The organism is Arsenophonus sp. PmNCSU2021_1 (genome assembly GCF_036919435.1).
In the GTDB taxonomy this organism is placed as follows: domain Bacteria; phylum Pseudomonadota; class Gammaproteobacteria; order Enterobacterales; family Enterobacteriaceae; genus Arsenophonus; species Arsenophonus nilaparvatae.
In genome coordinates, this window is sequence record NZ_JAZHPL010000004.1 from 918586 (window position 1) to 973733 (window position 55148).

General features: G+C 47.9%; 64 protein-coding genes and 5 pseudogenes (1 of these 69 running past the window's edge). 49 read left to right on the forward strand and 20 right to left on the reverse strand.

Annotation, left to right across the window (positions count from 1 at the left end):
- From V3224_RS09910 to V3224_RS09920, 3 genes and pseudogenes are all read left to right on the forward strand, one after another.
- Positions 1 to 630, forward strand: the 3' portion of a protein-coding gene (locus V3224_RS09910) for a sugar phosphatase (protein ID WP_334470246.1). The gene continues 36 nt to the left of window position 1, outside the view; 630 of the gene's 666 nt are visible here — the last part of the coding sequence; its start codon lies off the left edge, out of view; the stop codon is at positions 628 to 630.
- Between the two features lie 87 nt (positions 631 to 717).
- Positions 718 to 1912: pseudogene (locus V3224_RS09915) on the forward strand (SLC13 family permease); the annotation flags it as partial.
- Positions 1913 to 2031: 119 nt separating this feature from the next.
- Positions 2032 to 2751 carry an SLC13 family permease gene (locus V3224_RS09920; RefSeq protein ID WP_334470247.1) on the forward strand — a complete coding sequence of 240 codons (720 nt, stop codon included), beginning with the start codon at positions 2032 to 2034 and terminating at the stop codon, positions 2749 to 2751.
- Between the two features lie 65 nt (positions 2752 to 2816).
- Here the strand turns inward: V3224_RS09920 and yfbR are convergent, their stop codons facing one another.
- Together yfbR and V3224_RS09930 are read right to left on the reverse strand one after the other, a co-directional pair.
- The gene (gene yfbR, locus V3224_RS09925; protein WP_334470249.1) at positions 2817 to 3398 is read right to left on the reverse strand and encodes a 5'-deoxynucleotidase; all 582 of its coding nucleotides are present in this window, start codon (positions 3396 to 3398) and stop codon (positions 2817 to 2819) included.
- A gap of 116 nt (positions 3399 to 3514) precedes the next feature.
- Positions 3515 to 4729: a pyridoxal phosphate-dependent aminotransferase gene (locus tag V3224_RS09930; RefSeq protein WP_334470250.1), complete on the reverse strand. Its 1215-nt coding sequence runs from the start codon at positions 4727 to 4729 to the stop codon at positions 3515 to 3517.
- 742 nt (positions 4730 to 5471) lie between these two features.
- On the opposite strand from V3224_RS09930, the gene V3224_RS09935 reads away from it, so the two are divergent.
- From V3224_RS09935 to V3224_RS10005, 15 genes are all read left to right on the forward strand, one after another.
- A complete protein-coding gene (locus V3224_RS09935) occupies positions 5472 to 6389 on the forward strand; it encodes a LysR substrate-binding domain-containing protein (RefSeq protein ID WP_334470252.1) in 918 nt (305 codons plus the stop codon).
- A gap of 770 nt (positions 6390 to 7159) precedes the next feature.
- Positions 7160 to 7600: an NADH-quinone oxidoreductase subunit A gene (locus tag V3224_RS09940; RefSeq protein ID WP_290608619.1), complete on the forward strand. Its 441-nt coding sequence runs from the start codon at positions 7160 to 7162 to the stop codon at positions 7598 to 7600.
- Positions 7601 to 7620: 20 nt separating this feature from the next.
- On the forward strand, positions 7621 to 8295 hold the full coding sequence (locus V3224_RS09945) for a NuoB/complex I 20 kDa subunit family protein (protein ID WP_334470256.1): 675 nt from the start codon (positions 7621 to 7623) through the stop codon (positions 8293 to 8295).
- Between the two features lie 82 nt (positions 8296 to 8377).
- The gene (nuoC, locus tag V3224_RS09950; RefSeq protein WP_442890148.1) at positions 8378 to 10177 is read left to right on the forward strand and encodes an NADH-quinone oxidoreductase subunit C/D; all 1800 of its coding nucleotides are present in this window, start codon (positions 8378 to 8380) and stop codon (positions 10175 to 10177) included.
- A 56-nt stretch (positions 10178 to 10233) separates the two neighbouring features.
- Complete coding sequence (nuoE, locus tag V3224_RS09955; RefSeq protein WP_334470375.1) at positions 10234 to 10728, forward strand: NADH-quinone oxidoreductase subunit NuoE; 495 nt, start codon at positions 10234 to 10236, stop codon at positions 10726 to 10728.
- A complete protein-coding gene (gene nuoF, locus V3224_RS09960) occupies positions 10725 to 12080 on the forward strand; it encodes an NADH-quinone oxidoreductase subunit NuoF (protein ID WP_334470258.1) in 1356 nt (451 codons plus the stop codon). Before nuoE ends, nuoF begins: the two co-directional genes overlap by 4 nt.
- A gap of 95 nt (positions 12081 to 12175) precedes the next feature.
- On the forward strand, positions 12176 to 14899 hold the full coding sequence (nuoG, locus tag V3224_RS09965; protein ID WP_334470260.1) for an NADH-quinone oxidoreductase subunit NuoG: 2724 nt from the start codon (positions 12176 to 12178) through the stop codon (positions 14897 to 14899).
- A complete protein-coding gene (gene nuoH / locus V3224_RS09970; RefSeq protein ID WP_032114673.1) occupies positions 14899 to 15873 on the forward strand; it encodes an NADH-quinone oxidoreductase subunit NuoH in 975 nt (324 codons plus the stop codon). The genes nuoG and nuoH overlap by 1 nt, the downstream gene beginning before the upstream one ends.
- Positions 15874 to 15890: 17 nt before the next feature.
- Positions 15891 to 16433 (forward strand): NADH-quinone oxidoreductase subunit NuoI, encoded by a 543-nt coding sequence (gene nuoI / locus V3224_RS09975; protein ID WP_032114672.1) that lies wholly within the window; start codon positions 15891 to 15893, stop codon positions 16431 to 16433.
- A gap of 12 nt (positions 16434 to 16445) precedes the next feature.
- Positions 16446 to 16979 carry an NADH-quinone oxidoreductase subunit J gene (gene nuoJ, locus V3224_RS09980; protein WP_334470263.1) on the forward strand — a complete coding sequence of 178 codons (534 nt, stop codon included), beginning with the start codon at positions 16446 to 16448 and terminating at the stop codon, positions 16977 to 16979.
- Complete coding sequence (gene nuoK, locus V3224_RS09985; protein ID WP_334470265.1) at positions 16976 to 17278, forward strand: NADH-quinone oxidoreductase subunit NuoK; 303 nt, start codon at positions 16976 to 16978, stop codon at positions 17276 to 17278. Before nuoJ ends, nuoK begins: the two co-directional genes overlap by 4 nt.
- Positions 17275 to 19122, forward strand: a complete 1848-nt coding sequence (nuoL, locus tag V3224_RS09990) for an NADH-quinone oxidoreductase subunit L (RefSeq protein ID WP_334470267.1) — start codon at positions 17275 to 17277, stop codon at positions 19120 to 19122. The genes nuoK and nuoL overlap by 4 nt, the downstream gene beginning before the upstream one ends.
- A gap of 18 nt (positions 19123 to 19140) precedes the next feature.
- Positions 19141 to 20661, forward strand: a complete 1521-nt coding sequence (nuoM, locus tag V3224_RS09995; RefSeq protein ID WP_334470269.1) for an NADH-quinone oxidoreductase subunit M — start codon at positions 19141 to 19143, stop codon at positions 20659 to 20661.
- A 6-nt stretch (positions 20662 to 20667) separates the two neighbouring features.
- Positions 20668 to 22122, forward strand: coding sequence for an NADH-quinone oxidoreductase subunit NuoN (gene nuoN / locus V3224_RS10000; protein WP_334470271.1), 1455 nt, complete (start codon positions 20668 to 20670; stop codon positions 22120 to 22122).
- Between the two features lie 184 nt (positions 22123 to 22306).
- Positions 22307 to 23236, forward strand: a complete 930-nt coding sequence (locus V3224_RS10005; protein WP_334470272.1) for a chorismate-binding protein — start codon at positions 22307 to 22309, stop codon at positions 23234 to 23236.
- Here the strand turns inward: V3224_RS10005 and V3224_RS10010 are convergent.
- Both V3224_RS10010 and V3224_RS10015 read right to left on the reverse strand, forming a co-directional pair.
- Positions 23196 to 24144, reverse strand: a pseudogene (locus V3224_RS10010) (IS701 family transposase). The gene V3224_RS10005 and the pseudogene V3224_RS10010 sit on opposite strands and share 41 nt — an antisense overlap.
- Before the next feature lie 176 nt (positions 24145 to 24320).
- Positions 24321 to 24899, reverse strand: coding sequence for a helix-turn-helix domain-containing protein (locus tag V3224_RS10015; RefSeq protein ID WP_334467881.1), 579 nt, complete (start codon positions 24897 to 24899; stop codon positions 24321 to 24323).
- 177 nt (positions 24900 to 25076) lie between these two features.
- Between V3224_RS10015 and V3224_RS10020 the strand changes: the two genes are divergently transcribed.
- The 10 genes from V3224_RS10020 to V3224_RS10065 all read left to right on the forward strand — a co-directional run bounded on the left by V3224_RS10020 (position 25077) and on the right by V3224_RS10065 (position 31479).
- The gene (locus tag V3224_RS10020) at positions 25077 to 25316 is read left to right on the forward strand and encodes a helix-turn-helix domain-containing protein (protein ID WP_334467883.1); all 240 of its coding nucleotides are present in this window, start codon (positions 25077 to 25079) and stop codon (positions 25314 to 25316) included.
- A 2-nt stretch (positions 25317 to 25318) separates the two neighbouring features.
- The gene (locus V3224_RS10025; protein WP_334467884.1) at positions 25319 to 27409 is read left to right on the forward strand and encodes a Mu transposase C-terminal domain-containing protein; all 2091 of its coding nucleotides are present in this window, start codon (positions 25319 to 25321) and stop codon (positions 27407 to 27409) included.
- 73 nt (positions 27410 to 27482) lie between these two features.
- Complete coding sequence (locus V3224_RS10030) at positions 27483 to 28424, forward strand: AAA family ATPase (RefSeq protein WP_334470377.1); 942 nt, start codon at positions 27483 to 27485, stop codon at positions 28422 to 28424.
- A 2-nt stretch (positions 28425 to 28426) separates the two neighbouring features.
- The gene (locus V3224_RS10035) at positions 28427 to 28639 is read left to right on the forward strand and encodes a hypothetical protein (protein WP_010618224.1); all 213 of its coding nucleotides are present in this window, start codon (positions 28427 to 28429) and stop codon (positions 28637 to 28639) included.
- Positions 28632 to 29036, forward strand: coding sequence for a hypothetical protein (locus V3224_RS10040; protein WP_334467886.1), 405 nt, complete (start codon positions 28632 to 28634; stop codon positions 29034 to 29036). Before V3224_RS10035 ends, V3224_RS10040 begins: the two co-directional genes overlap by 8 nt.
- Positions 29033 to 29287: a hypothetical protein gene (locus V3224_RS10045; RefSeq protein WP_334467887.1), complete on the forward strand. Its 255-nt coding sequence runs from the start codon at positions 29033 to 29035 to the stop codon at positions 29285 to 29287. The genes V3224_RS10040 and V3224_RS10045 overlap by 4 nt, the downstream gene beginning before the upstream one ends.
- An 8-nt stretch (positions 29288 to 29295) precedes the next feature.
- Positions 29296 to 29820 (forward strand): host-nuclease inhibitor Gam family protein, encoded by a 525-nt coding sequence (locus V3224_RS10050; RefSeq protein ID WP_334467889.1) that lies wholly within the window; start codon positions 29296 to 29298, stop codon positions 29818 to 29820.
- 360 nt (positions 29821 to 30180) lie between these two features.
- Positions 30181 to 30465, forward strand: a complete 285-nt coding sequence (locus tag V3224_RS10055; RefSeq protein ID WP_334467891.1) for a hypothetical protein — start codon at positions 30181 to 30183, stop codon at positions 30463 to 30465.
- A gap of 3 nt (positions 30466 to 30468) precedes the next feature.
- The gene (locus V3224_RS10060; protein WP_334467893.1) at positions 30469 to 30987 is read left to right on the forward strand and encodes a gp16 family protein; all 519 of its coding nucleotides are present in this window, start codon (positions 30469 to 30471) and stop codon (positions 30985 to 30987) included.
- A gap of 336 nt (positions 30988 to 31323) precedes the next feature.
- Complete coding sequence (locus V3224_RS10065) at positions 31324 to 31479, forward strand: hypothetical protein (RefSeq protein ID WP_334467759.1); 156 nt, start codon at positions 31324 to 31326, stop codon at positions 31477 to 31479.
- Positions 31480 to 31486: 7 nt separating this feature from the next.
- On the opposite strand, the gene V3224_RS10070 is transcribed toward V3224_RS10065, so the two are convergent.
- The 15 genes from V3224_RS10070 to V3224_RS10140 form a co-directional block, all read right to left on the reverse strand.
- Positions 31487 to 32128 carry a hypothetical protein gene (locus V3224_RS10070; RefSeq protein WP_334467757.1) on the reverse strand — a complete coding sequence of 214 codons (642 nt, stop codon included), beginning with the start codon at positions 32126 to 32128 and terminating at the stop codon, positions 31487 to 31489.
- Positions 32129 to 32234: 106 nt separating this feature from the next.
- A complete protein-coding gene (locus V3224_RS10075) occupies positions 32235 to 32609 on the reverse strand; it encodes a Mor transcription activator family protein (RefSeq protein ID WP_334467755.1) in 375 nt (124 codons plus the stop codon).
- Complete coding sequence (locus tag V3224_RS10080; RefSeq protein ID WP_334467753.1) at positions 32603 to 33025, reverse strand: gp16 family protein; 423 nt, start codon at positions 33023 to 33025, stop codon at positions 32603 to 32605. The genes V3224_RS10075 and V3224_RS10080 overlap by 7 nt, the downstream gene beginning before the upstream one ends.
- Positions 33026 to 33162: 137 nt before the next feature.
- Positions 33163 to 33342 (reverse strand): hypothetical protein, encoded by a 180-nt coding sequence (locus tag V3224_RS10085; RefSeq protein ID WP_334467751.1) that lies wholly within the window; start codon positions 33340 to 33342, stop codon positions 33163 to 33165.
- Between the two features lie 16 nt (positions 33343 to 33358).
- The gene (locus V3224_RS10090) at positions 33359 to 33988 is read right to left on the reverse strand and encodes a LysE family translocator (protein WP_334467749.1); all 630 of its coding nucleotides are present in this window, start codon (positions 33986 to 33988) and stop codon (positions 33359 to 33361) included.
- The gene (locus V3224_RS10095; protein ID WP_334467747.1) at positions 33985 to 34227 is read right to left on the reverse strand and encodes a hypothetical protein; all 243 of its coding nucleotides are present in this window, start codon (positions 34225 to 34227) and stop codon (positions 33985 to 33987) included. The genes V3224_RS10090 and V3224_RS10095 overlap by 4 nt, the downstream gene beginning before the upstream one ends.
- A complete protein-coding gene (locus tag V3224_RS10100) occupies positions 34224 to 34394 on the reverse strand; it encodes a hypothetical protein (RefSeq protein WP_334467745.1) in 171 nt (56 codons plus the stop codon). The genes V3224_RS10095 and V3224_RS10100 overlap by 4 nt, the downstream gene beginning before the upstream one ends.
- A complete protein-coding gene (locus tag V3224_RS10105) occupies positions 34391 to 34921 on the reverse strand; it encodes a host-nuclease inhibitor Gam family protein (RefSeq protein WP_334467744.1) in 531 nt (176 codons plus the stop codon). Before V3224_RS10105 ends, V3224_RS10100 begins: the two co-directional genes overlap by 4 nt.
- A gap of 32 nt (positions 34922 to 34953) precedes the next feature.
- A complete protein-coding gene (locus V3224_RS10110; protein ID WP_334467742.1) occupies positions 34954 to 35184 on the reverse strand; it encodes a hypothetical protein in 231 nt (76 codons plus the stop codon).
- Between the two features lie 2 nt (positions 35185 to 35186).
- A complete protein-coding gene (locus tag V3224_RS10115; RefSeq protein WP_334467740.1) occupies positions 35187 to 35489 on the reverse strand; it encodes a hypothetical protein in 303 nt (100 codons plus the stop codon).
- An 11-nt stretch (positions 35490 to 35500) separates the two neighbouring features.
- A complete protein-coding gene (locus tag V3224_RS10120) occupies positions 35501 to 36655 on the reverse strand; it encodes an AAA family ATPase (protein ID WP_334467739.1) in 1155 nt (384 codons plus the stop codon).
- A gap of 12 nt (positions 36656 to 36667) precedes the next feature.
- Positions 36668 to 38455 (reverse strand): integrase catalytic domain-containing protein, encoded by a 1788-nt coding sequence (locus tag V3224_RS10125; protein ID WP_334467737.1) that lies wholly within the window; start codon positions 38453 to 38455, stop codon positions 36668 to 36670.
- Complete coding sequence (locus V3224_RS10130) at positions 38452 to 39405, reverse strand: DUF3102 domain-containing protein (protein ID WP_334467735.1); 954 nt, start codon at positions 39403 to 39405, stop codon at positions 38452 to 38454. Before V3224_RS10130 ends, V3224_RS10125 begins: the two co-directional genes overlap by 4 nt.
- 12 nt (positions 39406 to 39417) lie before the next feature.
- Positions 39418 to 39738: an IclR family transcriptional regulator gene (locus V3224_RS10135; RefSeq protein ID WP_334467733.1), complete on the reverse strand. Its 321-nt coding sequence runs from the start codon at positions 39736 to 39738 to the stop codon at positions 39418 to 39420.
- Positions 39739 to 39795: 57 nt separating this feature from the next.
- Positions 39796 to 40029 (reverse strand): hypothetical protein, encoded by a 234-nt coding sequence (locus tag V3224_RS10140; RefSeq protein WP_334467732.1) that lies wholly within the window; start codon positions 40027 to 40029, stop codon positions 39796 to 39798.
- A 139-nt stretch (positions 40030 to 40168) separates the two neighbouring features.
- On the opposite strand from V3224_RS10140, the gene V3224_RS10145 reads away from it, so the two are divergent.
- Entirely contained in the window at positions 40169 to 41209 is a 1041-nt protein-coding gene (locus V3224_RS10145) for a hypothetical protein (RefSeq protein ID WP_334470276.1), read from the forward strand.
- Positions 41210 to 41238: 29 nt separating this feature from the next.
- Here V3224_RS10145 and V3224_RS10150 read toward each other — a convergent pair whose 3' ends face one another.
- Entirely contained in the window at positions 41239 to 42006 is a 768-nt protein-coding gene (locus V3224_RS10150; protein WP_334467730.1) for a DNA adenine methylase, read from the reverse strand.
- A 276-nt stretch (positions 42007 to 42282) separates the two neighbouring features.
- Here V3224_RS10150 and V3224_RS10155 point away from each other — a divergent pair, with 276 nt between their 5' ends.
- The 20 genes and pseudogenes from V3224_RS10155 to V3224_RS10245 all read left to right on the forward strand — a co-directional run bounded on the left by V3224_RS10155 (position 42283) and on the right by V3224_RS10245 (position 55115).
- The gene (locus V3224_RS10155; RefSeq protein WP_334467728.1) at positions 42283 to 42636 is read left to right on the forward strand and encodes a putative holin; all 354 of its coding nucleotides are present in this window, start codon (positions 42283 to 42285) and stop codon (positions 42634 to 42636) included.
- A pseudogene (locus tag V3224_RS10160) lies at positions 42633 to 43277 on the forward strand (transglycosylase SLT domain-containing protein). Before V3224_RS10155 ends, V3224_RS10160 begins: the two are co-directional and overlap by 4 nt.
- A gap of 106 nt (positions 43278 to 43383) precedes the next feature.
- Positions 43384 to 43893: a hypothetical protein gene (locus V3224_RS10165; protein WP_334467726.1), complete on the forward strand. Its 510-nt coding sequence runs from the start codon at positions 43384 to 43386 to the stop codon at positions 43891 to 43893.
- Complete coding sequence (locus tag V3224_RS10170; protein WP_334467724.1) at positions 43890 to 44213, forward strand: hypothetical protein; 324 nt, start codon at positions 43890 to 43892, stop codon at positions 44211 to 44213. The genes V3224_RS10165 and V3224_RS10170 overlap by 4 nt, the downstream gene beginning before the upstream one ends.
- A 2-nt stretch (positions 44214 to 44215) precedes the next feature.
- On the forward strand, positions 44216 to 44527 hold the full coding sequence (locus V3224_RS10175) for a hypothetical protein (protein ID WP_334467722.1): 312 nt from the start codon (positions 44216 to 44218) through the stop codon (positions 44525 to 44527).
- Between the two features lie 2 nt (positions 44528 to 44529).
- The gene (locus tag V3224_RS10180; protein WP_334467720.1) at positions 44530 to 45081 is read left to right on the forward strand and encodes a DUF3486 family protein; all 552 of its coding nucleotides are present in this window, start codon (positions 44530 to 44532) and stop codon (positions 45079 to 45081) included.
- Positions 45078 to 46394, forward strand: coding sequence for a phage terminase large subunit family protein (locus tag V3224_RS10185; protein ID WP_334469215.1), 1317 nt, complete (start codon positions 45078 to 45080; stop codon positions 46392 to 46394). Before V3224_RS10180 ends, V3224_RS10185 begins: the two co-directional genes overlap by 4 nt.
- Positions 46394 to 47854, forward strand: coding sequence for a DUF935 domain-containing protein (locus tag V3224_RS10190; protein WP_334470144.1), 1461 nt, complete (start codon positions 46394 to 46396; stop codon positions 47852 to 47854). Before V3224_RS10185 ends, V3224_RS10190 begins: the two co-directional genes overlap by 1 nt.
- Positions 47838 to 48671 (forward strand): phage head morphogenesis protein, encoded by an 834-nt coding sequence (locus V3224_RS10195; protein ID WP_334469209.1) that lies wholly within the window; start codon positions 47838 to 47840, stop codon positions 48669 to 48671. Before V3224_RS10190 ends, V3224_RS10195 begins: the two co-directional genes overlap by 17 nt.
- The gene (locus V3224_RS10200) at positions 48668 to 49123 is read left to right on the forward strand and encodes a phage virion morphogenesis protein (RefSeq protein ID WP_334469206.1); all 456 of its coding nucleotides are present in this window, start codon (positions 48668 to 48670) and stop codon (positions 49121 to 49123) included. The genes V3224_RS10195 and V3224_RS10200 overlap by 4 nt, the downstream gene beginning before the upstream one ends.
- Before the next feature lie 225 nt (positions 49124 to 49348).
- Positions 49349 to 50422: a peptidase gene (locus V3224_RS10205; RefSeq protein ID WP_334469204.1), complete on the forward strand. Its 1074-nt coding sequence runs from the start codon at positions 49349 to 49351 to the stop codon at positions 50420 to 50422.
- Positions 50415 to 51356, forward strand: a pseudogene (locus tag V3224_RS10210) (hypothetical protein). The gene V3224_RS10205 and the pseudogene V3224_RS10210 overlap by 8 nt, the downstream one beginning before the upstream one ends.
- Before the next feature lie 3 nt (positions 51357 to 51359).
- The gene (locus V3224_RS10215) at positions 51360 to 51809 is read left to right on the forward strand and encodes a capsid cement protein (protein WP_334470277.1); all 450 of its coding nucleotides are present in this window, start codon (positions 51360 to 51362) and stop codon (positions 51807 to 51809) included.
- Positions 51810 to 51874: 65 nt separating this feature from the next.
- A complete protein-coding gene (locus tag V3224_RS10220; protein WP_334470279.1) occupies positions 51875 to 52144 on the forward strand; it encodes a phage protein Gp36 family protein in 270 nt (89 codons plus the stop codon).
- A gap of 31 nt (positions 52145 to 52175) precedes the next feature.
- Positions 52176 to 52676: a Gp37 family protein gene (locus tag V3224_RS10225; protein ID WP_334470280.1), complete on the forward strand. Its 501-nt coding sequence runs from the start codon at positions 52176 to 52178 to the stop codon at positions 52674 to 52676.
- Positions 52651 to 52995 (forward strand): hypothetical protein, encoded by a 345-nt coding sequence (locus V3224_RS10230; RefSeq protein ID WP_334470282.1) that lies wholly within the window; start codon positions 52651 to 52653, stop codon positions 52993 to 52995. Before V3224_RS10225 ends, V3224_RS10230 begins: the two co-directional genes overlap by 26 nt.
- Positions 52996 to 53313: 318 nt before the next feature.
- Positions 53314 to 54718, forward strand: a pseudogene (locus tag V3224_RS10235) (phage tail sheath subtilisin-like domain-containing protein).
- A 44-nt stretch (positions 54719 to 54762) separates the two neighbouring features.
- Complete coding sequence (locus V3224_RS10240; protein WP_334470283.1) at positions 54763 to 54930, forward strand: phage major tail tube protein; 168 nt, start codon at positions 54763 to 54765, stop codon at positions 54928 to 54930.
- On the forward strand, positions 54896 to 54970 hold the full coding sequence (locus V3224_RS29895) for a hypothetical protein (protein WP_442890188.1): 75 nt from the start codon (positions 54896 to 54898) through the stop codon (positions 54968 to 54970). The genes V3224_RS10240 and V3224_RS29895 overlap by 35 nt, the downstream gene beginning before the upstream one ends.
- A 4-nt stretch (positions 54971 to 54974) precedes the next feature.
- Entirely contained in the window at positions 54975 to 55115 is a 141-nt protein-coding gene (locus V3224_RS10245) for a hypothetical protein (protein WP_334470285.1), read from the forward strand.
- Positions 55116 to 55148 lie beyond the last annotated feature (33 nt).

The following is a 55148-nucleotide window of genomic DNA, read 5'->3' on the forward strand; positions in this document are numbered from 1 at the left end:
GATGGCACGCTGGTTGATTCGTTACCTAATGTTGAACATTGCTGGCGAGAATTTAGCCGTCGAATTGGTGTATCAGAAAGCGATGTGTTGCACTATATTCATGGCAAACCGGCAATCAGTTCTATCCGTCATTTTATGCCAAATGCCTCAGAAACTGAAATTGATGAAATTTTTTATTGGCTGGAAAACCTAGAAGCAGCCAATACTTCGGGTATTGTAGCACTACCTGGTGCAATTGCTTTATTAGAACAACTCAATACATTTGCTATTCCATGGGCAATAGTGACTTCTGGCACAGTGCCAATTGCTTTTAATCGTAGTAAAGTGGCAGGTTTGCCGGAACGGAAACACTGGGTCACGATTGAACGAGTTGAACACGGTAAACCGCAGCCAGATCCTTTTTTGCTTGGTGCACAACTACTAAATTTACCGCCTGAAGCCTGTATTGCGGTTGAAGATGCGCTGGCAGGGATCTATTCTGCTTTAGATGCGGGTTGCCAGGTTATCGCTGTTCATGCGCCAGCAGATATGCCACGGCGAGAAGAAATTTCATTAATTATCAAATCATTTACTGAATTAAATATTTCAAAACCAGATAACCAAGGTATTGTTACGGTGACTCAGCGATAAAAATATGTCACTTTCATAAATTAGGCCGGCAAATTTACGCTACTTATGGCAAATGAGCCCTATGAATAGACTTAATTTGAGGTCATTTTGAATAGCCAGCTGGTATGGGTATTAATTTTACTGCTAATAGTCGTCACTCTTCTTATGACTAATAAGATCCGTATGGATGTTGTCGCATTATTAGTCATTGTGGCTTTAGTATTGAGTGGAACTCTGACGCTTAAACAAGCAACAATCGGCTTTAGTGATCCCAATGTGCTGCTAATTGCGGCACTTTTTGTTTTTAGTGAGGGATTAGTCCGTACTGGTATTGCCTATCAAGTTGGCGACTGGTTAGTTGGTGCAGCCGGTAATAATGAAAATAAGATGCTGATTTTTTTGATGATCACAGTCGCAGGTTTAGGCGCTTTTATGAGTTCAACCGGCATTGTTGCCATCTTCATTCCCGTTGTTCTTAATGTTGCTAAACAGATGAAAATCCCACCAGGACGTTTGATGATGCCATTAGGCTTTGCTGGACTTATCAGTGGTATGATGACGTTAGTAGCGACCCCACCAAATATGATAGTCAATAGTGAACTGGTTAGAGAAGGTTATGCCGGATTCAAATTTTTTGCCATTACTCCGATTGGAATTGCGGTGCTGTTGCTGGCAATTATTTATATGTGGCTGGTTCGTCGTAGGTTAGGTAACCGCGAAATTGCAGCGGGTTCTGCTCCTCATCGGCGCACATTTCACGACTTTATTCGTGATTATAAGCTAACAGGTCGTGCTCGTTGTTTAGCCATTTGTCCAGGTTCCCCCCTTAATAGGCTACTCACTCGATGAGTTACATCTACGCACACGTTATGGTGCGAATATTATTGGTATTGAGCGTTGGCATCGTTTTCGTCGACTTATGCTAAGTGTAACAGCTGCAACAGAGTTACATGAACGTGATGTGTTATTAGTTGATATGTCGGATAGTGAGGTTGATCTCAATGAGTTTTGTCATGAACAAAAATTGGCCCCGATGATTTTGAGAGGTGAATATTTCTCCGCACGTGCGCGTGAAGTCGGAATGGCTGAGTTCTCCTTAGCGCCGCAATCTGAGTTATTAGGCAGTACATTGCGAGAAATTAAATTTCGTACGCGTTATGGCCTTAATGTTGTTGGCATTTACCGTGAAGGAAAAACTATCGATGATAAATTAATTGATCAGCCAATGCGTTTAGGTGATGTTTTACTGATCGTGGGTGACTGGAAATTAATTCGTTTATTGTCAACTGATAGACGTAATTTTATTGTCACGAGTTTCGCCCGGGCATATAAAATTCTAGAAATGGCTTCAGAACAATAATTAATCTGTAACTTGCTAAGACGTATAAATTTACTTAAATTACAATAAGTTATTTTTAATTTATGAGATTTTTTCTATTTATATATTATGCTGAATTAAACTTAAAAATAGAGCGTTTTTTTATTGGTGCGAAACTCGTGATTGTGTTAAATTTGGGCGCTGAGGTAGAGGCAGTTGCTCCTGCTCCTGCTGCATCGCAAGCGCCACATGCAATTTTTTGTTTGATATTAATGGTTACTATGATGGCAATAGATGAAATTCCCAATTTTATTGCTGTACTGATTGCGTGTTTATTAATGGGAAAATTTCGCTGTATTGATATGGAAAGCGCTTATCGTGCAATACACTGGCCGAGTATTATGTTGATTGTTGGCATGATGCCCTTTGCATTGGCATTACAAAAAACTGGTGGTATTGATTTGATTGTTAATTTACTAATAGATATTGCAGGTGGCATGGGACCAAGGATAATGTTGCTTTGCTTATTTATTGTTTGTGCAGTAACTGGATTATTTATTTCTAATACCGCAACAGCAATATTAATGGCACCGGTTGCCATTGCTGTTGCTAATCATATGAGTGTTTCGCCAATACCTTTTGCTATGGTGATAAGTGTTGCAGCTTCCGCGGCTTTTATGACCCCAGTTTCTTCACCGGTTAATACTCTAATTTTGGCGCCTGGTGGCTATAAATTCACTGATTTCGTTAAATTTGGGGTTCCTTTTACTGTTTTAGTTATGGTTATCACTACTGTTATTGTTCCTAAATTGTTTCCATTTTAAAGTTATCGCCTATTTTATGTAACAAACAGTAAGATAATAATACTATTTATATGTTATATAACTTACTAGCTACTGATTTCATCTAAAGATAGGTTAAATCCGGGTACAAAAACTTCAATAAAGTATTGCATTTCATCGCTATAACGTTCAGAAAGTGTTTTTTCAAGTCGTATTTTAGCTAGATTAAACTCGGTATTGCCTGCAGATAGCTCTTCTAAGCATTTTAAATAGGCACAAAGTGCATCCGCTTGTTTAACGATAGCGCGTTCTTCCTCAGTATGATATTCATCATCCAAAATCGGCTGAAAATCTTGTTGTAATTCTTCTGGTAGCATAGCGATAAGTTTTTGCTGAGCGTATTTTTCAATTTTTTTGTATTCGTTAGCAATTTGTGGGTTATGATATTTTATTGGTGTTGGCAGATCACCGGTGATCACTTCACTGGCGTCATGATACATAGCGAGCAGTGTAATACGTTCAGGATTGAGTTGGCCATTAAATTTTCGATTTTTAATGCAAGCAAGGGCATGAGCGACAAAGGCAACTTGTAAACTATGCTCTGAAATATTTTCGGTACGTACATTGCGCATTAATGGCCAGCGATTAATTAATTTCATCCGAGAAAGATGGGCAAAAAAATAACTCATAGACTGTCCTCATGGGATTGTTATAGTGATAAGCATTGTGGATTGATTAGATTAACAAGTAAATAACAAAATAGAACATCCTTAATGTAGATTAAGAATGCTCTATTATTGGACAACTATTGGCGATAGTTTAGCAGGAATTGGCTAAATTTATTAATTGCAGCTTCAAGCTCGCCAACATAAGGTAGCGTAACAATTCTGACATGATCGGGTTCAGGCCAATTAAAAGCTGTTCCCTGAACCAATAAAACTTTTTCCTGTAAGAGTAAATCAAGTACCATTTTTTGGTCGTTTGAGATATTGAACTTTTTAATATTAATTTTGGGAAACATATATAAAGCACCTTGCGGTTTAACACATGATACCCCAGGAATTTCATTAATCAGTTCCCAAGCGCGATTACGTTGTTCATATAATCGCCCACCAGGACAGATAAATTCGTTAATACTCTGATAACCGCCTAATGCGGTTTGGATTGCATGTTGCATAGGAACGTTAGCACAAAGCCGCATGGAGGCTAATATTTCTAAGCCTTCAATATAGCTTTTGGCATTCTCTTTCGGGCCATTAAGCACCATCCAGCCTTGACGAAAACCAGCAACCCGATAAGTTTTTGATAAACCATTAAAAGTAACGGTTAATAGATCCGGTGCTAACGCGGCAATTGAATGATGCTCAGCATCATCGTAAAGAATTTTATCGTAGATCTCATCGGCAAAAATAATCAACTGATGCTGACGAGCGATTTCGACAATCTCCATTAATAATGCTTTGCTGTAAACAGAACCAGTAGGATTATTGGGATTAATGATGACGATGCCACGTGTGCGAGGGGTAATTTTTTTGCGAATATCATCTAGATCAGGAAACCAATTTTGTTCTTCATCACATCTATAGTGTACAGCTTTGCCACCGGAAAGAGATACCGCAGCAGTCCATAGCGGATAGTCAGGAGCTGGGACTAACATTTCATCGTTATTATTCAGTAAGGCTTGCATCGATTGCACGATGAGTTCAGAAAGACCATTACCAATAAAGATATCCTCGATATTAATGTCAAGCATTCCTCTAGCCTGATAGTGTTGCATGATTGCTTTGCGGGCGGAGTAAATTCCTTTTGAATCACTATAACCTTGTGAGTGAGTAAGATTGCGTAGAACATCAAATAAAATTTCATCCGGCGCTTCAAAACCAAAAGGCGCTGGATTACCAATATGAAGTTTAAGAACTTTATGGCCTTCTTCTTCAAGACGTTTGGCCTCTTTAAGAACAGGCCCTCTTATATCGTAGCATACGTTATCCAATTTATTGGATTTAGTTATTGTATTCATTTACTCTGTTTGAACCTCAACGTTAATAGAATATGAGGAAATTTTGCTGCATATTTATATTCACACTCTACTCTTAGTTGGAAAAATTTTGAAGATATAGGCTTATTTTTGGTAGAAAAGGTTGGTTTAAATAATTAAATTAGGTCAAATAAACTTTTTATATAACTTAATTAGATAAATAAATTCAAAAATCTCGCATAAGTTAGTCTTATATTTTAGGTGTGAGATGATTTTTAGTATACAAAGAATAAATTACTTAGTGAATAGATTTGGCAGTGCATTTTTTGTTACAAACCATTGGTGGTTTCATGATAGAAATATTGTTTTTATAACATATAATTAAAGTTAATATGTTATTGCCGTATCTGGGCAAATAGAGTTTTGTTGCTGATTATCAATTAATAGTTTTTCCTAGCTGCGTTATCTTTGACAGTTATTTTGTTGAGAATAACCTATTTTTTTGCTGTTTGAAAAATCGTTATTTTGGCATAGGACTGGAATTAAAAATTATTCTAATAAAAACGAGAAGAAGAACATTCTCATTGGCATTTTGTTTATCAATATGTAAAACATGCTTATTATTAAACAATTTAAGTTAATAAAAGTGTATACACAGTAATAAATACTGCATTAATAGAAATAAATTTTAATATGTAAGGTTTTATCTTTATTTCTTTAACTATCAATGATTTTAATATCTATTGAATTCGTAAAAACACCAGGAATGATATAAGAGAATAAAATGATAAATTCAAATCGCCCAATTATGAATCTCGATCTTGATTTACTTAGGACTTTTGTTGCTGTTGCTGATCTTAATACATTTGCGGCAGCTGCTGCAGCTGTTTGTCGTACTCAATCAGCCGTTAGCCAACAAATGCAGCGTTTAGAACAGTTAGTGGGCCGTGAGCTTTTTGAACGCCATGGCCGTAATAAATTATTAACGGATCATGGTTTGCAGTTATTAGGTTATGCGCGGCAAATATTACGGGCTAATGATGATGCTTCAGCTTCGCTAACATATAATGATGCTGAAGGTGAGTTGCGAGTTGGTGTTTCTGATGACACTACCAATACTTTATTACCATTTCTGCTAAATCGTATCGCATCAGTATATCCGCGTATGGCCGTTGATATTTACATAAAGCGCGCCCATCTTATTAAAAAAATGCTGGATAATGGTGAAATTGATTTAGCACTAATACCCACAGAATTGAGTCAATATCCAAGTACGTTGTTACGTTCTGCGCCGCTCCTTTGGCATTGTGCACCTGATTTTGAGCATCAATTAAATGAGCCAATCCCTTTGGTTGTCATGGATGAAACCAATCCATTTCGTGAAATAGCGATAAGCACCTTTAATGCTGCGGGTATCAAATGGCGTATTGCGTATGAAGCAGCTTCGTTATCGGCAGTGCTTGCTGCGGTTAATGCTGAAGTCGGTATCACTGCGCGTCCGCTAGAAATGCAGACTGGTGATTTAAGAATACTAAGCGAAAGTGATGGTTTACCCCGTTTACCCGAAATTCGTTATTGGTTATACCGTAATATTAATGAGCAAAACGAGGCTATTTTAACTGTATTTGGTGCAATTAAAAATAAGAAAACACCTTATATAGTACAGCCGATTAGCGAGACAATTAATAAAGAAATATTATAAATCTGACGATTAGTAAATTACGCTTTAGTTAACGTTGTTATTTAAGTTAAATATCGCGTGCGATGCTATTATTCCTGCACTGTTTCTCTATTTTATATAGTTATAGCAGTGCATTTTTATTTTTCCTAGAGAAGCTTATTTTATTTAGTTGACAATAGCTAAAAATATTAGTACATAAAATATTCTTTATTATTGTGATAAAGAAAAGAATTGTTTAACAAAAATTATTTAAATATTTTTTATCAATGGAACTAAATTTTATTTTGGAAAAATTTGTGGTGGCTTAAAAGGTTTGGGTTTTATCTAATAATTAGGGTTATTTATAAATTTGTGAAAAATGACAGTCGTTAATATAATCAAATAAAATTGATTGTTTTATAATCAATTCAGTTTTTTCAACAGAATTGTGCGCGTGATCATAAAATAGCGGAAGTGAAGCGGTTTTAAAACAGGTTTTTCCTGAGATAATGGTGTAGTAAAAACGAAATATCAGTTACACTAGTTACTAACTATTAGTATTAGTTGAATGAGCTGTAACGTTTTAGCTGGCGAGATTTTTTGATTTACAGTTGTAGGGTAAAAGGTGTGGAGAGAGCGTTATTCTATAAACAAAATAGTGGTGAGAGGAATTAAGTTGAAGAAAATTGATGTATTTCTGTCTATTGTAATTTTTTCTTCTCATCTAATTATGGTTAGTGTGGTGTAATATTGCGCTAATTCAAGAGCAAAGCAATGACACCGTTTTTATTTATAATGAGTAAGCAGCGAGTATGTCTACATCTATTGAAGTATTTGCTCATCATTGGGCTTTTGCAATATATCTTATCGGTGCTCTTGGTCTGTGTTCCTTAATGTTACTTGGTGCTTATTACCTCGGTGGTAGATCCCAAGCCAGAGCAAAGCATATCCCTTATGAATCGGGCATTAATTCTGTTGGTAGTGCCCGTTTGCGTATATCAGCCAAATTTTACTTGGTTGCAATGTTTTTTGTTATTTTCGATGTTGAAGCGTTATTCCTTTATGCGTGGGCAGTCTCTATTAAAGAAAGTGGTTGGTTAGGCTTTATTGAGGCAAGTATTTTTATTTTGGTGCTATTGGTGGGTTTATTCTACTTGGTTCGTATTGGGGCACTTAATTGGACGCCAGAGCGTTCACGTCGCCATGTTGCAAAACCGAGTGAAATAATTAAAACCAACAATCGTCACCCCTAGTAAAATTGAGGCATTCAAAGATGGATTATACGCTCACTCGCATTGACTTAAATGGTGAGAATGACCGTTATCCCTTGCAAACACAGAAAGTTGCCGGGGATCCATTAGAGCAGCATGTTCATCGTAGTGTTTATATGGGTAAATTAGAGCATGCTTTACATAATATGGTGAATTGGGGCAGAAAGAATTCTCTCTGGCCGTACAATTTTGGCCTTTCTTGTTGCTATGTTGAAATGGTGACTTCTTTCACTGCGGTGCATGATGTCGCCCGATTTGGTGCTGAGGTACTAAGGGCATCACCGCGACAGGCTGATTTTATGGTTGTTGCCGGAACCTGTTTTACTAAGATGGCACCTGTTATTCAACGACTTTATGATCAGATGTTAGCGCCTAAATGGGTAATTTCTATGGGGGCATGTGCTAACTCTGGTGGTATGTACGATATTTATTCTGTTGTACAGGGGGTTGATAAATTTCTTCCTGTTGATGTCTATATACCAGGTTGTCCACCACGCCCTGAAGCTTATATGCAAGCTTTATTATTATTACAAGAATCGATTGGTAAAGAACGTCGTCCATTATCGTGGGTGGTCGGCGATCAGGGTGTTTATCGCGCCAATATGCAATCTGAAAAAGAGCGTAAGCGTGGTGAAAGAATAGCGGTCAAAACGCTACGAACACCCGATGAAATATAAGGCTTAAAAATATAAGCTATTCAGCGTAACAGAAGCAATGTGTTGCGGTCGTAATAAACCTGATCAAGCGTTGTGGTGCATAATGATAACAGATCAGATAACGCAAGAGAGTGTCAGGCCGGCATGGAAAACTTATGATCATTGTGATGATCCAATAATTTTGACACTGCGTAACCAATTCAGTCTAGATGCTTTCACCATTCAATCAACTCGTACCGGAATGTTGGTTATATGGATCAAACGTGAACAACTTCTTGCCGTAATAGAGTTTTTGAAAAAACAGCCTAAACCTTATGTAATGCTGTTTGACTTACATGGGGTTGATGAGCGGCAACGAGTATATCGGCAAGGTTTGCCTGAAGCGGATTTTTCCGTTTTTTACCATCTTATTTCTATTGAGCGTAACCGCGATATTATGTTGAAAGTGGCGCTTAGTGAGAAAGATCTTAATATTCCCTCTATCGTTTCTTTATTTCCCAATGCTAATTGGTATGAACGTGAAGTATGGGATATGTTTGGCATAATATTTAATGGCCATCCGAATTTGCGACGGTTATTAATGCCAATGAACTGGGAAGGACATCCATTATGTAAAGATTATCCGGCCAGGGCCACTGAATTTGACCCTTTTGTTTTAACCAAACAAAAGCTTTATTTAGAGATGGAGTCACTGACCTTTAAACCCGAAGAATGGGGAATGGCGAGGGGCAACGAACATGAAGATTTTATGTTCTTGAATCTGGGCCCCAATCATCCCTCATCTCACGGAGCTTTTCGCATTGTACTGCAACTAGATGGTGAAGAGATTATCGACTGTGTACCGGATATTGGTTACCACCATCGAGGTGTAGAGAAAATGGGCGAGCGCCAATCCTGGCACAGTTATATTCCCTATACTGACCGCATTGAGTATTTAGGTGGCTGTGTTAACGAAATGCCTTATGTATTAGCGGTAGAAAAACTAGCAGGAATTGACGTTCCTGATCGAGTTAAGACTATCCGCGTTATGTTGTCAGAGTTATTCCGTATTAACAGCCATTTACTCTATATCAGTACCTTTATTCAGGATGTCGGTGCCATGACGCCGGTTTTCTTTGCGTTTACTGATCGTCAGAAAATTTATGACATTGTTGAAGCGATCACCGGTTTCCGTATGCATCCAGCTTGGTTTCGGATCGGGGGTGTTGCTCATGATTTACCGAAAGGCTGGCAAAAACTATTGCAGGAGTTCCTTGACTGGATGCCAAAGCAATTGGATTCATATGTCAAGGCAGCATTGCACAATAGTATTCTTAAAGGGCGTTCAGTTGGTGTCGCTGCTTACACGACTAAAGAAGCATTAGATTGGGGGGTCACTGGCGCCGGATTACGCGCGACGGGCCTTAATTTCGATATTCGTAAATGGCGACCCTATTCAGGTTATGAAAATTTTGAATTTGAAGTTTCTATCGGCAACAATGGCGATTGTTATGATCGAGTGATGTTAAAAGTGGAAGAACTGCGGCAAAGCCTGCGTATTCTTAAGCAATGCTTAAATAATATGCCTGCAGGACCATTTAAAGCCGATCATCCCCTAACTACTCCACCACCGAAGGAACGCACTTTACAGCATATTGAAACCATGATTAATCATTTTTTACAAGTTTCATGGGGGCCAGTTATGCCCGCAAATGAGGCTTTTCAGATGATTGAAGCAACAAAAGGGGTCAATAGTTACTATCTGACCAGTGATGGTAATACTATGAGTTATCGCACCCGCGTTCGTACACCAAGTTTTGCCCATTTACAGCAAATTCCTGCGGTGATCAGAGGCAGCCTGTTGTCTGATCTTATTGTCTACCTTGGTAGCATTGATTTTGTCATGTCAGATGTGGATCGTTAATGATGCAAGATGAATTTAATCCCAATCAACAGCAAAAGTGGCTCGATGTCGCTAACATGGTAGAATCTCACACCAAACATGATTTTGCCTTGACGACAGAAGAGCGAGAAGAGATCGAGCAAGAAAAACATCACTATGAAGATGCCAGAGCCGCTTCAATTGAAGCATTAAAAATTGTACAAAAAAAACGCGGTTGGGTGGAAGACGGTGCTATTTATGCAATTGCCGATCTGTTAGGTATTCCGGCTAGTGATGTAGAAGGAGTGGCCACCTTCTACAGTCAAATTTATCGCCAACCTGTTGGTCACCATATTATTCGTTATTGTGACAGCGTGGTTTGTCATATTACCGGTTATCAAGGTATTGAGGCTGCAATTATCAAATTATTAAAGATTGCGCCCGGCCAAACAACTACTGATGGCCGGTTTACCTTATTACCAACTTGTTGTCTGGGTAACTGTGATAAAGGTCCGACTATGATGATTGATGAGGATACCCATAGTCATGTAAAGCCATCTGATATTCAACGGCTATTGGAGAAGTATCCATGACAACACAGCGACAAATTACCCGTAGTGCGCAGACACATCCATTAACCTGGCGGTTACGTGAAGATCAACAGCCGGTCTGGTTAGAGGAATACTTAAGTAAAAATGGTTACCAAGGTGCTAAAAACGCCCTAAAAAGTATGTCGCCAGATCAAGTTGTTAGCTTAGTTAAAGATGCTGGTCTTAAAGGTCGCGGTGGTGCTGGTTTTTCTACCGGCCTCAAATGGAGCTTGATGCCGAAAGATGACAGCATGAATATCCGTTATTTACTTTGCAATGCGGATGAAATGGAGCCTGGAACCTATAAAGATCGTCTTTTAATGGAACAGCTACCGCATTTGTTGATCGAGGGAATGTTAATTGGCGCCTTTGCATTAAAAGCGTACCGTGGATATATTTTCCTGCGTGGTGAATATATCGAAGCTGCTAAACATTTGCGGAAAGCGATTGAGGAAGCGAAAGCAGCGGGTTTATTAGGTAAGAATATTCTGGGTACGGATTGTAATTTTGAGCTTTTTGTGCATACCGGTGCTGGGCGCTATATTTGTGGTGAAGAAACAGCGCTGATTAACTCCCTTGAAGGGCGCCGGGCAAATCCGCGCTCAAAACCTCCTTTTCCGGCAACATCCGGTGCCTGGGGTAAGCCGACTTGTGTCAATAATGTGGAAACACTTTGTAACGTGCCTGCGATTATTGAACATGGTAAAGAGTGGTATCTCGGCCTTAGCGAAGGTAAAAGTAAAGATGCCGGAACTAAGCTGATGGGATTTTCCGGGCGGGTTAATAATCCAGGGTTGTGGGAATTACCTTTTGGTATTACTGCTCGCGAGATCCTGGAAGATTATGCCGGTGGAATGTGTAAAGGTTTAACGCTTAAAGCCTGGCAACCAGGCGGGGCTGGTACCGACTTTCTAACCGAAGCGCATCTCGATTTAGCAATGGATTTCGACAGTATCGCTAAAGCAGGTAGCCGTCTGGGTACCGGGCTTGCCATGGCGGTTGATAATGAAATTAATATGGTTTCTTTAACTCGCAATTTAGAGCAATTTTTTGCTCGCGAATCCTGTGGCTGGTGTACACCGTGTCGGGATGGCTTACCCTGGAGTGTGAAAATTCTACAGGCGTTAGAGCGTGGTGAAGGACAACCAGGCGATATTGAGACATTAGAGCAACTTTGTCGCTTTCTTGGGCCAGGTAAAACTTTTTGTGCTCATGCACCTGGTGCGGTAGAACCTTTACAGAGTGCTATCAAATATTTTCGTGCTGAATTTGAAGCGGGCATCAGCCAACAGAATTTTACCAACTTGAGTCCAATTACTGGCATTCAAACAAATTTGTTAAAGCAGCGTTGGTGATAACTTACGCTAAGCTGAATAAAAACATATTTAAGTCGACTGAATTTTTGATTAACGCCTGCTGAAAAAGCAGGCCATTAGGAAGCATCCTGACTATGGCTACAATATATGTAGACGGCAAACGATATGATGTAAATGGGGCTGAAAACCTATTGCAGGCCTGTCTCTCTCTGGGCCTGGATATCCCTTACTTTTGCTGGCACCCAACGTTAGGAAGTGTTGGTGCTTGCCGTCAATGCGCAGTTAAGCAATATCAAAATGCTGACGACACACGTGGTCGTCTGGTAATGTCTTGCATGACACCGGCTTCTGATGGAACCTATATTTCCATCGATGATGATGAAGCCAAACAGTTTCGTGCAAGTGTTGTTGAGTGGTTGATGACAAATCATCCACATGATTGCCCAGTTTGTGAAGAAGGCGGCAATTGCCATTTACAAGATATGACGGTGATGACTAGTCATACAATGCGTAAATATCGTTTTACCAAAAGAACACATCATAATCAGGATCTAGGTCCATTCATTGGTCACGAAATGAATCGTTGTATCGCTTGCTATCGTTGTGTTCGTTATTACAAAGATTATGCTGATGGCACCGATCTGGGGGTTTATAGCGCCCATAATAATGTCTATTTTGGCCGGGTGGAAGACGGTACGCTAGAGAGTGAATTTGCTGGCAATTTAGTTGAGATCTGCCCAACGGGGGTTTTTACTGATAAAACCCATTCTGAACGTTACAATCGCAAGTGGGATATGCAATTTGCGCCAGGTATATGTCAACAGTGTAGTATTGGTTGTAATACAAGCCCTGGTGAACGTTATGGTGAATTACGCCGGATTGAAAACCGTTATAATGGGGTGGTAAATCACTATTTTTTATGTGATCGTGGCCGCTTTGGTTACGGTTATGTTAATCGCAAAGATCGACCTCGTCAGCCTCAATTAGTTAAAAAAGCAAAACGACACACTATTTCGGTGATGGAGGCGATGCAAACGGGCGCCAAAATTTTACGCCAAGCAATAAAGACTATCGGTATTGGGTCACCAAGAGCTAGTATCGAGAGCAATTATGCATTATGGGCACTGGTTGGCGAAGAAAATTTTTATTCAGGTATATCGACAGCAGAACAACGTCATCTCGAACTAATGGTTAATATTCTGCAAAAAGGAGGCGTCTATACGCCGACATTGCGTGAAATTGAAAATTATGACGCGGTGCTGGTTTTGGGGGAGGATTTAACCCAAACTGGAGCTCGTATAGCATTAGCGGTTCGTCAGGCGGTTAAAGGTAAAGCAAGGGCAATGGCTGAAGCACAAAAAGTGACAGATTGGCAAATTGCCGCCGTGTTAAATATTGGCCAACAGGCTAAATACCCATTATTTATCACTAATATTGATGATAGCCGTTTAGATGATGTTGCTGCATTAAATTATCGCGCGCCGGTTGATGATCAAGCTCGCTTTGGCTTTGCTATTGCCCATGCTTTGGACAGCAAAGCGCCAGCGGTGGATGATTTGCCAGCGGATATTAAAGCAAATGTTGAATTAGTTGCTGCAGCGTTATTGCAGGCCAAAAAGCCACTTATTATTAGTGGTAGTAATTCTGGTAGTGAAGCACTTATCCAGGCCGCAGCTAATATTGCTTTTTCATTAAAAGCGAAAAATGTCGAAGTTGGAATTAGCTATATTGCAGCTGAAGCTAATAGCTTTGGCTTGGCTTTAATGAATGCTCAATCGTTAGATATCGCAATGGAGCGTATTTCATCCGGTGAAGTTGATACTGCGGTAGTAATGGAGAATGATCTTTATCGGCATAGTAATGTTGATAGTGTTAATAATGCTCTGAAAAAGCTGAATAAATTGATTGTTGCGGATCATCAACATACTACTATTATGGATCAGGCGGATCTGATTTTACCCGCTGCCAGCTTTGCTGAAAGCAGTGGAACATTAATTAATAATGAAGGTCGAGCGCAACGTTATTTTCAGGTGTTTGATCCGACTTATTACCAAGCTAATATTGCCATTAATGAAAGTTGGCGTTGGTTACATTCATTGCAGGCAGAGCTCAAAACACGTCAAATCGATTGGTTACAATTAGATCATGTTATCCAGGCCTGTATAACCGCTATGCCGCAGTTTTCGGCTATTGTCGATGCGGCACCTAATGCCACATTCCGTATCCATGGACAAAAATTAGCCCGTTCACCCCAGCGTTATAGTGGACGTACCTCAATATTGGCTGATATAGAGGTCAGTGAACCTGGTCAACCATGTGACATTGATACGCCATTTGCTTTTTCGATGGAAGGTAATAATAGCCCCACCGCTATTCGCCAGCAAATTCCGTTTGCATGGTCGCCAGGCTGGAATTCACCTCAAGCGTGGAATAAGTTTCAAGCTGAAGTCGGTGGCCATTTACGTTTTGGCGATCCGGGGATCCGATTATTTGATTCAACTGATAGTCGCTTAGATTATTTTACTGCTATTCCGCTTGCCTGGCAGCGGCAGGATAATCAATGGACGATTGCACCTTACTATCATTTATTTGGTAGCGATGAAACCTCACAGCGAGCTGAAGCAATACAACAACGTATGCCAGAAGTTTACATTATGCTCAATATTCAGGATGCTGAAAACCTGGTTGTTAAAGCTGGGGCAGTGCTTGAATTCAGTTATGGTGGGCAAATTTATCGATTGCCAGTTCGTCTCAGTTATCATTTGGCGCAAGGACAGATTGGTTTACCTTTAGGTATGCCTGGGATTGCACCAACGATGGCAGGTATGGCGGTGAAAAATTTACGGAGGGCGACATAATGACCCTATTTTCTGCTGAAGTCACCGCAGCGATTATTGCTGTTCTACAAGCAATAGTTATTTTGCTGGTGGTGGTTATTTGCGGCGCTTTAATGAGTTTTGGCGAACGTCGTTTATTGGCACTGTTCCAGAATCGTTATGGACCTAATCGGGTAGGTTGGGGAGGCTCATTACAGATTGCTGCTGATATGATTAAAATGTTATTTAAAGAAGATTGGATCCCACAATTTTCAGATAAGCGCATTTTTATGTTGGCACCAGTAATTGCCTTTTGTTCCATGTTATTGGTATTTGCCATTATTCCGGTTAGCGCAACTTGGTATGTTGCCGATCTTAATATAGGTCTGCTGTTTTTTTTCATGATGGCTGGCTTAGCGGTTTATTCGGTACTGTTTGCAGGTTGGTCAAGTAATAATAAATACTCTTTATTAGGCGCGATGCGCGCCTCAGCTCAGACGTTAAGTTATGAAGTTTTTCTCGGCCTTTCATTAATGGGGGTCGTTGCCCGGGCTGGCTCCTTTAACTTAATTGATATTGTCAATTCGCAAGCTGGATTATGGAATATTATTCCACAATTTTTCGGCTTTTTAACCTTTGTCATCGCGGGTGTTGCTGTTTGTCACCGGCATCCATTTGATCAACCTGAATCAGAACAAGAACTGGCCGATGGCTATCATATTGAATATTCCGGTATGAAATTTGGTCTGTTTTTCGTCGGCGAATATATCAGTATTGTCACCGTTTCTGCATTAATTGTGACCTTATTTTTCGGCGGCTGGCTTGGCCCATTTTTACCTGGCTTTATTTGGTTTGCATTAAAAACAGCTTTCTTCATGGTAATGTTTATTCTTGTTCGCGCCTCATTACCACGTCCGCGTTATGATCAAGTGATGGCTTTTGGTTGGAAAGTGTGTTTGCCATTGACGTTGATCAATCTGTTAGCAACCGCAGCAGTTATTCTATGCAACGCTTAATAAGGGAGGATTGAGCCATGACATTAAAAGAGTTAGTGGTTGGTTTGGCCACCCAGATACGTAGTATTTGTATGATCGGGCTACATGCTTTTCATAAACGTGAAACGAAAATGTACCCGGAGGAGCCGGTTTATGTACCTCCTCGTTATCGCGGGCGTATTGTATTGACCCGAGATCCTGACGGTAAAGAACGTTGTGTGGCTTGTAATTTATGTGCGGTAGTTTGTCCGGTTGGCTGCATTTCATTACAAAAAGCGGAACAGCCAGATGGCCGTTGGTATCCAGAATTTTTCCAGATCAATTTTTCCCGTTGTATTTTCTGCGGTTTATGTGAAGAGGCTTGTCCGACTACCGCTATTCAACTAACGCCTGATTTTGAAATGGGTGAATATAAACGCCAAGATCTGGTCTATGAAAAACAAGATTTGTTGATTTCAGGGCCAGGTAAATATCCAGATTATAATTTTTATCACAAAACGGGTATGGCGATTAGTGGTAAAGATAAAGGTGAAGCGGATAATGAAGCTAAGCCTATTAATGTTAAAGATTTGTTGCCATAAGGAGCGATGTTTATGGAATTTGCATTTTATGTCGCTGGATTGGTGGCTATTTTGGCGACGCTTAGGGTAATAACACATACCAATCCAGTACATGCGCTGTTGTATCTGATCGTTTCTCTGTTAGCTTTATCGATCGTTTTCTTCTCGGTTGGTTCTTATTTTGCCGGTGCCTTAGAGATTATCGTCTATGCCGGGGCTATTATGGTGCTGTTTGTGTTTGTGGTCATGATGCTTAATTTAGGTAAATCAGTCGTTGATCAGGAGCGTGCCTGGCTACAACCAAAAGCATGGATTGGCCCAGCTATCCTTTCAGCAATTTTACTTAGCGTGATTATCTATGCCATTGTTTCAATAAAACATAGCCAGATAAAAGGTCAGATGATTAGTGCTAAGGAGGTTGGTATGAGCTTATTTGGTCCTTACGTATTGGCCGTTGAACTGATTTCTTTACTGTTATTGGCGGGTCTTGTCGTGGCATTTCATATTGGGCGTGAAAAGCGGCTTAACTCTCTGGATAGTCATTCGGATGTGGAGGAACAAGTATGATCCTTCTGCAACACGGTTTAATTTTAGCGGCAATTTTATTTGTTTTAGGTTTAAGTTGTCTGCTGATCCGGCGCAATCTTCTCTTTATGTTAATTGGATTAGAAATAATAATTAACTCAGCCGCATTGGCTTTTGTGGTGGCGGGTAGTTATTGGGGACAAGCTGATGGCCAAGTCATGTATATTCTAACGATTAGCTTGGCTGCCGCGGAAGCAAGTATAGGATTGGCGTTGTTATTGCAACTTCATCGTCATCGCCAGAACCTTAATATTGATGAAGTCAGTGAGATGCGCGTATGAATTTACTCTATTTAACCATTCTGCTGCCACTATTGGGATTTCTACTACTCGCATTCTCTCGCGGACGTTGGTCGGAAAATGTGTCCGCTATCATCGGGGTTGGTTCGGTAGGGTTGGCAGCACTGGTAACATTTTGGCTAGCGATTGATTTTTGCGCTAATAATGCTGACGATGGTTATGCTGATCGTCAAACATTATGGCACTGGATAGCAGTAGGCGACTTTAACATCCCAATTACACTGGTACTTGACGGTTTATCGTTAACCATGTTGGCAGTTGTGACTGGTGTCGGCTTTTTAATTCATCTATACGCTTCTTGGTATATGCGTGGTGAAGAAGGTTATTCTCGTTTTTCTGCTTATACCAATTTGTTTATTGCCAGTATGGTTGTTTTAGTTTTGGCTGATAACATGATGCTAATGTACCTGGGTTGGGAAGGCGTCGGGTTATGTAGTTACTTGCTAATCGGTTTTTATTACACCAATCCAGAAAATGGCAAAGCAGCCATGAAGGCTTTTTTTGTCACGCGGATTGGTGATGTATTTTTAGCTATTGGCATGTTTATTCTCTATAACCAATTTGGCACCCTTAATTTCCATCAATTGAGCATACTGGTACCACAACAAATTAGTGCAGGCTCTTCGCTGATTAATTGGGCTACGCTTACGATCCTTGGCGGTGCGGCCGGTAAATCTGCTCAGTTGCCTTTGCAGACCTGGTTAGCCGATGCAATGGCGGGGCCAACTCCAGTATCTGCGCTTATTCATGCCGCAACAATGGTAACTGCTGGAGTTTATTTAATCGCACGCACGCATAGCCTATTTTTGATGGCACCGGAAATATTGCACTTAGTCGCTATTATTGGTGCAGTCACCCTAATATTGGCTGGATTTGCGGCCTTAGTACAAACAGATATCAAGCGCGTATTAGCTTATTCGACGATGAGTCAAATAGGTTATATGTTTTTAGCTTTAGGTGTTCAGGCTTGGGATGCGGCTATTTTTCATTTAATGACCCACGCTTTCTTTAAAGCTTTACTCTTTTTATCCGCTGGCTCAGTGATTGTTGCCTGTCACCATGAACAAAATATATTCAAGATGGGTGGTTTACGTAAAACGTTACCTTTTGTTTATGGTTGTTTTTTAATCGGCGGTGGCGCGCTAGCGGCAATACCACTAGTTACTGCCGGTTTTTATAGCAAAGACGATATCTTATGGGGAGCAGCCCTTCAAGGAGAAACAGTTTTACTCTGGGCTGGTATAGTTGGTGCATTTATGACCGCACTTTATACCTTCCGTATGATTTTTATTGTCTTCCATGGCAAAAAACAGACCTCAGCTCAAACTGTCGGTGGTATTAGTCATACTCTGCCGTTAGCGGTATTAGCAGTTTTATCTACGGTTATTGGTGCACAGATTGTTCAACCGTTAGCGGGCATATTTCCTGTCAATGAAACAATCAATGAGTCGGGTAAAGTTAGGCTGGAAATAATTTCAGCAATTGTTGCATTATTGGGGTTGGCACTGGCGGTATTCCTCTATATAGGCAAACGTAAGGTTGTTAAATCAATTGCTAAAAGCGCAGCAGGGCGTTTCTTTACTATTTGGTGGTATCAGGCTTGGGGATTTGACCGACTCTATAACCTTATTTTTGTAAAACCATTTAAAGCAATTGCTCAATTATTGGCAAATGATCCTGTCAATTCATTAATGAATATTCCCGCTGTGATGTCACGTTGGGGCAATAAAGGCTTAACGTTAAGCCAGAATGGGCAGATCCGTTGGTATTTGGCTTCTATGGGGTTAGGGGCAGTGTTGATGTTAGCACTGTTACTTCTGGTTTAATAAGGGACACATTGCGCCATGCTATTACCTTGGCTAATACTTCTCCCCTTCATCGGTGGTGTCTTATGTTGGCTGTCCGAACGATTCAATAAATGGGCACCACGCTATTTGGCACTGCTTGTGATGGGGTTAACTCTGCTCCTCTCTGTATTACTTTGGTTGCAGGGAAATTATTCGTTGCCTGATACGTTGGCATTACCCCAATGGCAGGCGATCTTTTTCATGCCATGGATCACGCCATTAGGTATTAATATTGCCCTAGCCATTGATGGTTTATCATTACTAATGATAGTGCTAACGGCTATTATGGGGATTTTTTCCATATTGAGTTCGTGGAGTGAAAATCAACCTAATCAGGGTGCTTATCACTTCCATTTGATGTGGATTTTAGCCGGCGTGATGGGAATTTTCATGGCGGTGGATCTGTTTTTGTTTTTTTTCTTCTGGGAAATGATGTTGATCCCGATGTATTTCCTAATTGCTAATTGGGGACATAAAGGCTCAGAAGAACGTGCACATGTTAATGCTGCAACTAAGTTTTTTATTTATACCCAAGCAAGTGGCTTGATTATGTTGCTGGCGATTGTGGCATTGGCATTGATTCATTATCAATCATCGGGTCATTGGTCATTTGCCTATCACGATCTGTTAAATACCAAAATGTCAGCGCTGACACAGTATTTATTGATGCTGGGGTTTTTTATTGCCTTTGCGGTAAAAATGCCTTTGGTACCTTTTCATGGATGGATGGCAGACGCGCAGGAACAATCCCCAACGGCCGGCTCCGTTGATATTTCAGGTATCATGCTGAAAACGGCCGCTTATGGTTTATTGCGTTTCACTTTACCGCTATTTCCTGAAGCATCGATTCAATTTACCCCTATCGCCATGACGTTAGGTGTGATCAGTATATTTTATGGTGCATGGTTAGCATTTAAACAGACAGATAGCAAACGTCTGGTGGCTTATAGTAGTTTGTCGCATATGGGGTTTGTTACCGTCGCCATTTATGCAGGCTCCATTCTTGCTTACCAAGGAGCTGTGTTACAGATGATAGCCAATGGCTTATCAGGTGCGGCTTTGATCATTATTAGTGGTCAACTTTATGAACGCACCGGAACACGTGATATGCGCATGATGGGCGGATTATGGAAACGGATCATGTGGCTGCCTGCGCTATCACTATTTTTTGCGGTTGCAACCTTAGGAATGCCGGGTACCGGAAATTTTGTCGGTGAGTTTATGATCCTATTTGGTACTTTTGGCCAATTCAAATTGGTGACCATTATTATGGTATTCGGTGTGGTATTTGCATCTATTTATGCACTTCGGATGATGCAACAAGTTTATTATGGTACTGCAAAATCGGAAAAAGCACTGCCTGCTTTAAATGGTCGCGAGGTGTTGGTTTTATTGACATTAGCACTGTTATTAGTGGTATTAGGTTTTTATCCGCAACCGGTGTTAGATACTTCAAAAAATGTGATGGAATCACTCCACAGTTTATATTCTATTTCATTTTCAACATTAAGGCCATAATTCGTCATGACCATAACTTTTGAACAATTGATCGCATTGTCACCACTTTTGATCGTTGGGCTATTAGTGGTGATTGTGATGTTATCCATTGCCTGGCAACGCCATCATTTAATCAATGTCACATTAACAATAACCGGTTTTATTATTGCCCTGCTATCTTGCTTGTTAATTGGAGATAGGTTGCCGATTGAAGTGACGCCATTAATCTATGTCGATAAATATTCACTTTTCTATAGCATACTGATTTTGATTGCCGGTATTGGCACAGCAATTTATGCCTATCGATGGCTTGCAGGGTATCCGGATAATAAAGAAGAGTTTTATTTATTACTAAGTATTGCGGTAACTGGCGGGATTCTGTTATCAATGGCTAATCATTTAGCAACCTTATTTATTGGTATTGAATTGATTTCATTGCCATTATTTGGCTTGGTTGGTTATGCCTTTACTCAGAAGCGTTCATTAGAAGCTAGCATTAAATATATGTTACTATCCGCCGCTGCTTCTGCATTTTTATTGTTCGGTATGGCATTACTTTATGCTGAATCAGGCAGTTTAGCCTTTGCCAAATTAGGTTCAAGCCTAAATGAGCATATTATTCACTATCCAGTCCTTATGGTTGGTTTAGGCATGATGTTGGTTTGTATTGGTTTTAAACTCTCTTTTGTCCTATTCCAATTATGGACGCCGGATGTTTATCAAGGTGCGCCTGCACCAGTTGCGACATTTCTGGCAACTGCCAGCAAGATCGCTATTTTTGCGGTTTTAATGCGTCTACTGATGACATCGCCCATAGCAGAAAGTCAGGCATTATTGTCAGTACTCAGCGTTATTGCCATTGCTTCTATACTGTTTGGTAATTTGATGGCTATTTCACAACAGAGTATTAAGCGTCTGTTAGGCTACTCATCTATTGCCCATATGGGATATTTGCTACTACCGTTAATTGCTTTACAGACTGATAGTGTTGCAGCACAAATTACAGTGTCAATCTACTTTATTGGCTATTTATTCGCTAGTTTAGGGGCTTTTGGCGTGGTAAGTATTCTATCCAGTCCTTATTGTGGCGATGATAAAGACGATGTTAGTGTTTATCGGGGATTATATTGGCGCCAACCGGTTCTAGCGATTATTTTGACTATCATGATGTTGTCGTTAGCTGGCATACCGATTACTTTAGGTTTTATTGGTAAATTTTATCTCATCATTAGCGCTATCAATGCTGAGCTGTGGTGGCTAACGGCTGCCGTTATTGTCGGTAGTGCGATGGGTTTATACTATTATTTACGTTTTATGGCCAGTCTATATAGCCGTCAGCCAATAACAAATAATCAATCTGATAAACAGTCAAATGTTAATTTAGCAACTTTATTTGCGCTCTTGTGTGCTGTTATTACAATTTTATTGGGAATATGGCCACAACCATTGTTTGAGATTGCGGTTGCTGCCTTGGCGGCATAAATATCAGTATACGTTAATAACCCAGCGCTAATATCGCTGGGTTTTTTACGCTCAATGTTATCAAAAGTGAAAAAACTAACCAATGGTTTGCTAAAGATACAAATAGCAGAATAAATACGAGGTTAGCCAATTGGCTTGATAAAATGATTTATTGGATGGTAAGTCAAGAGGATAGTAAGTAATAGTGGTTAATATTACCGAGTTTATGGCAAGTGTTCATCAATTTTTATCTGAACAACAAATCGATGCTGGAAGTGTGCGACAATATGAATTCCCTTTACCCGCTGATATCACATTTCCTGCTTTAGATTGGTTAGCCAGTCAGCAATTTTATCCTCAATTTTATTGGTATCATCGCGATGGTCATGAAGAAGCGGTTTTACTCGGTGAGGCAAAACATTTTAGCAACATTGCTGATGCTGAACAATTTTTACAGCAACAAACAGCAATACCAACCATTCGTATCTGGGGATTGAACGCTTGGCAGCCACTGCCGGATAATGAATATTATGCCGATTTTGTTGGTAATGATAGCTATTTGTTTTTACCACGAATTGAGTTTCGTCATTGTAAGGAAAAGTGGATATTGGCTATCAATATTATTGATCAACAAGATCTGCCAGATGCCCTGCAATTTTTATCCAAATTGCAATCAGTCAAACCCATCTTGCCGATTAATAGCCGTATTAAGCGAATTCAACACCTTCCTGAATATCAACAATGGCACGATTTAACCACTCAGGCAGTAGAACTGATCAATAGTGGGGGTATGGATAAAGTTGTGATTGCCCGTCAAACGGATATTCAATTAACCAAACCGTTAAATCAGGCAAGTCTACTGTCGGCAAGTAAAGCGGTTAATGGTCAATGTTATCATTTTATGATGTCCTTTAACGCTCAACATACCTTTTTATCATCAACTCCTGAGCGACTTTATTATCGTAAATTTCAACAACTTTACACTGAAGCATTAGCTGGAACAGTAGTTAATTCATCAGACCCCATAGTCAGAAAAACCAATTCCGATTGGTTAATGCATGATGATAAAAATCAACCACGAGTTTCGCACAAAACTAATTTGGGTACGCTAATAAAACACGGATTTGCTCAGTAATAGCACTTTTGATTACGTCCCAATTTTGTTGATAAAGGGTTATGTTGTTCAAACCACGCAGAAATAGCGAGAAAAATATGATTTCTTTGCGCTCGGCTCGTGCGAGCCTGACAGCGTTCAATACCACAGTTTTGTTTAACTTCTCGATGATAAACTTCAACAGACCAACGGGCATCCATGATAGATTTGAGGTATTGACGGGTGGGATTCTCTTTGTTTGTTACTATGTAATCAATACGGCCGTTTTTGGCTGTAAATTTGAAAACGGTTATCCAACCATATCCTCGCAAGTGTATTGACGTTCCTTCTTCTGAGATGTCTAACTTGTTCAGTTGTTTGTTATGGTTAACAATCCTATTTTTCCTCAGCGTGGTTACCCAGATCCAACCATGAGAGCGAATTGATTTCAGGTTATCCAGGCTAGAATACCAAGCATCCATCACTACCGCTTCTGGCATGATCCCTCTTTTTTTAGCAAGAGTGAGCATTTCGGAAAAGTGCGTGTTTTTTGTTTTTCCATCAGAATCTTTATCATAAATACGATAATTGATAGGAATTGATTCAACCTTTGTCAGATCATGCCAAAGCAAATTAACTAAACCTATGCCAGCAATAACCTCATGTTCATTACCTGAATATCGATAATGGACCATCTCTATTTTTTTACTACGTGTTTTGGCAATCAATGTATCATCGGCAATTAGTACGCAAGGGCTTTTTTTGTCTATAGAAGGTTCAACTAATCGCCATAGGTCTTTAGGTCTAAAACATCTACTTTTTAGCCATCGGCTAACAGTGTCATGAGATAAAGGCGATGGGCTTACTTCTGATAACACTAAACCAGAGTATCTTAAACTGCTTACTATAAAGAAGTAATTTATTTGATACTTGTGGGAACATCCGGGAATTGGCGGGAACTCATGGGATTTCTTAGGGTTAGCTCGGATTTATCTATTTGATACCGATGAGCAAAATATGAACAAAAATGAGCCTATAGGCAAAATATTTGATACTTACTGCAATGGATTTAAGACCGTTTTAAAATAGCTTTAATATAGTAAAAAGCATTAGCTTAGCAAGCGCCTCAAGCACTGGCTTGGTGCTTATGATTTATTTCTTCGGAAAGGGTACTACATTGCTTGATTTCACGCAAAATCTCTCTTACGCGATTAGGTGGTAATTCCTGCAAACTAAGAGCTGCCTCCCTTGCCTCTCCTGAAAGTTTAAGTAAATCTACACCCCCCTGTTCTAGTAATAAAGCTAATAATTCAGCACCTTTGCGCCCAAGTAATCTAGCTAACTTTTCCCGTTCTACAGGCTCCAACGACCTTAAAATAGCATTAAGATCTTGCAAGTTACGATCAAGTAATGACTCATTCTGTTGTGGCTGTTGTGGCTGTTGTGGCTGTTGTGGCTGTTGTGGCTGCTGGCCATTAACTAACCAATCAATACTGACATTTTCTTTACAAGCGATTTTTTGAATCATACTTAGTAAAGGTTGAGTATTTTTGCTTAAGTAGTTATTCAAAGTTGATGTTGGAATCCCCCAGTCTTTTGCGGCTGCTCGTACACTTCTGCTACCTATAAGTGCTTTCAATCGGTCTTTAAAACTTTCTTTTTCAGTATGTTGCAAAGAAAAATCTTTGCTTTTAGCATCTGTCATTTTCTTTTCCTCTAATTTATTGAATCAAAAGGCTTTGTTTTAACTTGAGCAATTTTCGTGTTAAAAACGAAAAGAAAGGAGCTAATTTGCTTTACTTTGATTCAAGTTAAGATAATAATATCTATGGATAACACACCCATGTTATCTGCATATCTAACCTTTTAGGATAATCGAATAATGCTTATAAATGAAGTTTTAAACCGTGATTGGCACCGCCAACATATTGTGGCTGCGGTGCATGTGAAAGGGTTCACACTTCGCCAGCTCTCCGTTCAGGCAGGATTAAAGCCAGATTCACTAAAAAACGTGCTATATCGCCCCTGTAAAAAATACGAACGTATTGTTGCGGAGGCGATCGGTGTTGCTCCTGAAGAAATCTGGCCAAGTCGGTATCGTCGTGCCCGTGAGGTAGCCTGATTATGTTTGTATCAGTGAATGAATTAATCGGGATACCTGGTTTACCTAGTACTGTGCAAGGCTTGCGTTGGTCTCTAAATAAATGGGCCGCTGGTTCTGTTTCGATGAAACGCAAACGTCCAGGCACCAAGGCTTACGAGTACCACATTGATTGCTTACCACCTGAAGCCCAGAACGCGATCCGTGAGCGTCATCTTCAACAACTGATGATCGCTGCACCGGTGGATGATGCTGCCAAACAACCCACTGTATCAAAGGTCAACACCGATCCGGAGAAGCTTGGCAAGTTGGACGTTTATCGCCGTTGCCCTGCGTTGATTGGCAATAAACTGGCCGACCTGACGGACAAGCAGCGCCAGATTGCCGATGCGAGAATGTTACTGGTACAGCATATCCTTACTATCGGCCAACAGCCGCGTTATAGCTGCGCACAGGCCATCCGCTTTATTGTCCAGCAGGCGAAAAAAGGCCAGTTGCCCGAAAGCATCGCGCAAGCGGCACAGGTGGCTAATGCCAAGAAGGGCAAAAGCCGTCAACTCAGTGAAATCACCCTTAAGCGCTGGCTGGCCGACTACAAAAAAGCCGCCACGCCCGCCGAGCGCCTGATTATCTTGGCACCGGGTAAGCGCGAGGTGGTCAAACCGGAGCAGATAGCCTGGTTACATGACTATCTGGCGCACTATCGCAAGCCAAACGGGTGCAGCATGAAAGAGGCCTATGTGGATTTTTGCGCCGAATGGCAACAACGCTATGCCGATGAGCCGCTGATGTTGGCCGCGCAGCCTTCCTACGATGCGGTGCTGTACGCGATGGAGAAACTCCCCGAAATCGTCAAACAGCGCGGGCGCAAAACCGGCAGCGAATATCGCCAGCTGGAAGGGTTTGTCCGCCGCGACTGGACCAGCCTGCCGGTTAACTACGTCTGGATTGGCGACGGTCACGGCATGAAGATGAAAGTCGCCCATCCCGACCACGGTCAACCCTTTTCGCCGGAAGTGACTTTTATTATCGATGGCAGCTGCCGCTATATCACCGGCTGGAGCCTGTCGCTCTCCGAGAACGTGATTGCCGTTACCGATGCCCTGCGGTATGGCATTGCCACTCACGGCAAACCGTTTCTCTACTACTCAGATAACGGCAGTGGTGAAACCAATCTCACCCTGGATGCAGACGTGACCGGTATTCTGCGGCGGCTCGAGATTGACCACCCGACCGGTATCGCCGGCAATCCCCAGGGGCGCGGCATTATCGAACGCCTTAACCGTACCTTGCCCATGTACCTTGCCCGCCGCTTTGCCACTTATTACGGTACCGGCGCTGACCGGGAAACCGTGCGCAAGACTGGCAAGGCGCTTAAATCCGCCTTAAACGCTCAGGCAAAGGGCCATGCACTGACGGTCGCCCAGCAGAGCACGTTACGCAAGCTGCCCTCCTGGGAGAGGCTGATTGATGAAATCAAGGCCGGGGTCGAGTGGTACAACGCCCGTCCGCACAGTGAATTACCCAAACGCCCCGATGGCCAGCATTACAGTCCGGCCGAGTTTCGCCGCTGGAAGCTGGAAAACGAAGCCACCGAGCTGGAGTGGCTGACACAGTTTGAACTGCGCGACCTGTTTATGCCACAGACCGAGCGCACGGTCAGGCGCTGTGAAATCCGTTTCCTTAACAATATTTATTATGCCGCCAAACTGGCCGAGGAGCACGACCGCAAGGTGTTAATCAGTTACGACATTCACGATGCCAGCAAGGTTATCGTGCGCCGTATGGACGGTACTTACCTCTGTGACGCCCTGTGGGACGGCAATAAACAGCTGGCCTTCCCGGTAACGGCGGAATACCACAACCGGCAGCAACGTATCAAAGGGATGCGTAAGCGGGGTGAGGAGAAAGTGGCATTAGCAGAGGCAGAAAATACCCTGACGTTGCCGGCTGAAAAAGTCAATGACCTCGGCTTACCGGTCAATGTTTATCGGCAATTGGGGAATACCGCATTAAAAGCTGAGGTTGAAGAACAGAGCGACCTTGATGCGGAAGCCGCGTTACAACGGGGTTTGGCATTACTGGAAGCCCAGCAGATTGACCCGCTGTTGTAAAAAAGCCATCTGGTCGGCAAACCGAATGGCCTTATCGAAACACAAAAACACTTTCTTTCAAAGAGGCAAGATGATGACTCAAAATGATGATCTTATCAAGACGCTGCATCAACTGATTGATTCAGGCCAGGTCACACAGGCGCAGATTGCCCGTGAAACCGGCCAGTCGAGTGCAGTGATATCCAGCTTTATCAACGGTAGTTATAACGGCAATAACCAGCGCGTCGGTGAACTGTTAACCCGCTGGCTGACGGATTATCAGCAAAAAAAGACTTTGCCCGCGCCGCCGCAGTTTGTGGAGACGGCCACGGTCAAGGAGATATGGGCGGTGTTCCAGTTTGTCCGGCTGGCGCAGTGCATGAATGTGATTGTCGGGGTGCCGGGGGTGGGCAAAACCTTTGCTGCCTGTCAGTACTGCCAGCATGCCAATACCTGGATGGTGACCCTTTCCCCGGCCCACGCCAGCATTACCGAGTGTCTGCTGGAGCTGGCGGAAGCGTTGGGTCTTAGCGACCTGCCCAAAAACAAGGGGACGCTGGCGCGCGCGATACGGCGGCGGCTGACCGGCACTCACGGGCTGGTGATTGTCGATGAGGCTGACCACCTGGGCATTGACGGCCTGGAGCAGCTGCGCGCCATTCAGGATGCGACCGGGGTCGGGATGGTGCTGATTGGTAACCCGCGCGGCCTGTCGAAATCGGCCCGCTCAACCCAGGGGGCGGATGACTTGGCTCGGCTGTACAGCCGTATCGCCCGCTCCAAACGGCTGTTAAAGGCCAAAAAAGCCGATGTGGCCGCGATTGCTGCCGCCTGGGGCATTACCGGCGAAAGTGAGCTGACGCTGGTACAGGCCATTGCCCAGAAAGCCGGTGCCTTGCGGGTATTGTCGCACACCCTGCGCCAGGCGTGGCTGATGGCCAGCGGTGATGCACAGGTCCAGCTGGGGGAAAAATACATCAAGGCGGCCTTCAGGGAGGTGTATACCGATACCGACCTGCTGCCGGCAAGGGGGTGAGTATGGGCGGTGTGCTCTTTACCGACAGCGCCGGACGCCAGGTGCTGCTCAATACCCGGCGGGTGGTGTCTGTCTCGCTGGAATCGTCACACAGCCTGTTAGTGTCGTTTGGCAACCGGGGAGACGCGCTCTATGTGTTGCCGGATGCGCAGGAGGTGATGATGCAGGTCTGTCATGACATGAACCAGTTACTCAGGAGAGCCAGTGATGAATAACCCTTTACGCCATGAAGTCCGCGCCCTGCGGCGTATGGCCCGCTACGCCAGCTATAACGTTGATGGCACTATCCGGCCCAATATTACCCTGTCACGCGGGGCAACGCCGTACCTCTGGCTGGACCGGTATGAGATGGCGGCGGCGACCTTGCCCCCGGCCCAGCAACAGTATTACCGGTGGCAGGGATTTGATGTGGATGTCTGGGAAGCGCTGCAACTGGGCTGTTATCTCTCTGGCCCAAGCCGGCGTCAGGCGTGGTACGCCGCCTGGCACACCTTACGGGCATTGCTGTCCGGGCGGTCAGTGCCGTCCGAATCGGGGCCGGTTTTACTGAGCACGCTACTGTATGAGGCTCGGTTATCAATGAAAAGGCTGAATAAGGAAAGGTCATCATGATGAACATGTTTGATGCCATGAACGCCGTGCGCCGCCGGCTACGTCAGGCGGGCAGCGACATCCTGCATACCCGGCGTTACTGCCAGCGCCCGTTTATAAAAATCACCCCGCCGGTACGCCCGGGGGAGAGGGATAACGCGACGGAAATCACCCTTTGCTGCCAGGGAGAGCGCCGTCAGGTGTATGCCCGCCAGATTGAGGGGTGTCTGGTGTATTGGGACACCACAGAAGAGAAGAGACCACAGGAGTGATAAAAGCGATGAAAAATAGCGTGCAACGTATGAAAAATCCCGCGAGCGAAGCCGTACCACAAAGTCGGGAAGCGGTCTGCCAGGCGATAAAAACCCTGGGCGATCTGAAACGGGAACAAGTGCGCACCGAGACGCAGATGAATGACGCGATTGCCAATATTACCGGGCAATATGTTCCCAGGCTTGAACAGCTGAAAAAAGAAGGCAAGGCATTACTTAACGGTATCCAGTCCTGGTGTGAAGCGCATCGTCAGGCGCTGACGCTCGACGGTAAAGTGAAAACGGTCAACTTTACCACCGGTACCGTCAGTTGGCGATTGCGTCCAGCCTCCTGCGCTATCCGTCATACGGATGAGGTCCTGGAGGTACTCCGACGTATGCAGCTTGAACGTTTTATTCGGGTAAAGGAAGAAATTAACAAGGAGGCGATTTTAAACGACCCCAGTGCCGTAAAAGGGATTGTCGGCATTACCGTGAAAAACGGTGTGGAGGACTTTGAAATCAAGCCTTTTGAACAAAAAGACGCCGGATAATTCCGCGCGCGTTATTTCGTTTTACCTCTAATAACCTGAGTTCGGGATAAGCGTTAGTTATGAGAAAATAAAAATAGCTCATTTATCAATAAAAACCTTTTAAAATCAATAAAATGATAAAAAAAGGAATATTTTTAGTTGGTTGTAGGTTAAAAAATAAGCTATTTTCTCTGCTAAAATCATGAAAAAAGCCAAAATTTAGCACTGTTTTATGTAATAATTTTAATTTAAGTAATTGAATATATAATGAAAAAATTTATATTCCTTATCCCGAACTCAGGTTCTAATAGTGTTAAATCCGGCGCGTGCGTCAGGGCTTCGTGCGCGCCAAATTCAGCCGAGGACATATTATGTCAGTGAATGAACAGTCTATTTATGATGCCGCCCTGGCGCCATGACCGGCAAATGTTAAAAACCATTGAGCGCTGTGGGGCACTGGCCGGCGCGCTGTGCCGTTTTCTTTCGCAGGGGCAGAATATGCGACAAGTCTGTCAAACCGTGGCGGACATGGAAATCATGCTCGCCCAGCTTCGCCTGAACGGTCTGGCGGCGATGATTGACGATGAAAAAGTGCGCAAGCTGGACGCCTTGTCGCAACGCCTATTGACCCAACAACCGGCGACGATAAACACGGGGGAAGGATAAGTCATGAACCGGGCTACCTTAATCAAACTTATCCATGTGGCCCGTCGGGAGTTGCAGCTGGACGAAGCGACCTACCGCGCGGCGCTGATGAAGGTGTGCGCCGATAAAACCAGTTGCCGGGAAATGACGGTACCCGAGCTGGTCAGGGTGTTACATGCCTTTCAGCAAAAAGGCTTTACCGTGCGTTCAAAGCCGGTTTTACGCGGCGTTAAACCCGCGTCACCGGTCGCTAAAATCCTTGCCATCTGGCAGACCATGCACCGCCAGGGGTTTGTGCAGTCCGGCGATGAGGCAGCACTGAATGCCTGGATAAGGCGTACCACGGCAAGGGAGAACGGTGGCCTGGGGGTGGCACAGCTGGCCTGGCTCAATCAGGATAACGCCCTGGCCGTCAAGGTGCTTGAAAGTCTTAAGCGCTGGCATCGGCGCTGCATGCTGGCGACACTCCCCCCGGGTACGCCGGCTGAAAGTTATCCGCGCGTTTGTCAGCGTTATGAGGCCGAGACCCGTGTATCGTCATAACGTCGGTAACGGGGTATCTTCACCGTGGTGATAGGACGTGAGATATTTAAACGGGAAACGTGCGATAAATGTGGATCTACCTGGGACAAACTGGATCTATCTGGGACAAGTCAGAGGGATTAAGTTGCACATAGTGAAACAGAAATCATGTTTTAAAACCCATTAATTGAAACCATCCTCTTTACTGAACTATACTCAATAAACTTCAAGATGCAGGGAAAGGAAGCTTAACGGCCTTACTACCCGTGCTTTTTGCTGAATAGTCGCCTGCATCTTGAAGTATGTTGAGTATAGAATCGAATCTACTACGATTGATTTCATTTAGAGGAAGTTTCCATGACGACCAAGAACAACAATCATGATAGTTCCGACTTTACAGAGAATCCCAAAAATGACCGAGTAGTCACGTTTGAAAAAGATGCCAGCAAGGAGAATAAACCCACCCCATCGCAACAGTCAAATAACCCGCCTGGTATCCGTCCTAAAAAATGAGTGATAGCTAAACCTTAGGAGGCGTGGATGCAGTTTTAATCTTGTTCCTCCTAATTTCCACCCTAGCTATTTGCTCTGCAGGAATGTAGGTCGCCAGCGCCCCCCAGGAGTCATCGATCACACCAGCAAACTCGCGCCATTCATCACTATCTGGTGCGCTATGGTGTGTTACATAAAGAATGACGTCTCCCGTATTGCCCAGCGCAAACGGCCCATTAGGGAGCCCTTCAAAACGAGCCAGAGGCCGCGATAATAACCCGCTGCCATCCTTGAGAATAACAAACACTTCAGTGGCTCGGTACTCAATCTGTCCGAACAGCTGCTGCCACGCGGAATGGGTGCCATCAGACCATGAGATGTTTAAGGCGCGCATGAGCTTGTACATCCATCTACGCCCGTATTTACGCCATACGGCTCCTGTTATTATTGCGGTAACCAGCGCTACAAGGGTTGACCAGTAAACCGCATATACGGCGACGGATTCATAAGCGGTTGCAGATATAAGACCAAAAACTAATGTCGAAAACGTTATGTCAACGGTTTTGTGGTGCTCTTTCAGACCAACATTGGCAATAAAGTATCCAACATAGCCAGAAGCCAGCGTCACCAATGTTGCCCAGGGCAGATTTAGCAGTGATGAATCGAGCATATGAAATATCCTTCTATTGTTTGGTTAGCATTAAACCAATGCTCACTATCTGGTGTATAGGTTATATTTTTCTCTCCGACGTTTCACTATGTGAAACGAGAAACAGTCATCGAGACGGCTTATCTTCATCTTCAAACAGATTGCCCTGGATGCGAGCAATTTCTTCTTTTTTAACCCGTTTTATCACGGAATAAATCCACTGTAGCGAGACTTCGTACTTGCGTGCCAGGGCGCGGTGGTTATGGCCATTGAAGTCGGCAAATATCTCCCGGTCGCGCTGGTTTATTTTCCACATCAGCCCCATCGGGAAATAGACATTTTGCCCGCCCCATACCGCCATCATTTGACTGGCGACGGCATCGCCTATCTGGCTGGCAACAGCGGGGTCAACATCGATAATCTGTCTGACGATCTGCGCCGTGTGGTCGGCCAGCTCAACCAGTAACTCCGGCCCTTTACTGCGAAAGGTATGCTCTAGCATGAGGTTGTCCTTGCCACGCGTTTTTGCCACTGCTTGAGTTTCTCGATAACCTGGCTGGCCTGTTGGCTATCTAGCCAGTAAGGCGAATCACCGCCGGTTTCCCGTTTAACAAAGTGGGCCAGGGCTGTTGCTGACGCATCCCGGACAATGCCCTCATCGGCCATTGCCTGCCACAGGGCCTGCATTTTCTGGATTTGCGGACGGTCGGTCTGCTTTTTCGTCGTGGGTTGAGTCGGCTGGATACGAAAACCTTTGGCTTTTAGGGCGTTTAACACTTGCGCCAGTTGACCGATATTCAGGGCTTTTGCTGATGTTTTCCTCGTTAGCCTGTGCAGCATCTGGCGGTAAGTCGTGTCATCCAGTTTGAGGTGGTGGGCGGCAATATGGATTAACTGCAGGTATTTTTGTCGGGTCATCGGAGGCGTCCTTTATCGTTGTGGTCGGGGTCAGGATTCCTTATGCCATGAATAAAAAAATAATCCTTCGGGTTTTGAAGGATTATAAAATGAATATCGTTATTATACAATTGAATGCAGTAAACGCCGCTTTTCCGCTATGACTTCTTCACGCAAATCGCCTTGGCATCCATATCCTTGAAGGTTTCAAATTTTTCTGCGAACTGTTTGGCGGCCTGTTGACAGGCGGTTGCCGTGTCAAACGCCTGTGTATGCAGCGTGGAAAAAGCATTACCGGCATAGGGACTGGCGTATAGGGCTAAAATTAATATCCACATGATAATTTATCCTCTTTCACTGAATTAAGGTCGGATGTTCAATAAAACAAAGGCTGACCGCAATGAACACCAAGAAACCGGCAAACAGGCGGTTTTGTTGTTTGCGGGTTTCGGGCGATTGAAAATAAGGCCGCAAGCGGGCGGCAATGAGCGCGTAAAGCGTCATCATCAGCGCATCGACCATTACCATCGTCAGAGTCATAAGGGTAATTTGTGGCCCTAACGATTGGGACGGATTAAGAAAGACCGGTAGTGTGGCAAGTAGGAAGGCGAGCGCTTTGGCGTTGGTGATATCGGTCAGAAAACCCCAGCAGAACCGTTGCGCACAGCGGGTCAATGTCACGACATCGTAAGCATCCATGATGACTGGTGCGCGCCAGGTTCGGTAGGCGGCAAACAGTAGCCAGAGTACGCTAATGCCTTTCAGTAACAGCCAGGCTGTCGCTGAAGCGCGCAACGCTTCCGTGCCTAGTGCCACAATGGGTACCATCAAGCCTAATGCGGTCGCCTGACCGGCAATAAGCGGTAGCGTCTTGCACCATCCCCGCTGGAAGGCATGGTTAAGCGTGAGGATAGCGCCAGCGCCGGGTAATACGGCACTGAGCAAGGCACCGCCTAAAAAAACTAACCAAAGGTCAAGGTTCATGGTTTATTTACCTCGTGCGTTTGATGATGGGGTGGTGTTGATGGCGACTTTGCCGTGATACCTTTTAGCGGCACGACATCCCAATTAAGTACCCAGGCGCTATACCGCTGTCCGCAGTGTGGACAGGTCAGTAACAGGTCAATCCCCCACTCGCCGCTTTCCGGTTGTTGGATGATCTCGGCCTGGGTAGGATTCAGGCGTCGCGTTGCCTGATGGCAGCTGATGCAGGTAATGGTCATAACGTGTTTTCCTTATCTAAGGCGACGATGAGTTCGGCCAATATCTCGAAGGCATTTTGAAATTCACAATACGCGGCGGCAGAATGGTCTGCCTGCAGGTGATGCATGGCGCGGTTTATGTGCCTTTCAATTTGGCGGCGCAGAGGTTTTATTTCCTGATAGCTCATGAGGTCACCTCCTGCTCGAAGGGCGTAATAATGAAATCCTCAAGCTGATTGCGAAACGTAATGCCGGGAATATTCAGTCGCTGGATAGTGTCCTGATTTTTGAGCAGGGCATTTTTATCAAGCTGTGCTTTGCGAATAATGCAGTCGGTCTGTCCGTTTTCTTCCAGCGCCTGAATGATATCATCCACCCCTTTTACCGAAACGGACGGTGGGCGGTTACGCCATGACACCTCGCCGGTTATCAGGTTGGCGGTTTTGGTTTTGCCGTTTTGGGTAAGCGCCTCACGGTTGGCCTCGCACCAGGTCTGGATACCTCTTTGCAACAGGGTGATGCGGGCTTTCCTGGCTTCAATATCAGCCGCATGTTGATGGGTTAACCGCGCAATTTCATCATTAATCTCTGTCTCCAGTCGGGTCATTTCCCGCTGGATATCGCCCAGATTTTTAATATCGTTTATTACCTGCTCACGGGTTTGCGGCGTGCAGGCACCCGCCGCGGCTTTAAGCCGCGTTATTTTCTTTGCCATCTTTTTTACCTTTTCATTAACAACGTCGGGAATTAAACGCGCTCGAAAATAATGTCTTCCAGGGCGTCACTGTGTTGAATATGCTCAAATAAATTCATGTTGTATCGGGTCGCGATTTCACCAAGACGCTGGTCTTGTTCATCAAAATCACGGCAGTTCTCGCAAATCGACAAATAGGTTTCATCGTCCTGTTCCGGCATATCGACGGTCTTTGCCAAATAAACCGATTGGCGAGCGGTAATACGGACAGGGCGTGTTGTCATGATTAACGTACCTCCCAGGTGATTCGGCAGTTATCTTGCAGGAACTGGTATTTTTCCCAGCGGCCCTGACGGTCAGTACCCAGGGCATAGCGAACGGCATGGCCGTTTTTATATAACGCATCACACCGTCGGTCATGCAGCAGGGTAAGGGTCGGACGGCTATAGCCATCAACGGTAAACTGACTGACGATAAAACCTTCCTGGCTGAGTTTATCCATCACCGACAGGCATTGCCTGAACTGCTGCTGGATGGCCTGGTAGGTCATCGCTGACGGGTTTTTAATGGTCACGGCGGGGTTCAGCATAAAAGCCTCCTTTAATGCACACTGTGAATAATATTGGCGTCGATAACCGGGATGGCGTTTTGCGCGGCCAGGTTCATGGCGGCGGTCAGCAGGTTGCCGATAGCCAAGGGGTAAAGCAGGCTGACCGGCGTGTCTTTTTTCGGGCGCAGCCAGCTTAGGCGTTGACGCAGTGCCGGTATCGCATCCGGGCCAAGGACTTTGCTAAGGTCGCCGCCGACGCGTTTAAACTTGAAATCAAGAAAGTCGTTCAAGTGTTCATCTAGCGGCGGCAGGTCAATTACCTCGCAGCGCTGTACCACTTCCCTGACCGCTAACAGGCGCTCGGATAACTTGTCGCCCAGTTCGGGTTGTCCCAGCAGGACGATGGACAGCAGTTTTTTAAAGCCGTCTTCCAGCTCAAAGAAGCGTTTAAGGTGCTTTAAGGTCGGGATGGGCAGGCAATGGGCTTCTTCAATCACCAGTACATGGCTGTACCCGGCGCGGCTGCTCTCTTTTAATAGTCGGTGTAGCTGACGAAAGCGGGCCTCCGGCGAGCGTTTGAGTTTTTCCAGTGGGGCCAGGGTATGGACAATAGCCTCGGCGAGACTGGCGGCTTTCAGGGTTTTGCCCTGATGGTCGTTGTCTTCCATCGCCAGCACGTAGGGTTCAATCACCACCACCGGGGCGTTTTCCCGATAGATGCGGTCAGTCAGGTCACGTCGCAGCGTGCTTTTACCCGAGCCGGATTCACCGATAACCGCGATAAAGCCGCCATAGCTGGCGGTCTGGTACAACGCCTCGCGCACATAACGACTTTCAGGGGTTAAAAACACATCTTCATGACCTTGTACCGCGTTGTCGTCAAATGGGGCACGAAACAGCCCAAAATGCTTTTTGGTGGCAGTCAGTAATACCTGTTTTTTCAGTAACATGGTGTCTTCCTCGTTGCTAGGTGGTGTGTGCTTTTCCTTGCTGCTGGATGTGACCCCGTCAAAGCAGTCGTCCGCCGCGATGCCCTGGTCACTTAGCCAGCCACGGATGCGGTGTTTTAGTGCGTCGGTATCCTGTTTCGGCCACTGATGGTGATTGACTATTTGCGCCAGCGTCGCCTCGGAAAGGTCAAGCGCACGGGCCAGTGCTGCCTGGGTCAGGTTGTGGTGTTGTAACAGGGTTTTGAGTTTCAGCATGATGGCCTCCCGTTAACCGTGACTGGCCAGACTGACCACCACCTCGGTGGACTGGGCCATCAGCTCATCACCCAGCGCGTCGACCTGGTCAGCGGGTATGCCGTCCGGGAAGCGTTGGGTTAGCGTGGTGTAAAATTCACTGCGCCAGGTCTTGCCCGCCGCCTGGAAACGCGCGCGCAACTGTTGAACCACCACGACCGGGTTTAAACGTTCTTCAAAACGTGGCGCGCAAACCGTGGAAGCCTGGCCCTGTTTGGGCAGGTAAATGGGTGGGGTATCGCGTTCATTGTCCAGATAAGGGTTAAAGCGACCGCCCAGTGGCAGCGCTTTGGCTTTTTGCGCGGCAGCGGTTTCGGTGGGACAGGTGGTGCCATACATCGCCTGCTCGACTTCCGCCAGATGGTGTTGCGCCGGGGTGTGGGGTAATGCCTTGAAGGATTCGCCTAATGTTGGGGCATTGAGGGGAAAACCGTACTCGTCTTTCACCACTTCCGGTACCCGGTAAAAGACTTCCATGCCGTCCTCATTGATTATCACCACCTGTGCTTCACTGTCGCGCCAAGGGTTACGGACTATCTGTAGCCAATCGTTGTTACAAACACCCGGCACACCCCTAACGTCATATTCTTTGCTCCCAAATGACACGCGAAGATAGTCATTGACCTTACGGTTTTCCGGCAGACTCACCGCCAGTTCGCGGCACACTTCAACGGGTGGTGCCTTGATTAACTGCTGCGGAGTGATCCGTAGCCAGCTGTCGGTACGGGTCATGCCGGTACGGCGATGCAGCGCGGTACGGTTATACTTTTTACGCCATAACCCGACCCGGTGGTTCAGTTCATCAATATTATCGACTTGCACAAACCGCAGGCCGGATTCAAAACTACACTCCAGAATATCGCGCGCCTTTTCCACTGAGCCGGTGGCGCGGGCATTACGGGCTTTATGGGCGATAAGTTGAATACCGAGGGTTTTGCACAGGTTGCGCATCGTGGCTGAGACCAGCGCGCAGCCGGGGTCGGTATAAAGGATACGCGGTACACCATGTAATACGTCGGCCCCACTGCGCTCCTGCATGGCATTAATCAGCACATCGGTAAAGTTTTGTGCCGTTTCGCCGCCGAAGCGGTACTCGGCGTAAATCCAGCCGCTGGTGTGGTCGGTCAGTTCAAATGACCAGACGCGGTCATTGACAATACGGGCCAGATTTTTGGGCTTGTTCTTGTTAAACTCGGCCTCACTCATCATGCGCAGGCCGCTATCGCGCGTGGTGCGCCCTTTGGCGGGATTTTTCAGGTAATAGAGCACACACAGCGACGCATCCAGCTGCCAGACATGATTGGGATGCCCGGTTTTTAATTGAACGCACGGGGCAGGTACCCGTAACTGGTTGGGATGCAGGCGATAATGGTACAGTGCCCGGCTGATGGCATCGACCGACAGCGGAAACCACTCGCCAGTTTCATTATCAATATACCCGGCATCAATCAGGTTGTTCGCCCGCAGGTCATTAACCGTTTGCTGTAGACTGTAGAGGCGTTTACCATTATTGCGTTCAGATTCCATGATGACGCCGGATATCAGCAGGGCTTCGTCGCGTGTCAGGGCGCTGGTACCATAATCCACCCGCTGCTTGCGCGGCGGTTTATAACTGACCTGTTTGATTTTTCGCAGCAGCGTGGCTTTGGAAATACCGAGTGCCTGACAGCCTGTCTGATACACCGCGTCTTTGCCGCCATGCCCGGCTCTTTCAGCAGTCTGGGCAATGGTTAACAGACGTTCGGTCAGGATGGGGTTCATTGCACCACCTCCTCGACATTATCCTGTCCGGTGCCGCGCAGGTGTTCCGGTAACTGAAAATCCGCATCGTCGGCATCCGCATCGGCTTTTGTCCAGTCAGGCACCAACGCTGATACTGCGTGGTGGGGTAACGAAAAATCACTACGTAACACATTGATTTCAAACTCAATATCATTAAGCAAGCCCGCTAAATAGTCGGCGTGGGATGTGATATCACCACTGTGGCTGCTCAGTTTTTCCAGCCCTTCCCGAAAGCGCCCCATTAATATGGCTTTAACATCAAAGCCCACCAGGCCAATTTCTTCACGGAGCTGGCGTATGCCTTCTTCCCCTAACGGGCGATGCTGATTAAGCAGGCGTTTTTCGCTCAGTTCATTGATCTTTTGATCTTTCTCATTGGCCAGACGGCGGCTGGCTTCAAGTGACTTTTCCGTATCTCGCAGTTTTGCGCGCTGTTCTCGCACTGACATCCGGTCAACCTCATCCAGTGTCAGGCCCGCAATGGTGCCGCCTTCGGCGAGTTCGGCGAGATCTTCGTCATCTTCTAACATCAGTTCATAGAGCTTTGAACGCCCCAAACTTTGAAACGTTTCTAATTTAGAATTCAGTGTTGGAGATAAATACTTCAATGCAGCCTGAGCCATTTTTCTAGCTATGTGATATTTGAGACCTAGATGTTCTTCAACTATTCTCATAAATTTACCATGTGGCTCATTTTCTTTAAGGATGATGAGTCGTTTGCCTGCTTCCAGCATGGCTTCGGCGCTCTGTGCCATATAGAAGCGCGCTTCATGCACAATCCGCTCGCGCTGATAGGGCAAGCCTTCACCGTACTTGTCCATAATAGCCTGCTGATGTTCAGCCAGGGCGTTAAGGTTGTTCATTAAATCCGGTGCCAATGCCTGTTCGGGGGCGATTTCAGCCGTCATCGGCAATGCTTTTCTACCCATGATTTTTTCCTCTTACAGTTTTGACGATGAGGCTACGCAGCGCCCATGTCGTTCTGCCATCTTGATTTGTGCGCGTTCGGTTTCATCGAAAAATGCCAGGGCAATCTGTATCAATTCTTCACTCAGGGCGTAATTCCCATTGAGGCGTTTTTCAATCATCCCTTCTTCCACTAAAAATGGCAGGGTGCGACTGATATTGGCCGCAGAGTCATTGATTAGCGCCGCCAAGGCTTTATTGGACAGGCCGTCGCGATAATGCCCTTTCATGGCTTTCAAAATACGCAGCGCCCGTCGTGTGCGTGAAGAAGGGTGCAGTAATAAGGTGTTTTTCATCGGATGTCTCTTTTTCATTAATGGAAATTGTGTTACCGTCAGTGAAACAGAAAAATGTTATTTTTTATGGCGTCTTTTACTGTGTGGCATCGCTGAACCTACTATCTGTTCAATAGCGCGTTTTGCTTTACGGGCTTTTCCGCGTGTGCCTTGGCAAGCACCATTCAGTAACACATAGATGTCATGAGGCTTAAAACCAGATTCCTCTGCCCACTTAGCGACCGAAGGATATTGCTGATAGACATGCTCGTAAAAATTGCGCTTAAAGTCGGCGGGGTGTTGCAGTGACATGGTATTATCTCCGTTATAAAAAGTTAAAAATAAATATACATTAACATACAAAATGATGTAAAGTCTTTTTTGTCTGTTTTTGTATATTTCTTATCACCGTTAAAAATCACTGGCTGTTATCGGCCTAAAGGAGAGCTGTATGGCAAAGAAAAAAGCGGCAACCAGCCTGTCTGTGAGTGCAGCGGACAATATCACGATTGCGGGGGGGGGGGGGGCAATTGCATACCCTGAAAAAAATGCAGAAAATAGTGCCCAACAGGAGGTAATGGCGCGTTTTGGTGATGGCCTGCCCTATGAGCGTGAGCGCATTGTGCATGAAGCGCGCTTCTATATGGCGCAAAGTGCCGAAGCCATGCTGGAGGCCGGGAAGCGGCTGATTATTCTGAAAGAGAATGAACCTCATGGGGAATTTACAAAAATCCTTGAAAAGGATTTAGGGCTTATACCGCAAACAGCTCGCAGAATGATGCAGGCAAGCCTAAAGTTTTTAGGTGATGGAATTGAAACCCCAAAACGCGCAACGTTAGGCGTTTTGGGAAAAGCTAAACTTTATGAATTATTAACTGAAAATGATGAGGATCTAGATGTTTTAGCCGAAGGGGGCACTATCGCGGGCCTGACGCTGGATGAGGTTGATCGCATGTCGGTGCGAGAACTGCGCGCCGCACTACGTAAAGATGAAGCAGCCCTTAAACGCAGCCAGCAACTGGTCGCCGAAAAAGAGAAGCAACTGCAACAGCTAAGCCAGCAACTGGCGGGCAAAACCTCGTCGGTTGCTGCGAGCGATGAACAAACACCACTCGATACCCAGCAGTGGGTGACACTGACACTCGAAGGGGTGGGAGAACGCCTTAAATCCGAGCGCCTACGATTGGGGCTTAGCCAGGAAATCTTCGCCGAACGCTGTGGTGTCAAAAAACTCACCCAATATAACTACGAAAAAAGTGAGCGGCATCCTGATACCGCTTACTTGATTGCTGCAAAAGCTATTGGGGTAGATTTACTCTTTCTTATTACCGGGGAGCGCAGCGATGAAGCCAGTGCGCTCGATGTGGTGAGAGATGAGGAGGAAGCAACTTTATTGACGACGTTCCGACATATTCCTGGTGAAACACGCGAAGTAGCACAACGTACCCTGGCTGCAATGGCAGAGAAAAAAGTCGCCCGTCACCGCGCTTAAGCCTTCCCCCTTCGTTGGCGCAAAGGGGATTATTTAACGGTAATAATCAGCTCACGCCGTTGCGTGGGCTGATTGCTATTAAGAGTATACCGAATCGGGACGCTCTCCATCGCAAAGCCCTGAAACACTGCTCGCATTTCAGGAATATCATTAACGGAAATAATCATCATGCCCGCCAGGTCTCGTCCCATCCCCGCCAGTTTTTCATATTGCGCCAGGCCAAAATCCACGCCATAGCCTTCTGTCCCCCAGTACGGTGGGTCGCAGTAAAACAGCGTGTGCGGACGGTCATAACGGGCAATACAGCTGGCCCAGTCCAGGTGTTCAATGGTGGTGCGTGATAACCGCAGATGCGCGAGCGACAGCTCTTCTTCCATGCGTAACAGGTTCAGGCGTGGCCCCGTGGTGGTGGTCACGCCAAAGGTGTGTTCAGCGACTTTGCCGCCGAACGCCTGTTTTTGCAGGTAGTAGAAGCGTGCCGCCCGCTGGATATCGGTTAAGGTCTCGGTCGGCGTGATTTTCAACCAGTGATACATCGCCCGGCTGACCAGTGCCCATTTAAACTGGCGCATAAACTCTTCCAGATGGTGTTTCAGCACCCGATAGAGATTAACCAGCTCGCCGTTGATATCGTTAATCACCTCCGCCTTGCTGGGTGACTTCATAAAGAAGAGCGCCGCTGCGCCACAAAACGGCTCCACGTAGCAGGTGTGCGCCGGGAAGCGCGGTAAAATCTGTTTTGCCAGCCGCCGTTTACCGCCTATCCAGGGCAGTATCGGTAAAAAATGTTGTTGCATTCACTGTAAGCCTTTTTCACTAATGGAAATTCGTGTAGACTCTTTCCTGTTCTCGAGGACGGAAAGCGCCACGGTTGACTCACAGGTCGGGTCTGTGTGTTGACGGCCTGTCCGGTGTTCGTGCACCGGGTGGGTCGCGCTTTTTCCCTTGCACCATTCGGGGCAATTGCTGAGCGTAATCTAGCGACTACCGGCTATCCCCACTAGTAAACCGCTTTAAAAGCGTTTAGCGCACTGCCTTGTCACACTGTCTGCCTGATATTGAGGGAGACCGCCATGAAAACCCGAAAAAAATTGATGTTACCCCCCTTTAAAACCCCACGCCTCGGCGGCTGGTTGCTCACTGCGGCTGGTTTGTTGCTGGTGATTGGCCTGGTCTCACCGCAGCAATTGCCGGTGGTGCTCTACAAGCTGGCCTTAATCACCCTGGCGGCAGTCGTGGGTTACTGGCTTGACCGTTCGCTGTTCCCCAAGGCCCGCCCCGGTCAATATCTGCACCATGACCACCCGGAGGTGGCACAGGGTCGACATCCGGTACGCGGCGGCTGCCATCAGGTGTTTGCGGCAGCCCAACTGCGTCGCGCGGTGATTGTGGCAGCAGTGTGTCTGAGTGTGGCGATGGGGTTATGACCATGAACCGCTATCAACGTCCGCAGGGCGACCCCGGATGGCTGTTATTCCTTTTGCTGATAGTGCTCCTTGGTGGCGCGCTTGATGCCGATGCGGCGCGTCCCCCACAAGCCGCACTGCCATACCGGGCTGAGCTGATACGCAACGCCCGTCTGGTGTGGGGGCTTAATGCGCCAGTGGCGGATTTTGCCGCCCAGATTGAGCACGAAAGTGGCTGGCAGCCGGCCATCACCAACCGTATCGGTGCGCAGGGTCTGGGGCAGTTTATGCCCGCGACCACGGCCTGGATTGGGGAGGTAATGCCGGCACTGGCGGCCAAAGCGCCACTCAATCCCAGCTGGAGTTTACGTGCGGTGGTGAGTTTTGATAACTAGCTATGGCAACGATTATCGGCGGTCAATCGCTGTGAACGTATGGCGATGACCCTGTCGGCCTACAACGGCGGTTTGGGCTGGGTGCAGCGTGACCTTCAGTTGGCCAAACGTCTCGGTCACGACAGTGGGCGCTGGTTTCACCACATTGAACGGGTCAATGCCGGACGTCGCGTGAGTGCCTGGCGTGAGAATCGCCATTATCCCCGCCGTATTTTAAAAAGCCTGGCACCGCGTTACCTGACCTGGGGAGGGGCAAGCTGTGTTTAGTGCAGTCAGCCTGAAAAGCCTCGGCGGGGTTCTGGTAATGGCGCTGCTGTCGGGTATCTGGTGGCACGGCTACACGCAAGGCGCAGGTCGCGCAACCGAACGGTGCGTGGCAACCCTCAGTCAGCTGCGCGAGACGTTTGCCATGCAGGAAAAACAGCGCGCCGAGCAGGCCGCGCAAAGCCTGCAAGCCCTGCAACAACGATTTGCCCATCAGGTGAAGCTGGCGCATCAGGCTGAACAGGACTACCTGAATCGCATTGCGCAACTTCGTGACAAAACCCAACACTTAACAAGGCGGATAGAGGATGTTACCCAACATTGGCGGGATGAAAAAGGCCAGCCTCATGCTATGTCCTGCGTATTTACTCGTGGCTTCGTGCAGCACTACAACGCCGCCCTCGGGCTGTCAGACGTTGATGGTTCAGGCGTTGCCGCCCTTACCGGCGGCACTGGCAACCCGACCCGGTCAGCTGAGACCCCTGGCGAGCGACACACCCCGAGTCCAGTTACCCAGCGTGATATCCTCGCCAATATCACCGACAACGGGCAGCAATGTCAGGTCTGGCGGGCACAGGTCAATGGATTACTGGATTATATTGAAGGATTAACACCATGACATTACAGGTCGATTTTTGGGTACTGGTGAGCTATCTGTTTGGGCTGGCGGGCTTTCTCGCGGGGCTGGCCCGCTGGTTTATCCGCGAGACCGAAAAGCGTCAGGCCGAACGGTTTGCATCACTGGAGCGGTTGATGCGCGAGGCGTCCGATAAAGGGGTACGCCTTGAGCGCGAGGTACTGGAATTCAAAGTGGAGGTGCCGGAACGTTACGTCCGGCGCGACGAATTTATTCATTATCAGCAGGTGGTGGAGTCCCGGTTAGACGCGATTTACCAGAAGCTGGAAACGATACAACTGCGTCAGGTGGCAGGAGGATAAGAATGATAGAGACCGAACAGGCACGCCGCGAAGGGTTGCGCTGGGTGTTACTGCAGGTGGTCAACAAGGCGCGGCCGTATCCGGCCAATGACCGGCTACTGTGGGATGTGGGCCATTCGCTTTACCCGGACATGACCATGCTGGAGCTGCAAAAAGAGTTGCTGTTCCTTGAGGGCTTCAGTCTGGTTCGCCTGACCCGACCGCCCGCACGTTCATGGACGGCCACGCTGACGCCGGAAGGGGTCAATCTGGTGGAATACGTCACCGACGATATCCCCGGCATTGCCCGCCCGGCCAAATACTGGAGGGAGTGACGATGGCACCGCGCAGTCATATCGAAGTCTTGCCCGTCTCGGTGCGTGAATGGCTCGACCGGGCGCTGACCGAGCGTAATTTCAGTGGCTACCGGGAGCTGGAAGCCTTGCTGCGTGAGAAAGGCTATAGCATCGGTCGGGCGCAAATTTCTCGTTATGGCCAGAAGGTACAACGCCGCTTTGCCGCCATTCGTGACGCGACTGAAGCGGCGCGGCAACTGACCAAGGGTGCGCCCGATGACCAGGATACCCGCTCAGAATCCATTATGGCGTTGGTGCAGACTGAATTACTCAATAGCCTGCTGGAGGCACAAACCATCAAGGAAGAAGCGGGGTCGCCGGTTGAACGGGCTGAACGTTTTGCCCGCATGGCGAAAAATTTGGCCCCGATTATTCATGCCAGCGTCAGCCTGAAAAAACTGCAAGGCCAGCTTAAAAAAATCAGCGCGGAAATGGCCACGCTGGAGCAGGAAGCAGCGCAGCAAGGCAAGGGACATGTCAGTCTGGAGACCCTGAAGCGGGTGCGTGAAGAAATTTATGGGATTATCGCATGAGCAAAAATGCTGAACTCTACCCTTACCAACAGCACTGGCTGCTCGACCGGTCGCGCTTTAAAATCGGCCAGTTTGCCCGTCAGACCGGCAAAACCTTTACCACCACGCTAGAGCTGGTTGACGACTGCTTTGAGACCGAGGCCCGTGGCGGTCGCACCCGCTGGGTCATTCTCTCGCGCGGTGAGCGCCAGGCCAAAGAGGCGATGGAAGAAGGGGTGAAAAAACATTGTCAGGCCTACGGTCTGGCTATCCGTGAAATTGAAGGCAGCGTAAAAGGCCCAGGCAGCGAACGTTACACCCTGCTGGAGGCGGTGCTGCCCGGCGGCTCACGCATTACTGCACTCCCGGCTAACCCCGATACGGCGCGCGGCTTTGCCGCTAATGTGTTTCTCGATGAATTTGCCTTTCATGCCGACAGTCGCAAAATCTGGGCGGCGCTTTTTCCGGTGATATCGAACGGCTACAAGCTGCGCGTCACCTCCACCCCCAATGGCAAGGGCAACAAGTTTTATGAGCTGATGACCGACCCGTCGCTGGACAGCGTCTGGTCGCGCCATCGGGTCGATATTTACCAGGCGGTCAAAGACGGCCTGCCACGGGATGTGGCCGCCCTCAAACAGGCGCTCAATGATGAAGACGCCTGGGCGCAGGAATTTGAACTGCACTGGCTGGATGAAGCCGCCGCCTGGCTTTCCTATGACCTGATTGATGGCGTTGAACACCCGCAGGCGGGCAAGCCTGAGCACTATCAGGGTGGCCCCTGTTTTGTCGGTATCGATATCGGTCTGCGCCATGACCTGTTTGTGATATGGGTGATTGAACAGGTGGGCGATGTGTATTGGACGCGCGACATCATTACCCGCAAGCGTGCCCCCTTTGCCGAACAGGATGCGCTGCTCGATGCGGTCTTTGCCCACTACCGGGTACTGCGGTGCTGCATCGACCAGACTGGTCTCGGCGAAAAGCCGGTGGAAGATGCCAAACGCCGTCATGGCAGCACGCGGGTCGAAGGGGTGTTATTCACGCCCAGCAACAAGCTGACGCTGGCAACACGCGGTAAAGAGGTGTTTGAAGACCGGCGCTTGCGTTTGCCGCAAGGAGACGGGGCGCTACGGGCCGATTTGCATAAACTGAAAAAAGTGATGAGTCCGACTGGCGCGCCGCGTTTTGTGGCCGAGAGCGATGCCGCCGGGCACGCTGACCGTGCCTGGGCGCTGTTTTTAGCGCTTAACGCTGCCGACCAGCCGCAGGGGCCAGTACGGGCTTACTCCTGTTGCCCACGTCAGGCCTCATCCTTGCTGGAGGGATATTGATGATTGTCGATAAAAAAGCGTTGTTCAGTGACATCGCGACCCGCGCCCGCAGTCCGGCGGGCCTGGGTCAACTGTTCGGCCATTTACCCAATCCCGACCCGATATTACGCGCCAGAGGCCAGGCGATTAGCGTCTACCGCCAGTTACGCGCTGAGCCGTTGGTGGGTAGCAGTATCCGGCGGCGTAAATCGGCGGTCAAATGCCTGGAGCGCGGACTGGAGCCGGGGCAGGCACCTGCGCCTGTGGTGCGTTTTATTGAACAGAGGCTGGCACAGTGGGACATGAACCGCCTCATTGGGGAGCTGCTGGAGGCGGCCTTTTTTGGCTATCAACCCGCCGAACTGACCTGGGCAAAAGACGGTCGCCATCTGGTGGTCACCGATGTGGTGGGCAAGCCACCGGAGTGGTTTACCTTTGATACCGAGAATCGCCTGCGCTTTCAGGCCCAGCAGTCGGGACTGGCGGGCGAGTTATTACCGCCGCGCAAATTTGTGGTGGCCACGCAAGACGCCACCTTTGATAACCCTTACGGCTTTGCCGACCTGTCGCTGTGCTTCTGGCCGGTGACGTTCAAGAAGGCCGGCTGGTCGTTCTGGATGCGCTTTAGTGAAAAATACGGCACCCCCTGGGTAGTGGGGTATCATCCGCGTAGCCAGGACCAGGCGCATATCAGCCCGCTGCTGCACTCCCTCGAGCAGATGGTGCAGGATGCGGTGGCGGTTATCCCGGATGACAGCAGTATTGAATTCAAGGAGCCCGCCACCAAAGGTGCGTCGAGCCGTCTGTATAAAGACCTGATTGAGATGGCGCGCAGTGAAATTACCATTGCGCTCTTGGGCCAGAACCAGACTACCGAAGCCGAAACCAATCACGCCTCGGCCCAGGCCGGGCTGGAAGTGGCCGCCGATATCCGCGATGGCGATGCGGTGATGGTGATGAGTGCGGTGAATCAGGTGATTCGCTGGCTGGTTGAACTGAACTTTGGTGATGTGCCGGTGCCGACCTGGCGACTGTGGGAGCAGGAGACCATTGATGAGGTGCAGGCCAAACGTGACCAGAGTCTGGCGCAAACGGCAGGCTTTTTCAGCGCGCAATACTATCAGCGTGAATATGGCCTGCAACCGGGCGATTTGCTGATGGAAAGCGCGCCACACGCCACCTCTTCCGCCGCACCGCCGCTGATCTTTGCCGAGAACGACACCAAGACCGCATCCGATGCCCAGGCACAGCTTGACCGTGCCCTAGACAGCCTGATGAAAGATGGCTCGTTAGATAAGACGCTACAACCACTACTGTCACCGTTATTTCAAGCCGTACAATCCGGTGTGGCTCCCCGCGAACTGAGGGGAAAACTGGCCGCACTCTACCCCGAGATGCAGGCAGAGGCGCTACAGGAAACCCTGGCCAGGGTGATGTTTGTTGCCAACGTCTGGGGGAGGTTACATGCCGACATTCAATGATAACGCACTGACGGCACTGTTTAGCCTGCCGCCCAAACGGGCGATAGCCTACTTGAAAGCCAAAGGCTTTACCTTTTCCTGGGACTGGCAGGATGTCTGGCAGCAGGCCCATGCCCAGAGCGCGACGGTGGCCAAGGTGACACAACTGGATATTCTGCAGGACATTTATCAGGCGCTGGAAACCACCTTGGCGGAAGGCAAAACCGGCCAGTGGTTTGCTCAGGAATTGACCCCGGTACTGCAGGCCAAGGGATGGTGGGGGGAGCAGGATAGCACCGACCCCGTGAGCGGGCAGCCGGTCACGGTGCAATTAGGCAGCCCGCCGCGACTGGAGACGATTTACCGCACCAATCTCACTACCCTGTACAACGCCGGGCGCTGGGCAGAAATGCGGGAGAATGTTGCGGCGCGTCCCTACTGGATGTATGTGGCAATACGCGATAACCGCACCCGCAAAAGCCACCTGGCGCTGCATGGCCGGGTGTTTCCTGCCGATGACCCGGTATGGCGTGCACTCTACCCGCCCAATGGCTGGCGCTGTCGCTGCAGCGTGATAGCCCTGTCTGAACGGGACATCAAAGCGCGAGGACTCACGGTGGAAACGTCCGGCGACCGTCTGCGCTGGTCGTTGCAAGTCGTCTCGCGCAAAACCGGCGAAATGCAGCCGGTGGCCCAGCTGACACTTGACAATCATACGGTGTTTTCCCCGGATATCGGCTGGTCGTATAACCCCGGTGAAGGGTATCGACCGGACTTAACCCGCTATCAGGGGCCGTTACACGCCGTCGCTAGCAAAGCACTCGGGGGCACTCAATGAAACCCACTCTCCTGTCGGTTGAGATAACCGATAACGACCTGAAACAGGCGCTAAAGCGCCTGGAGAACGCCGCTTACGACCTGACCCCGCTGATGCGACGCTGGTCTGAAACGCTGAAAACCGCTACTGACCTGAACTTTGAGGCGCAGGGGCGGCCACGCTGGCAGCCGTCGGTTGCGGCCCTCGCCCGCCAGGGCATGACGCTCTCCCAGGACGGGTATTTACGCCGCAGCGTGACGCCGGACTATGATGCGCATCAGGCACGGGTCGGCACGAATCGCGTTTATGCACGTATCCATCAACAGGGCGGGAAAGCGGGGCGGGGTGGGTCAGTGACGCTGCCCCCGCGCCCTTACCTGCCGGTATCCGAGGGGGGACAGCTACAGGCTGAAGTCAAACGCCAGCTGCTCGATGAGGTGCTTGATTATTTGCAACAGGCTAGCCTCCGCTAAGCGCTGCCTGACGCGCTCGGGTGGTTAAAGGATACAACGCGATACCCGAGGACGTTTCCGCCCTTTATAAAGCTTTATAAACCCCTTCCTGACGCGGTTATCCCCGATAGCCGCCGCCGCATTCTTCTGTCATCAAAAATATTCAAATGAAAATCTTTAAAGCCCTTTAAAAGGGAAATGCGCCGACCTGGCATACACTGCTGCCATGATGTTAATGGAGGTGCCATGAAATCCCTGCATATTTTTACGCGCGGTCGGCATACGGATAGCCACGGGCAGGTACTGAACGTCAGCGAGCAGGATTTACGCGCCTGTGCGGATGCCTACGATCCGGCGTTACATGAAGCCCCGATAGTGACCGGTCACCCGACTACCGATGCGCCCGCTTACGGCTGGATCAAACAGCTGTCGGCGCAAGGACGTGATTTGTTGGCAGAGCCGCAGCAGGTTGATCCGGCTTTTTCTGAACTGGTGACGGCGGGCCGCTACAAAAAAATCTCGGCGTCGTTCTATTTACCCCACGCGCCGAATAATCCGGCACCGGGTGCCCTGTATTTACGCCATGTCGGTTTTCTTGGCGCACAGCCGCCCGCTGTCAAAGGGCTACGCGCGGTCTCTTTTGCAGATACCGAGGACGGGGTGGTGGAATTTACCGAAGATCGGGATGACAGCCACGACTCGCTGCTACTTCGGCTACGGGCGTTACTGAGCCACTATGTGGGTACTCCATCTGAACCCCCTGCGCTAACCACCGAGACCCTGGCCTTTTCTGAGCCTGGGGTTGTCAACCCTTATCCCACAACGGAGAGCCTTACTGTGGAAAAAACCGAAACCGAAAAACAGCTGGAAGCTGAGAACGCGGCGTTAAAGCAACAGCTCAGCGCTCATCAGGCCGAAAAAGCCGCGCAGGCCGCTAAAGTCGCTCATGACGCCAATGTGGCCTTTGCCGAAACGCTGATGAACGACGGACGACTGGCCCCGGCGGGACAGCCGGTGATTGTCGCGTTACTGGATGCGTTGACCCACAGCGAAAAACCGCTGGAGTTTACCGAAGGCAGTCACACCCGTCCGCTCGTAGAAGCGGTTAAATCGCTGCTGACCTCATCCGCCCCGCTGGTTGATTTTCGCCCACAGGCGGTGCCGGGCAGACGCGCTACACCGCAAGGGTGCGCTGCCTTTACTGAGCAGGCCGCCGATCCGGATGCGCTGCATCAACAGGCGATGGCGCTTAAGGCGCGTGAGTCCATGCCTTACGAAGCGGCGGTGAAACGCTGCCTGACAGGAGAGTCCCATGTCTGATTATTTAAAAAGCAAACGGGCCAACGACCCGGTGCTGACCCACATTGCCGCTGAATACCGCAATGCCAGCCTGATTGGAGAGAAGCTGTTTCCTCTCGTCAGGGTAGAAAAAGAAGGCGTTAAGGTACCGACCTTTGGTAAAGGACGGCTGGCGCTGTATGAAACCAAACGCGCGGTCGGGGCCAACAGCAATATCCTGTTAAGAGAAAAACAGGCGTTTACCGATATCGTGCTCGATGAGCATGATTTAGCGGTGCCGGTCGATTACCGCGAACAGGCGGAATCGATGTTCAATGAAGAAATCAAGGCGATTAAACGCGCCACCGACGGTATTTTGCTGCGCCGGTGAGCAGTATGTGGCGGAGCTGGCGCAATCGACCTCGGTCTATGCCAGCAATGCAAAAAAGGCCCTGACCGGCGATGCCGCCTGGAATAAAGAAAAAGGCGATCCGCTGAAAGATATTGAAGCCGGAATGGAAGTGGTGCGGGCCAATATTGGACTGCGACCCAACGTCATTACCATGGGGGCGAGCGTGATGGCGCTGTTGCGCTTTCATAAGGTGCTGCAAGACGCGCTGGGGTGGGAATGAACGCAAACGTATCACCACCGAGATGTTAAAAGATTTATTCCAGGTGGATGAGGTGCTGATTGGCGCGCCGGTTCAGCTGGCGAAAGACGGTAAAACCTCCACCGACCTGTGGAAAGATAACCTGATGCTGCATGTGGTCAGTCCCCGCCTCTGCGGGCAGTGATAGCGCGGATGAGCATAGGCCGTCCTTTGGCTATACCTTCCGCCGGCAGGGAATGCCCCTGGCCGACCGCTTTGACAGTGTTGGCGGCAAGGTGGTCAATATCCGCTACACCGATATTTACAAGGTCGCGGTGGTGGGCAGTGAGGCCGGGTATCTGATTAGTGGCATTAAAGGAGCGTAAAACATGGTGACGCAACAGGTGGTACTCACCACGACCGTGGTGGCAGTGGAGGAGTTAACCGTCCATCGTCTGGTGAGCATCACGGCAAAACCCTTTAAGGGCACCGGGACGGAACTCGGTGTCGCCGAGGTCTCCGGTAAAAAAGGCGACAGCGTACCGATTAATGTGCTGGGCATCATGGCGGTAGAAGCCGGTGCCGCGATTAGCGCCGGTGAACTGCTCAAGGCCGACAGTGAAGGCCGGGTGGTATCAGAAAGCGCATTAACCGGTGGCGGGCTGCCCGCTTCAACGGTGGGCGTGGCCCTGGATGCCGCCACCGCCGCTGCGAGATTATCCGCATGGTCAGAGGTATCTGATGGCCTACTGCACGTTGGAGGATATCGGGCAATTGCTCTCACACCATACGCTGGTTCGGTTGACGCAGGATGTCTCAGGCGAAGCGCTGATGGGTAGCCTGCCAATGTGATTCACGACAAGGTGGCTGAGCGACGCTATCCGCTATGCCGATGAGCTGATTGATGCTGATCTGCGCGGGCGTTACGTCTTGCCGCTTGCAGACCGTTCCCACGGTACTGCGCGATATGGCGGTCAATCTGGTGACGCATCGATTGTACCTGCGTCGTCCCGAAGGCCAACTGCCCGAGGCGATAAAAGAGGTGTATCGCGGCAGCCTGAAAATGCTGGAAGCCTTGCGTGACGGAAAATTGACGTTAGGTATCGCCCGCAAGTGGTCAGGTGCTCCCCGAGCCGGGGGCTTTTCATGTCCGCGCCCGTCCGGCGCGCTTTAGCGGCCCCGGCGGCCTTACTGGAGGACTTTGAATGACGCTCGATATCATGCGCGCCCTCCTGGGCCTGCTGAAACAGCGGTTGCCGCAACTGGACGTCACCTTCTTTCCTGAGCAGCCGGAACGAGCCTTTCATCTCAATCATCCGCTCGGCGCGGTGCTGCTCAGTTTTGCCCGCTCGCGTTTTGGCGACATTCAGGATGTGGGTAGGGTGTTTCAGCCGCGGGTGCTGCATTTCACGCTGACCTTGGTGATGCGCCAGCTTAACGGTAACGAGGGGGCGATTGCCCTGCTCGATACCCTGCGTCAGGCGGTGGGCGGCTTTATGCCGCCGGACTGTCGCCGCCCACTGTGGCTGATTGATGAGGTTTTTTTGGGGCAATCGGAGGGTTTATGGCAATACGCGCTGACGGTCGCGACAGAAACCTGGTTTGTGCAGGACGCCCCGCACGACGCCTTACCGCGTACTCGGGAAGAGTTCATGAAGACAGAAAGTAATGAGGTGGTCTATGGCGAAGTTTCGCTACAACGGTGAATCCCCGAATATGGGGCCCCCCCTGCGTCTGGATGATGGCCGTACCCAGGATGTGATGTTTTATCCCGGTCAGGTGGTCGATTGTGCCGTGTCGATCATCCGTTTATTGTCTCGCTCGGAAGCGCAGGGCTATCTGACTTTTCTGGGCTTTGATTATCCCGATCCGCCCGTTGAACCGGCAAAACCGTTGACTGATTTTGAACAACGATCACAACAGGCTCAACAGCCGACCGGCAAACCGGCCCGTTATCGTTATGACGGCGAACAGATGGGGGGGTGCCTTCATTACGTTTACCGGATGGCCGCATCCTGGATGTGATGTTCTGGCCCGGGTCAGGAAGTGACCTTGCCGATGGATAACGATTATGTGCTGGGGCTGGAAGCCCAGGGCTATTTAACCTTTCTGGGTCAGGAAGCAGGAAACCCCCGTCAAACCCATCGTGGCTGCACCCGTTGGCACCGGCAATCACCTCATCGGGCGACACCGCTGCTCCCCGCCCTGATGAGGCCAAACCCGTCGAAGTGCCGGTCAGCTCATCGTTAGCGATGCCCGCCAGAAAACGCGGCAAAGTACCAGCAGACACCAAAAGTAACGAGGTCACCCCATGAGTAGAGAACACATCACGGCGTCGATACGCTGAAATATGAACGCGGGACCCGTCCGGTCAAAACGGGAAAATCAGTCCGTGATTGGCCTGGTCGGGTACCGCGCCCAAAGGCCCGGTCAATACCCTGACCCTGTGCCTGTCGGAAGAGGATGCGGCGCAGTTGGCGATGAGCGAAGTGGATTTACCCTGCCACAGGCATTGCGCGCTATCTAATGACCACGGTGTCGGGACCGTTTTGGTGGTCAATGTGTTTGACCCCAAAAGCCATCAGAAAACGATAACCGCAGAAAGTGTCACCTTCGATAGCACGCACCACAGTGCCACACTGAGCCAGTTACCCGTGGGCGATATGGTGGTGAAAAGCGTCGATGGGCAGACCCCCTATCAGGTGGCGACCGACTATACCATGGCCGCCGCAACGGGCAACGTCACCCGTGTTACCACCGGCGGTATTGCCCAGGGGGCCACCGTCAGTGTGACCTATAACACCCCGGATGTCTCAAAAATCACCGCCGCTGACGTTTTGGGTGCCACCAATGCCGCCGACCAGCGTACCGGCATTGAAAGCACTGGAAAATGCCGACAGCCTGTTTGGCTTTCGCCCAAAGCTGCTGATTGTGCCCGGCTTCTCGCACCAAAATGCGGTGGCTGCCGCCATGATTGCCCTGGCGCACCCCTGTGAAGCCATCGCCTATATTGATGCGCCTGCGGGGACGACGTTTGCCCAGGCCGATAGCCGGACGCGGGCCACAAGGGCACCATAATTTTAATACCGCCTCTGACCGGGTACGCCTGTGTTATCCGCAGGTCAAGGTCTATGACAAGGCGACGAATCAGAATCGTCTGGAGCCGCTCTCAGCGCGCGCGGCGGCCTGCGGGCAAAAATTGACCGGGAAAAGGGTTCTGGTGGTCGTCTTCCAATCAGGAATTGATGGGCATTGTCGGGATTGAGCGCCCGTTAAGTGCGCGCATTGATGATGCCAATAGCGAGGTCAATCTGCTTAACCAGAACGGCATTACCACGGTGTTTAACCGCTTTGGTAGCGGATTACGCCTGTGGGGCAATCGCACCGCGGCCTGGCCGACCGTGACGCATCTGAAGAATTTTGAAAATGTGCGGCGCACCGGGGATATGATTAATGAATCTATCCGCCATTTCAGTCTGCAATATATTGATCGCCCCATTAATCAGGGGCTGATTGATGCGCTGACCGAATCCGTGAATGGCTATGGTCGGAGGTTGATTGCCGATGGGGCGCTGCTGGGTTTTCACTGCTGGTATGACCCGGCGAAGACACCAAGGATGCGCTCAGTCTGGGGCAGTTGAAACTGAATTACAAATACACCCCACCGCCGCCGATGGAGCACCTGACCTTTGAGACGGAAATCACTAATGACTATCTCACCTTCCTGAAAAGTGGGGTTTCCACATGAGCGTGACGCCACAGGGTCAATAAGATAACGATAAGGAGGAGATGATGGCGGGCAATGCACTGCATTTTATGACCAATGCCAACGTCTACCTGGACGGCAATAGCCTGATAGGTCGGGAAAAAGAAATCAAGCTACCGGAAATCAACGTCGTTGCAGCAGGAGCATCAGGCGCTGGGGATGATAGGCAAAATTCAGTTACCGGCGGGGTTTGACAAGCTGGAAGGGGAGATTCACTGGACCCAGCCTGTATGAAGAAGTGGCGCTGCGTACCGCCAATCCCTTCAAGGCGTATCCGCTGCAATGTCGCGGTAGCCTGCAGCGCTATAACCCGGCACAGGGTCGCCAGGATGAATTACCCGTCGCGGTGTTTATGACGGTGATTGTTCAGCAAAAATAGTCTGGGCAGCTTAAGCAGCATGAGGTGCCGGAG

Bases quoted from the DNA above. Each gene is read 5' to 3' on its own strand.
- nuoG (WP_334470260.1), top strand. From the start codon at position 12,176: ATGGCTACAATATATGTAGACGGCAAACGATATGATGTAAATGGGGCT.
- nuoF (WP_334470258.1), top strand. From the start codon at position 10,725: ATGACAACACAGCGACAAATTACCCGTAGTGCGCAGACACATCCATTA.
- V3224_RS10120 (WP_334467739.1), bottom strand. From the start codon at position 36,655: ATGCTGAAACTCAAAACCCTGTTACAACACCACAACCTGACCCAGGCA.
- V3224_RS10040 (WP_334467886.1), top strand. From the start codon at position 28,632: ATGAATAACCCTTTACGCCATGAAGTCCGCGCCCTGCGGCGTATGGCC.
- nuoM (WP_334470269.1), top strand. From the start codon at position 19,141: ATGCTATTACCTTGGCTAATACTTCTCCCCTTCATCGGTGGTGTCTTA.
- V3224_RS10205 (WP_334469204.1), top strand. From the start codon at position 49,349: ATGAAATCCCTGCATATTTTTACGCGCGGTCGGCATACGGATAGCCAC.
- V3224_RS09930 (WP_334470250.1), bottom strand. From the start codon at position 4,729: ATGAATACAATAACTAAATCCAATAAATTGGATAACGTATGCTACGAT.
- V3224_RS10220 (WP_334470279.1), top strand. From the start codon at position 51,875: ATGCTGATCTGCGCGGGCGTTACGTCTTGCCGCTTGCAGACCGTTCCC.
- V3224_RS09940 (WP_290608619.1), top strand. From the start codon at position 7,160: ATGTCTACATCTATTGAAGTATTTGCTCATCATTGGGCTTTTGCAATA.
- V3224_RS10145 (WP_334470276.1), top strand. From the start codon at position 40,169: ATGGCAAAGAAAAAAGCGGCAACCAGCCTGTCTGTGAGTGCAGCGGAC.
- V3224_RS10140 (WP_334467732.1), bottom strand. From the start codon at position 40,029: ATGTCACTGCAACACCCCGCCGACTTTAAGCGCAATTTTTACGAGCAT.
- V3224_RS09945 (WP_334470256.1), top strand. From the start codon at position 7,621: ATGGATTATACGCTCACTCGCATTGACTTAAATGGTGAGAATGACCGT.
- V3224_RS10190 (WP_334470144.1), top strand. From the start codon at position 46,394: ATGATTGTCGATAAAAAAGCGTTGTTCAGTGACATCGCGACCCGCGCC.
- V3224_RS10080 (WP_334467753.1), bottom strand. From the start codon at position 33,025: ATGACCCGACAAAAATACCTGCAGTTAATCCATATTGCCGCCCACCAC.
- V3224_RS10090 (WP_334467749.1), bottom strand. From the start codon at position 33,988: ATGAACCTTGACCTTTGGTTAGTTTTTTTAGGCGGTGCCTTGCTCAGT.
- V3224_RS10175 (WP_334467722.1), top strand. From the start codon at position 44,216: ATGATAGAGACCGAACAGGCACGCCGCGAAGGGTTGCGCTGGGTGTTA.
- V3224_RS10125 (WP_334467737.1), bottom strand. From the start codon at position 38,455: ATGAACCCCATCCTGACCGAACGTCTGTTAACCATTGCCCAGACTGCT.
- V3224_RS10180 (WP_334467720.1), top strand. From the start codon at position 44,530: ATGGCACCGCGCAGTCATATCGAAGTCTTGCCCGTCTCGGTGCGTGAA.
- V3224_RS10020 (WP_334467883.1), top strand. From the start codon at position 25,077: ATGCTTATAAATGAAGTTTTAAACCGTGATTGGCACCGCCAACATATT.
- V3224_RS10170 (WP_334467724.1), top strand. From the start codon at position 43,890: ATGACATTACAGGTCGATTTTTGGGTACTGGTGAGCTATCTGTTTGGG.
- V3224_RS10135 (WP_334467733.1), bottom strand. From the start codon at position 39,738: ATGAAAAACACCTTATTACTGCACCCTTCTTCACGCACACGACGGGCG.
- nuoL (WP_334470267.1), top strand. From the start codon at position 17,275: ATGAATTTACTCTATTTAACCATTCTGCTGCCACTATTGGGATTTCTA.
- V3224_RS10105 (WP_334467744.1), bottom strand. From the start codon at position 34,921: ATGGCAAAGAAAATAACGCGGCTTAAAGCCGCGGCGGGTGCCTGCACG.
- V3224_RS10085 (WP_334467751.1), bottom strand. From the start codon at position 33,342: ATGTGGATATTAATTTTAGCCCTATACGCCAGTCCCTATGCCGGTAAT.
- V3224_RS10195 (WP_334469209.1), top strand. From the start codon at position 47,838: ATGCCGACATTCAATGATAACGCACTGACGGCACTGTTTAGCCTGCCG.
- V3224_RS10110 (WP_334467742.1), bottom strand. From the start codon at position 35,184: ATGACAACACGCCCTGTCCGTATTACCGCTCGCCAATCGGTTTATTTG.
- V3224_RS10155 (WP_334467728.1), top strand. From the start codon at position 42,283: ATGAAAACCCGAAAAAAATTGATGTTACCCCCCTTTAAAACCCCACGC.
- nuoI (WP_032114672.1), top strand. From the start codon at position 15,891: ATGACATTAAAAGAGTTAGTGGTTGGTTTGGCCACCCAGATACGTAGT.
- V3224_RS10130 (WP_334467735.1), bottom strand. From the start codon at position 39,405: ATGGGTAGAAAAGCATTGCCGATGACGGCTGAAATCGCCCCCGAACAG.
- V3224_RS10075 (WP_334467755.1), bottom strand. From the start codon at position 32,609: ATGCTAGAGCATACCTTTCGCAGTAAAGGGCCGGAGTTACTGGTTGAG.
- nuoC (WP_442890148.1), top strand. From the start codon at position 8,378: ATGATAACAGATCAGATAACGCAAGAGAGTGTCAGGCCGGCATGGAAA.
- V3224_RS10070 (WP_334467757.1), bottom strand. From the start codon at position 32,128: ATGCTCGATTCATCACTGCTAAATCTGCCCTGGGCAACATTGGTGACG.
- V3224_RS10200 (WP_334469206.1), top strand. From the start codon at position 48,668: ATGAAACCCACTCTCCTGTCGGTTGAGATAACCGATAACGACCTGAAA.
- V3224_RS10045 (WP_334467887.1), top strand. From the start codon at position 29,033: ATGATGAACATGTTTGATGCCATGAACGCCGTGCGCCGCCGGCTACGT.
- V3224_RS10185 (WP_334469215.1), top strand. From the start codon at position 45,078: ATGAGCAAAAATGCTGAACTCTACCCTTACCAACAGCACTGGCTGCTC.
- V3224_RS09935 (WP_334470252.1), top strand. From the start codon at position 5,472: ATGATAAATTCAAATCGCCCAATTATGAATCTCGATCTTGATTTACTT.
- V3224_RS10025 (WP_334467884.1), top strand. From the start codon at position 25,319: ATGTTTGTATCAGTGAATGAATTAATCGGGATACCTGGTTTACCTAGT.
- V3224_RS10050 (WP_334467889.1), top strand. From the start codon at position 29,296: ATGAAAAATAGCGTGCAACGTATGAAAAATCCCGCGAGCGAAGCCGTA.
- V3224_RS10215 (WP_334470277.1), top strand. From the start codon at position 51,360: ATGGTGACGCAACAGGTGGTACTCACCACGACCGTGGTGGCAGTGGAG.
- V3224_RS09920 (WP_334470247.1), top strand. From the start codon at position 2,032: ATGAGATTTTTTCTATTTATATATTATGCTGAATTAAACTTAAAAATA.
- V3224_RS10225 (WP_334470280.1), top strand. From the start codon at position 52,176: ATGACGCTCGATATCATGCGCGCCCTCCTGGGCCTGCTGAAACAGCGG.
- nuoJ (WP_334470263.1), top strand. From the start codon at position 16,446: ATGGAATTTGCATTTTATGTCGCTGGATTGGTGGCTATTTTGGCGACG.
- V3224_RS10035 (WP_010618224.1), top strand. From the start codon at position 28,427: ATGGGCGGTGTGCTCTTTACCGACAGCGCCGGACGCCAGGTGCTGCTC.
- V3224_RS10065 (WP_334467759.1), top strand. From the start codon at position 31,324: ATGACGACCAAGAACAACAATCATGATAGTTCCGACTTTACAGAGAAT.
- V3224_RS10230 (WP_334470282.1), top strand. From the start codon at position 52,651: ATGGCGAAGTTTCGCTACAACGGTGAATCCCCGAATATGGGGCCCCCC.
- V3224_RS10150 (WP_334467730.1), bottom strand. From the start codon at position 42,006: ATGCAACAACATTTTTTACCGATACTGCCCTGGATAGGCGGTAAACGG.
- nuoN (WP_334470271.1), top strand. From the start codon at position 20,668: ATGACCATAACTTTTGAACAATTGATCGCATTGTCACCACTTTTGATC.
- V3224_RS10060 (WP_334467893.1), top strand. From the start codon at position 30,469: ATGAACCGGGCTACCTTAATCAAACTTATCCATGTGGCCCGTCGGGAG.
- nuoE (WP_334470375.1), top strand. From the start codon at position 10,234: ATGGTAGAATCTCACACCAAACATGATTTTGCCTTGACGACAGAAGAG.
- V3224_RS10015 (WP_334467881.1), bottom strand. From the start codon at position 24,899: ATGACAGATGCTAAAAGCAAAGATTTTTCTTTGCAACATACTGAAAAA.
- V3224_RS10055 (WP_334467891.1), top strand. From the start codon at position 30,181: ATGAACAGTCTATTTATGATGCCGCCCTGGCGCCATGACCGGCAAATG.
- V3224_RS10095 (WP_334467747.1), bottom strand. From the start codon at position 34,227: ATGACCATTACCTGCATCAGCTGCCATCAGGCAACGCGACGCCTGAAT.
- V3224_RS10240 (WP_334470283.1), top strand. From the start codon at position 54,763: ATGGCGGGCAATGCACTGCATTTTATGACCAATGCCAACGTCTACCTG.
- V3224_RS10115 (WP_334467740.1), bottom strand. From the start codon at position 35,489: ATGCTGAACCCCGCCGTGACCATTAAAAACCCGTCAGCGATGACCTAC.
- V3224_RS10100 (WP_334467745.1), bottom strand. From the start codon at position 34,394: ATGAGCTATCAGGAAATAAAACCTCTGCGCCGCCAAATTGAAAGGCAC.
- nuoK (WP_334470265.1), top strand. From the start codon at position 16,976: ATGATCCTTCTGCAACACGGTTTAATTTTAGCGGCAATTTTATTTGTT.
- yfbR (WP_334470249.1), bottom strand. From the start codon at position 3,398: ATGAGTTATTTTTTTGCCCATCTTTCTCGGATGAAATTAATTAATCGC.
- nuoH (WP_032114673.1), top strand. From the start codon at position 14,899: ATGACCCTATTTTCTGCTGAAGTCACCGCAGCGATTATTGCTGTTCTA.
- V3224_RS10030 (WP_334470377.1), top strand. From the start codon at position 27,483: ATGACTCAAAATGATGATCTTATCAAGACGCTGCATCAACTGATTGAT.